Source organism: Pseudomonas cedrina subsp. cedrina (assembly GCF_001983175.1).
In the GTDB taxonomy this organism is placed as follows: domain Bacteria; phylum Pseudomonadota; class Gammaproteobacteria; order Pseudomonadales; family Pseudomonadaceae; genus Aquipseudomonas; species Aquipseudomonas cedrina.
This window is the reverse complement of the sequence record NZ_MNPW01000014.1, coordinates 115,344-173,014: the sequence shown is the minus strand read 5'-3', so window position 1 is coordinate 173,014 and position 57,671 is coordinate 115,344. Positions and strand designations below refer to the sequence as shown.

The 57,671-nt window shown below is 61.5% G+C and carries 46 protein-coding genes and 1 pseudogene (2 of these 47 cut by a window edge); 19 read left to right on the top strand and 28 right to left on the bottom strand.

Annotated elements, in window-relative coordinates; translation table 11 throughout:
• Both BLL36_RS25745 and BLL36_RS25740 read right to left on the bottom strand, forming a co-directional pair.
• Positions 1-919 carry the 5' portion of an alpha-amylase family glycosyl hydrolase gene (locus BLL36_RS25745; protein ID WP_076954417.1) on the bottom strand. 629 nt of this gene lie to the left of the window's left edge, so the window shows 919 of its 1,548 coding nt (coding positions 1-919); the start codon lies at positions 917-919; the stop codon falls past the left edge of the window.
• Positions 920-960: 41 nt separating this feature from the next.
• Positions 961-2,130, bottom strand: coding sequence for a zinc-dependent alcohol dehydrogenase (locus BLL36_RS25740; protein ID WP_076954416.1), 1,170 nt, complete (start codon positions 2,128-2,130; stop codon positions 961-963).
• A gap of 372 nt (positions 2,131-2,502) precedes the next feature.
• Between BLL36_RS25740 and BLL36_RS25735 the strand changes: the two genes are divergently transcribed.
• From BLL36_RS25735 to cydB, 3 genes are read left to right on the top strand one after another with little or no spacing between them, the layout of a single operon-like run.
• Positions 2,503-3,375 carry a 2Fe-2S iron-sulfur cluster-binding protein gene (locus tag BLL36_RS25735; protein ID WP_231998958.1) on the top strand — a complete coding sequence of 291 codons (873 nt, stop codon included), beginning with the start codon at positions 2,503-2,505 and terminating at the stop codon, positions 3,373-3,375.
• 13 nt (positions 3,376-3,388) lie between these two features.
• On the top strand, positions 3,389-4,735 hold the full coding sequence (locus BLL36_RS25730) for a cytochrome ubiquinol oxidase subunit I (protein ID WP_076954415.1): 1,347 nt from the start codon (positions 3,389-3,391) through the stop codon (positions 4,733-4,735).
• Between the two features lie 32 nt (positions 4,736-4,767).
• Entirely contained in the window at positions 4,768-5,760 is a 993-nt protein-coding gene (cydB, locus tag BLL36_RS25725; RefSeq protein ID WP_231998959.1) for a cytochrome d ubiquinol oxidase subunit II, read from the top strand.
• 173 nt (positions 5,761-5,933) lie between these two features.
• Here cydB and dsdA read toward each other — a convergent pair whose 3' ends face one another.
• The 9 genes from dsdA to BLL36_RS25680 form a co-directional block, all read right to left on the bottom strand.
• Entirely contained in the window at positions 5,934-7,271 is a 1,338-nt protein-coding gene (dsdA, locus tag BLL36_RS25720) for a D-serine ammonia-lyase (protein WP_231998996.1), read from the bottom strand.
• Positions 7,272-7,323: 52 nt separating this feature from the next.
• Complete coding sequence (locus tag BLL36_RS25715) at positions 7,324-8,850, bottom strand: amidase (RefSeq protein ID WP_076954412.1); 1,527 nt, start codon at positions 8,848-8,850, stop codon at positions 7,324-7,326.
• A gap of 97 nt (positions 8,851-8,947) precedes the next feature.
• Positions 8,948-9,859 carry a LysR family transcriptional regulator gene (locus BLL36_RS25710; protein ID WP_076954411.1) on the bottom strand — a complete coding sequence of 304 codons (912 nt, stop codon included), beginning with the start codon at positions 9,857-9,859 and terminating at the stop codon, positions 8,948-8,950.
• Between the two features lie 84 nt (positions 9,860-9,943).
• Positions 9,944-11,176: an MFS transporter gene (locus BLL36_RS25705; RefSeq protein ID WP_076954410.1), complete on the bottom strand. Its 1,233-nt coding sequence runs from the start codon at positions 11,174-11,176 to the stop codon at positions 9,944-9,946.
• A 468-nt stretch (positions 11,177-11,644) separates the two neighbouring features.
• Positions 11,645-12,757 carry a class II histone deacetylase gene (locus tag BLL36_RS25700; protein WP_076954409.1) on the bottom strand — a complete coding sequence of 371 codons (1,113 nt, stop codon included), beginning with the start codon at positions 12,755-12,757 and terminating at the stop codon, positions 11,645-11,647.
• 32 nt (positions 12,758-12,789) lie between these two features.
• Positions 12,790-13,938: an MFS transporter gene (locus BLL36_RS25695; protein ID WP_076954408.1), complete on the bottom strand. Its 1,149-nt coding sequence runs from the start codon at positions 13,936-13,938 to the stop codon at positions 12,790-12,792.
• 23 nt (positions 13,939-13,961) lie between these two features.
• Complete coding sequence (locus BLL36_RS25690; RefSeq protein WP_076954407.1) at positions 13,962-14,837, bottom strand: transporter; 876 nt, start codon at positions 14,835-14,837, stop codon at positions 13,962-13,964.
• A 139-nt stretch (positions 14,838-14,976) separates the two neighbouring features.
• On the bottom strand, positions 14,977-15,948 hold the full coding sequence (locus BLL36_RS25685; RefSeq protein WP_076954406.1) for a helix-turn-helix domain-containing protein: 972 nt from the start codon (positions 15,946-15,948) through the stop codon (positions 14,977-14,979).
• 662 nt (positions 15,949-16,610) lie between these two features.
• Positions 16,611-17,510: a LysR family transcriptional regulator gene (locus BLL36_RS25680; protein WP_076954446.1), complete on the bottom strand. Its 900-nt coding sequence runs from the start codon at positions 17,508-17,510 to the stop codon at positions 16,611-16,613.
• 182 nt (positions 17,511-17,692) lie between these two features.
• Here BLL36_RS25680 and BLL36_RS25675 point away from each other — a divergent pair, with 182 nt between their 5' ends.
• The 6 genes from BLL36_RS25675 (at position 17,693) to gbdR (ending at position 24,490) form a co-directional block, all read left to right on the top strand.
• Positions 17,693-18,703, top strand: coding sequence for a zinc-dependent alcohol dehydrogenase family protein (locus BLL36_RS25675; RefSeq protein ID WP_076954405.1), 1,011 nt, complete (start codon positions 17,693-17,695; stop codon positions 18,701-18,703).
• A gap of 283 nt (positions 18,704-18,986) precedes the next feature.
• Positions 18,987-19,700: an SOS response-associated peptidase family protein gene (locus BLL36_RS25670; RefSeq protein ID WP_076954404.1), complete on the top strand. Its 714-nt coding sequence runs from the start codon at positions 18,987-18,989 to the stop codon at positions 19,698-19,700.
• 70 nt (positions 19,701-19,770) lie between these two features.
• Complete coding sequence (locus BLL36_RS31400; RefSeq protein ID WP_231998960.1) at positions 19,771-20,316, top strand: alpha/beta fold hydrolase; 546 nt, start codon at positions 19,771-19,773, stop codon at positions 20,314-20,316.
• Entirely contained in the window at positions 20,241-20,750 is a 510-nt protein-coding gene (locus BLL36_RS31395) for an alpha/beta hydrolase family protein (protein ID WP_233447650.1), read from the top strand. The genes BLL36_RS31400 and BLL36_RS31395 overlap by 76 nt, the downstream gene beginning before the upstream one ends.
• A gap of 1,257 nt (positions 20,751-22,007) precedes the next feature.
• A complete protein-coding gene (gene gabP / locus BLL36_RS25655; RefSeq protein ID WP_076954402.1) occupies positions 22,008-23,417 on the top strand; it encodes a GABA permease in 1,410 nt (469 codons plus the stop codon).
• Positions 23,414-24,490 (top strand): choline metabolism transcriptional regulator GbdR, encoded by a 1,077-nt coding sequence (gene gbdR / locus BLL36_RS25650; RefSeq protein ID WP_076954401.1) that lies wholly within the window; start codon positions 23,414-23,416, stop codon positions 24,488-24,490. Before gabP ends, gbdR begins: the two co-directional genes overlap by 4 nt.
• A gap of 2 nt (positions 24,491-24,492) precedes the next feature.
• On the opposite strand, the gene BLL36_RS25645 is transcribed toward gbdR, so the two are convergent.
• The 4 genes from BLL36_RS25645 to BLL36_RS25630 all read right to left on the bottom strand — a co-directional run bounded on the left by BLL36_RS25645 (position 24,493) and on the right by BLL36_RS25630 (position 29,791).
• The gene (locus tag BLL36_RS25645) at positions 24,493-25,836 is read right to left on the bottom strand and encodes a c-type cytochrome (protein WP_076954400.1); all 1,344 of its coding nucleotides are present in this window, start codon (positions 25,834-25,836) and stop codon (positions 24,493-24,495) included.
• Positions 25,837-25,852: 16 nt separating this feature from the next.
• Positions 25,853-28,084 (bottom strand): xanthine dehydrogenase family protein molybdopterin-binding subunit, encoded by a 2,232-nt coding sequence (locus BLL36_RS25640; protein WP_076954399.1) that lies wholly within the window; start codon positions 28,082-28,084, stop codon positions 25,853-25,855.
• Positions 28,084-28,539 carry a (2Fe-2S)-binding protein gene (locus BLL36_RS25635; RefSeq protein ID WP_076954398.1) on the bottom strand — a complete coding sequence of 152 codons (456 nt, stop codon included), beginning with the start codon at positions 28,537-28,539 and terminating at the stop codon, positions 28,084-28,086. The genes BLL36_RS25640 and BLL36_RS25635 overlap by 1 nt, the downstream gene beginning before the upstream one ends.
• 352 nt (positions 28,540-28,891) lie before the next feature.
• Positions 28,892-29,791, bottom strand: a complete 900-nt coding sequence (locus BLL36_RS25630; RefSeq protein ID WP_076954397.1) for a LysR family transcriptional regulator — start codon at positions 29,789-29,791, stop codon at positions 28,892-28,894.
• A gap of 107 nt (positions 29,792-29,898) precedes the next feature.
• Here BLL36_RS25630 and BLL36_RS25625 point away from each other — a divergent pair, with 107 nt between their 5' ends.
• Both BLL36_RS25625 and BLL36_RS25620 read left to right on the top strand, forming a co-directional pair.
• Complete coding sequence (locus BLL36_RS25625) at positions 29,899-31,266, top strand: MFS transporter (protein WP_076954396.1); 1,368 nt, start codon at positions 29,899-29,901, stop codon at positions 31,264-31,266.
• The gene (locus BLL36_RS25620; protein WP_076954395.1) at positions 31,263-32,537 is read left to right on the top strand and encodes a glucarate dehydratase family protein; all 1,275 of its coding nucleotides are present in this window, start codon (positions 31,263-31,265) and stop codon (positions 32,535-32,537) included. Before BLL36_RS25625 ends, BLL36_RS25620 begins: the two co-directional genes overlap by 4 nt.
• Before the next feature lie 55 nt (positions 32,538-32,592).
• Here BLL36_RS25620 and BLL36_RS25615 read toward each other — a convergent pair whose 3' ends face one another.
• Together BLL36_RS25615 and BLL36_RS25610 are read right to left on the bottom strand one after the other, a co-directional pair.
• Complete coding sequence (locus BLL36_RS25615) at positions 32,593-34,275, bottom strand: AMP-binding protein (protein ID WP_076954394.1); 1,683 nt, start codon at positions 34,273-34,275, stop codon at positions 32,593-32,595.
• A gap of 166 nt (positions 34,276-34,441) precedes the next feature.
• Positions 34,442-35,380, bottom strand: coding sequence for a LysR family transcriptional regulator (locus BLL36_RS25610; RefSeq protein WP_076954393.1), 939 nt, complete (start codon positions 35,378-35,380; stop codon positions 34,442-34,444).
• A 108-nt stretch (positions 35,381-35,488) separates the two neighbouring features.
• Here BLL36_RS25610 and BLL36_RS25605 point away from each other — a divergent pair, with 108 nt between their 5' ends.
• From BLL36_RS25605 to BLL36_RS25585, 6 genes and pseudogenes are all read left to right on the top strand, one after another.
• On the top strand, positions 35,489-36,988 hold the full coding sequence (locus BLL36_RS25605; RefSeq protein WP_076954392.1) for a CoA-acylating methylmalonate-semialdehyde dehydrogenase: 1,500 nt from the start codon (positions 35,489-35,491) through the stop codon (positions 36,986-36,988).
• Positions 36,989-37,730: 742 nt separating this feature from the next.
• A complete protein-coding gene (locus BLL36_RS25600) occupies positions 37,731-38,288 on the top strand; it encodes a hypothetical protein (RefSeq protein ID WP_076954391.1) in 558 nt (185 codons plus the stop codon).
• A 251-nt stretch (positions 38,289-38,539) separates the two neighbouring features.
• Entirely contained in the window at positions 38,540-39,790 is a 1,251-nt protein-coding gene (locus tag BLL36_RS25595; protein WP_076954390.1) for a glycoside hydrolase family 68 protein, read from the top strand.
• Between the two features lie 261 nt (positions 39,791-40,051).
• Positions 40,052-41,179, top strand: a pseudogene (locus BLL36_RS32000) (HAMP domain-containing protein); the annotation flags it as partial.
• A gap of 144 nt (positions 41,180-41,323) precedes the next feature.
• Positions 41,324-42,037 carry a methyl-accepting chemotaxis protein gene (locus BLL36_RS31995; protein WP_411736487.1) on the top strand — a complete coding sequence of 238 codons (714 nt, stop codon included), beginning with the start codon at positions 41,324-41,326 and terminating at the stop codon, positions 42,035-42,037.
• Between the two features lie 17 nt (positions 42,038-42,054).
• Positions 42,055-42,975 (top strand): substrate-binding domain-containing protein, encoded by a 921-nt coding sequence (locus tag BLL36_RS25585; protein WP_076954388.1) that lies wholly within the window; start codon positions 42,055-42,057, stop codon positions 42,973-42,975.
• A gap of 27 nt (positions 42,976-43,002) precedes the next feature.
• Here BLL36_RS25585 and BLL36_RS25580 read toward each other — a convergent pair whose 3' ends face one another.
• From BLL36_RS25580 to xylA, 6 genes are all read right to left on the bottom strand, one after another.
• The gene (locus tag BLL36_RS25580; RefSeq protein ID WP_076954387.1) at positions 43,003-44,610 is read right to left on the bottom strand and encodes a rhamnogalacturonan lyase B N-terminal domain-containing protein; all 1,608 of its coding nucleotides are present in this window, start codon (positions 44,608-44,610) and stop codon (positions 43,003-43,005) included.
• 11 nt (positions 44,611-44,621) lie between these two features.
• On the bottom strand, positions 44,622-45,842 hold the full coding sequence (locus tag BLL36_RS25575; RefSeq protein WP_076954445.1) for a pectate lyase family protein: 1,221 nt from the start codon (positions 45,840-45,842) through the stop codon (positions 44,622-44,624).
• Between the two features lie 309 nt (positions 45,843-46,151).
• Entirely contained in the window at positions 46,152-47,288 is a 1,137-nt protein-coding gene (locus tag BLL36_RS25570; RefSeq protein ID WP_076954386.1) for a sugar ABC transporter permease, read from the bottom strand.
• A complete protein-coding gene (gene xylG / locus BLL36_RS25565) occupies positions 47,289-48,833 on the bottom strand; it encodes a D-xylose ABC transporter ATP-binding protein (protein WP_076954385.1) in 1,545 nt (514 codons plus the stop codon).
• Positions 48,834-48,963: 130 nt separating this feature from the next.
• A complete protein-coding gene (gene xylF, locus BLL36_RS25560) occupies positions 48,964-49,962 on the bottom strand; it encodes a D-xylose ABC transporter substrate-binding protein (RefSeq protein ID WP_076954384.1) in 999 nt (332 codons plus the stop codon).
• A 101-nt stretch (positions 49,963-50,063) separates the two neighbouring features.
• Complete coding sequence (gene xylA / locus BLL36_RS25555; protein ID WP_076954383.1) at positions 50,064-51,380, bottom strand: xylose isomerase; 1,317 nt, start codon at positions 51,378-51,380, stop codon at positions 50,064-50,066.
• Positions 51,381-51,518: 138 nt separating this feature from the next.
• On the opposite strand from xylA, the gene BLL36_RS25550 reads away from it, so the two are divergent.
• Both BLL36_RS25550 and BLL36_RS25545 read left to right on the top strand, forming a co-directional pair.
• The gene (locus tag BLL36_RS25550; protein ID WP_076954382.1) at positions 51,519-52,742 is read left to right on the top strand and encodes a XylR family transcriptional regulator; all 1,224 of its coding nucleotides are present in this window, start codon (positions 51,519-51,521) and stop codon (positions 52,740-52,742) included.
• Between the two features lie 36 nt (positions 52,743-52,778).
• Positions 52,779-53,762 carry a sugar-binding transcriptional regulator gene (locus tag BLL36_RS25545; RefSeq protein ID WP_076954381.1) on the top strand — a complete coding sequence of 328 codons (984 nt, stop codon included), beginning with the start codon at positions 52,779-52,781 and terminating at the stop codon, positions 53,760-53,762.
• Here the strand turns inward: BLL36_RS25545 and dhaL are convergent.
• The 5 genes in view from dhaL to BLL36_RS25520 are tightly spaced (at most 36 nt apart) and all read right to left on the bottom strand, a layout consistent with a single transcriptional unit that may run on beyond the window.
• Positions 53,753-54,400 (bottom strand): dihydroxyacetone kinase subunit DhaL, encoded by a 648-nt coding sequence (gene dhaL / locus BLL36_RS25540; RefSeq protein ID WP_076954380.1) that lies wholly within the window; start codon positions 54,398-54,400, stop codon positions 53,753-53,755. The two genes, BLL36_RS25545 and dhaL, sit on opposite strands and share 10 nt — an antisense overlap.
• A 3-nt stretch (positions 54,401-54,403) precedes the next feature.
• Positions 54,404-55,405 carry a dihydroxyacetone kinase subunit DhaK gene (locus BLL36_RS25535; protein ID WP_076954379.1) on the bottom strand — a complete coding sequence of 334 codons (1,002 nt, stop codon included), beginning with the start codon at positions 55,403-55,405 and terminating at the stop codon, positions 54,404-54,406.
• A gap of 36 nt (positions 55,406-55,441) precedes the next feature.
• Positions 55,442-56,200 carry an SDR family oxidoreductase gene (locus BLL36_RS25530; protein ID WP_076954378.1) on the bottom strand — a complete coding sequence of 253 codons (759 nt, stop codon included), beginning with the start codon at positions 56,198-56,200 and terminating at the stop codon, positions 55,442-55,444.
• A gap of 14 nt (positions 56,201-56,214) precedes the next feature.
• Positions 56,215-57,192, bottom strand: a complete 978-nt coding sequence (locus tag BLL36_RS25525) for an ABC transporter permease (RefSeq protein WP_076954377.1) — start codon at positions 57,190-57,192, stop codon at positions 56,215-56,217.
• A protein-coding gene (locus tag BLL36_RS25520; RefSeq protein WP_076954376.1) for a sugar ABC transporter ATP-binding protein crosses the window boundary here: on the bottom strand, positions 57,189-57,671 show its end. It continues 1,005 nt past the right edge of the window; 483 of the gene's 1,488 nt are visible here — the last part of the coding sequence; its start codon lies off the right edge, out of view; it ends in the stop codon at positions 57,189-57,191. Before BLL36_RS25520 ends, BLL36_RS25525 begins: the two co-directional genes overlap by 4 nt.

Below are 57,671 nucleotides of genomic sequence, written 5' to 3'. Positions count from 1 at the left end.
CCGACTGTTGACCGAGGCAACTTTCGACTTCACGGATGCACAGGCGGAACACCACCGGGTCCCATGGCGCATCGAGCGGCGGGAAGTTGAACGACATGTGCAGTTCATCACTGGCGCCGTAGTACGCCGCAACCCGTGCGGTCGAGCGGATATTGACCTCGCCGATCAGCACCCGGTCGCCGGGATAATGATCGACCAGTCGACGCAGCCCGCGCAGCACTTCGTGGCTGTATGGCTGATCATTGATCTGCACCATGGTCTCGCCAGCCATGCAGCGCGGGTCATCGGCAAAGGTCGGATCCTTGCCCACACAATGCACCACATCGATCCTGAAACCGTCGACGCCACGGTCCAGCCAGAATCGCAGCACATCGTGCATGGCCTCGACGACCTGCGGGTTATGCCAGTTCAAGTCGGGCTGCTGAGGCAGAAAGAAGTGCAGATAGTATTGCTGGCTGACTTCATCCCAGGTCCAGGCGCTACCGCCATCGATCGATGCGCGCCAGTTGTTCGGCTGGTCGCGCCAGATATACCAGTCGCGTTTGGGGTTGTCGCGACTGGACCGAGACTCGATGAACCAGGGGTGTTGATCCGAGGTGTGGTTGGGCACGAAGTCCATCAACAGCTTCAGGCCCCGTTTGTGGGCTTCGGATATCAGTTGATCGAGGTCGGCCAGGCGGCCGAATAACGGGTCGATATCCGTGTAGTCGCAGATGTCGTAACCGGCATCGCACATGGGCGACGGGTACACCGGCGACAACCACAACGCGCCAACGCCCAGTGCCTTAAGGTAATCCAGCCGTGCAATCAGACCTGGCAGATCGCCGACACCATCGCCGTTGCCATCGGCGAACGAGCGTGGGTACACCTGATAAATCACGACGTTTTTCCACCATGTCGAATGCTGCGTAACGGACATGGTCCCTCCTTGAATAGGCGTCATTCAAGTTGCCGGTTTGCTCAACCAAGGCCGGTTACGCCAGGTTGTGCGGTAGTCTCCAGCTTGACTTTGATCCAGCCAGGGGAATGCTGATCAAACTTCTGGAAGGCGCTGATGGCATCCGCCATGGGCTCATGCTGTGTCAGCACTTTGGACGGGTCAACACGACCCGCCAACGTCATTTCGATGAGCTTGGGGATGTACTTTCGATGATGGCAGTTGCCCATGTTCATGCGCAGGTTTTTATTCATCGCCGCGCCGATGGGGAAACGGTCGAACCCGGCAGGGTAGACACCTATTATTGATAGCGTGCCAGCCTTGGCCAATCCTTGGACGGCCCATTCCAAGGCTTGGGATGGCTCATCGCCCGGTTGCCATTGTGCGCTGCCGGGGGCTTGGGCGTGGTGAGTGTGGTTGGCATCAATGCCTACGGCATCAATCGCTCGGTCCACGCCAATATCATTGGTCAGGCGATGCAGCGTCTCGACAGGGTCTTCCTTTTCGAAATTGATGCATTCAGCGCCAAGGTCTCGCGCGCGATCCAGCCTGTCGTCCAGGCCATCGATGGCAAAGATACGACCGGCGCCCAGCAGCTTGGCGCTTACGATCGCAAACAGACCTACCGGCCCGCAGCCAAAAACCGCAACGGTGTCACCGTCCCTGATTTCCGCCATTTTGGCGCCGAACCAGGCGGTTGGGAAAATATCCGACATTGCAATCGCCTGGTCGTCAGTAATGGCGTCGGGCAGTTTTATCAACCCGATGTTAGCGAAGGGGATTCGGGCTTTTTCCGCTTGCAGCCCATTAAAGGGGCCAGTGGTCTTGGGACCGCCAAAAAAGGACGTGCCGGCAGTTTTGCCGTTGGGGTTGGCTACGTCGCACTGAGCAAAATAACCCGCGCGGCAGTAAGCGCAATTGCCGCATGCGATGGTCGAAGGGACCAGCACACGGTCGCCGATCCTTAAATTGCGTACATCCTCACCCAAGGCCTCCACGATACCGACCGCTTCATGACCTAGAATCGTGCCAGGTTGCATATCCGGTGCACTGCCGCGGATAAAGTGAAGGTCGGTGCCGCAAATGGCCGAGGCGGTTATGCGGATGATCGCGTCGTTGGGCGCTTGCAGCGTGGGCTCGGCAACTTCATCCAGCCGGATATCGCCGACACCGTGGAACACAATAGCCTTCATTTTTCACCTCGCAGGGTCGATGAGGGGTGAGTTAAGCCGCCTGGAAGTGAGCAAGCCCCCTCATGCATTCGCAGCAGGCTGCAACCTCTAACATCCACGCGGTAGATATCTATTGCGATAACGAAGCTTTTGAAAATGCTTTGAGAAATTTTGAAACTTTCGATGAACGGTCTATCGCGGATCGCTGGCGTCTGCCCGACGAATCCAACTCTAGACGGGAATGACCATTCACGACGTCAGCCAGAAAAAGTTCTGAACGTTTTTGGGCTCTTGAATATCGACCCTGTAACTGAATATTTCTGCTTGCGCATCCTCCGGCGTATCCCGGAGCCAATGCAACGGCAAATAAATCGGCGAACGGGGCGAGTCTTCATGAGTGACGATATCCAGTGCAGCGTCGAATACAACGGTCGCATCCTTCACGGAAAAACTGACCAGCCGCTGATCGATTTCCTCGCAGAGCAGGGTATCGATTTGCCCCACGTCTGCTATCACCGAGCCCTTGGGCCGATTCAGACCTGCGATGTCTGCTGGATCGAGCACAACGGCGAAATGGTTCGCGGCTGTACGTTGCGTACGGCCAACGGGATGAAGCTGGTAAGTGAAGCGCCTCACATAAAGGCCGCCCAGGAAGAAGGCCTGGACCGGATCCTTGCCAAGCATGAGTTGTATTGCAGCGTCTGCGAGCACAACACCGGAGACTGCACGCTGCACAATACCGTCGCCGACATCAACCCTGCGATCCAGCGTTACAAGTACCAGCGCAAGCCTTACAGCAAGGATCACTCCAACCCTTTTTACACCTACGATCCCGACCAATGCATCCTCTGTGGACGCTGCATCGAGGCGTGTCAGAACGTCGAGGTCAACGAGACCTTGAGTATCGATTTCACCCTGGATCATCCACGGGTGTTGTGGGATGGCGGTACCACGATTGAGGGATCCAGCTGCGTGAGCTGCGGCCACTGCGTCACCGTTTGCCCGTGCAACGCCTTGCTGGAAAAAACCATGCAGCCGGATGCCGGGCCTTTGACATCGATGCCCGAGCGCATCAAGCGTCCGCTTATCGATGCGGTGAAAACCCTTGAGAACACCCTAGGCGCACCGCCCATCACTGCCGTTTCCGTCATGGACATGCATTGGCGCCAACCCGAAATCAAACGCGCCAAAACCGTATGCACGTACTGCGGGGTGGGTTGCTCGAAACCTGTCAGCCAGTTCACTGGCAAGCCCAGCGACGCCTGATCGGAGCCTGCACATGGAACCGTTGGATCCCGCGTTGATGCTGGCGCGCTATCAGTTTGCGTTCACCATCAGCTTTCATATCGTGCTCGCTGCGTTTTCCATAGGCCTGGCCAATTATCTGATGGTACTGGAAGCCCTGTGGTTGTGGCGCAAACGCCAGGTTTACAGGGACCTTTACACGTTCTGGCTGAAAATCTTTGCCTGGACGGTTGCCGTGGGCACTGCGTCCGGGCTCGTCATGGAGTTTCAGTTCGGGACTAACTGGGGCGCACTGGCCCATCGAGCGGGAGCTATTCTGGGGCCGCTGATGTTCTATGAAGTCATGGTCGCGTTTTTTCTGGAAGCCGGCTTCATCGGGGTCATGCTGTTCGGCATGAATAAAGTCGGCCCGCGCCTGCATTTTCTGTCGACCTGTGCCGTGGCCGTTGGCTCGTTATTCAGTGCATTCTGGATATTGTCGGCCAATTCATGGATGCACACGCCGGCCGGTTTCAGCATGGCCGAAGATGGCCGGTTCGTAGCGCAAGACTGGCTTCAGATCATCTTCAACCCCTCGTTTCCCTATCGCATGGTTCACATGAGCCTTGCAGCCTTCCTCGGCACGGCCATGCTGGTGGGCGGTGCGGCCGCCTGGCATTTAGTGCGCAACAGCCGTCACGCATCCGCGCGGGTGATGTTTTCCATGGCCCTGTGGATGGCGGCGCTGGTCGGCCCCCTTCAGATCGTGGCCGGGGACCTGCACGGTGAAAATACCCGGGATTATCAACCGCAGAAGCTGGCCGCCATCGAGGGTTCATGGCAGCGTCCGGAAGCGGGGAAGGGAGAGCCACTCAGGCTGTTTGCGATACCCGACCAGACGCTGCGCAGAAATGACTTCGAACTGGCAATCCCTCATCTTGGCTCGCTGTACCTGCGCCATGACTGGACCGGCACCATACAAAGTCTTGATGAGTTCGCCGCGCAAGATATCCCGCCGGTGGCCGTGGTCTTCTATGCGTTTCGCATCATGGTCGGTATTGGCTTGCTGATTGTGGCCCTGGGCATTGCCAGTCTTTTGCTGCGTTGGCGCGGTGGACTTTTTGAATGTCGATGGTTGCTGCGCTGTTCAGTCCTTATGGCACCCGCCGGGTTCGTGGCGATGCTGTGCGGATGGATCGTCACCGAAGTCGGCCGCCAGCCCTTCACGGTCTATGGGTTAATGCGCACCGTCCACAGCCATTCGCAGCAACCCCTTTCATTCGTTGCGGGTAGCACGCTCGCCATCATGGTCATGTATGGGCTGGTTTTCGGGTTGGGTCTTTTATACCTGGTGCGAGCGGTCAGGCAACTGCCGGCAGAGACGACGGACGCCAACCAATAAGCGCCAGTGCAGAGTGAGGGATCGTAATGTTCATGTCTGAAGCGCTGTTACCCGATCTGGCGGCTGCCGCAATCGCCTTTACGATCATCCTCTACGTGATTCTGGATGGAACCGATCTTGGGGTCGGGATCCTCCTGGCGACGCGTGACGATCCTGATGAGAAAAAGTTAATGGTCAATTCCATCCTACCCATCTGGGATGGCAACGAAACCTGGCTGGTGCTGGGTGGCGGTGGGTTGCTGGCGCTGTTTCCGGTGGTGTACAGCGTGTTGTTTTCCGCACTCTATATACCCGTCATTACGATGCTGCTGGCACTGATCGCCAGGGCGGTTGCGCTTGAGTTCCGGGCTGACGCTTCGGCGCAGATGAAGCGTTGGCTCGACATCAGCCTCGTGGCCGGCTCGCTGATCGCGACGCTGTGCCAGGGACTCATCATGGGGTGCTTCGTGCAGAGGGTCGAGCACGAGGAGGGCAGGTTCAGTGGCCACGGCTGGGAGTGGCTCGGCGCCTTTCCGCTGACCTGCGGCATGGTGCTGATCATCGGTTATGCGTTGCTGGGTAGCTGCTGGCTGGTATGGCGCACCGAAGGGCGATTGCAAACCGCGGCGAAAGGCCAGGCCCGGACACTCGGCTGGCTGACCCTGCTCGGGATGACAGCGATCCTGCTATGGACCAGCCTGTCCAACCCGACCTATCGAGATCATCTTCTGGGCTCCAGCCTGAGCCTGCCGCTTTTGGTGCTCCACGGTGTATTAGTGGCAGGCTTTTATTGGGCGTTCTCCAGCCGCCTCGAGTTTCTGCCCTTATTTGCGGTGCTGGGATGGTTCGGCGTGGCGTTCGTTGCCGCAATCATTGCCCTGTATCCTTTGATCCTTCCCCCTTCATTGACGATCGGCCAGGCGTCTTCCCCGGCTTCAAGCCAGGCCTTCATGCTCGCAGGCTTTGCGGTACTAGTACCTGTGACGCTTGTTTACAACACATGGGGCTTCTGGGTATTCCGGGGCAAGGTCACGGCGGGTAAATGATATTACCGGTTTGCTATGCATAAGCGCATGGCGCTTTAACACATATAACTAAAACATATTCTCGGAGAGTCCATGTTCAGTCACATTCAGATTGGTGCCCGTGACCTTGCTACCATGATTGACTTTTACGATGCGGTGTTAACCGTTAACAACGGTATGAAGCACTGTTGCGCTTAGCGTCTGTTCAAGTACGCCGCCATCTCGGCCGCAGGGACCATCCCGCCTCCTGTGGCCCAGATCAAATGGGTCGCGCCTGCGGGTATACCGTCCGGCAACCCCAAACGACGCCCATACCCTTGGCGCTCGTGCAGCACCCGCGCGAAACCTGGAGCTCCGGCCAGCGCCGAGGGCTCCAGACGCAGTTGCTCGGTGCGATCGAGCAATTGCAGCAAACTGAACAACTCGGCATCGGTCACCGTATAGAACCCATCCAGCATCCGCTGCATCGACCGCCCCACGAATCCCGAAGGTCGCCCAACCGCCAAGCCATCCGCCGCCGTATGGTTGGAAATCCCGAAGTCCTGCACCGCCAAGCCATCGTGCAGCCCGGTGTACACCCCCATCAGCATGCACGGCGACTCGGTCGGCTCGGCGAAGATGCAGTGCACGTGATCACCAAACGCCAGTTTCAGGCCGAAAGCGATGCCGCCTGGACCACCGCCGACGCCGCAGGGCAGATACACGAACAACGGATGATGGGCGTCGACCAGGATCTGCTGCTCGGCGAACTGCGCCCTCAGCCGCTCGCCGGCGACTGCGTAACCGAGGAACAGGATCTGCGAGTTCTCGTCGTCGATGAAGTGGCAGGTAGGGTCCGCCTGCGCCTGCTCGCGGCCTTGTTCGACGGCCTGGCCGTAGTCGCCGGCGTACTCGACCACGGTCACGCCATGGGCGCGCAGCTTGTCTTTCTTCCATTGCCGGGCATCGGCCGACATGTGCACGGTCGTGGCGAAGCCCAGCCGGGCGCCGGCGATGCCGATCGACAGACCGAGGTTGCCGGTGCTGCCGACCGCGATCTTATGAGCGCGAAACAGCGCCTGGCATGGCGCTTCGGCCAGGCGCCGATAGTCGTCCGCTTCGCTCAGCAGGCCATGGCGAATGGCGAGTTGCTCGGCGTGGAACAGCACTTCGTAGATACCGCCGCGGGCTTTCACCGAGCCGGAGATGGGCAGGTGGCTGTCCTTCTTCAGCAGCAGCCGGATAGGCCCTTCGACGCCGTAACGCTCGCAAAGGGCGCGGGCGAAAGCCGGTACGCCAACCAGTTCCGATTCGATGATGCCCTGGCTTGCAGCAACTTCCGGGAAGGCTTGGGCCAGGAATGGCGCAAAGCGCTGGAGGCGCTCGCTGGCATGCCGCACATCGGTGGCGGTCAGGGCAATATCGTTCAACGCATCGGCCAGGGGCGCGATCTGCGGGTTGAACCAGCTGACTTCTTCGCCGGCCAGTATGGGTTTCAACAGAGGAAATTCGGTGGTCCAGTCGGCGAGGCTTTTGCCATATACGGATGTGATCACAGCAGGGGCTCCAACGGCGGCGCGCTGTGGCGCCACTTGATTAACGGGGTCAAACGGCCGGGCGCCCATCGGTCGCGGTGGCGTACTGGTCCGGGGCCAGCGGCGGGTGGGTGACGGGCGTCCACAGGTCCACTTCGCTGAGGGCCAGGGCGGCCATGTTCGGGCGCGGGCGGCGCAAATCCTGGGTCGTTTCGCAATGGGCTTCGAGGGCGCGGGCGGCCATCAGCAGCTCCAGGTCACCGCGGAATTTACCGATCACCTGCATGCCGAAGGGCATGTCGAGGTGGTCGACGCCCATGGGCATCGACAGCGCCGGGTTGGTGGCCAGGGTGACCACGTAAGTCAGCGCCAGCCAGCGGTAGTAGTTTTCCAGCGCCACGCCGTTCACGCTTTCCAGGTACGGCTGCTCCCAAGGGAAGGCCGATACCGGCGTAGTGGGCGAGAGAATCAGGTCGTACTGGCTGAACAGCTGCTGGAAGCGGCGAAATATGCGCGTTTGCTCGGCGTTGGCCCATACGCAGTCCTTGAGCGACATGCGTGCACCCATCTCGTAGTTGGCGCGCGGGTTAGGGCCGAGGGAGCCCGGGTCTTTCTCATAAGCGGCCTGCAGGCTGCCGACGAAGGCTTCGGCGCGGACCACGTCGAAGCAGCGGTGGGCGTGCTGCATGTCCACTTCGATTTCTTCGCAACTGGCGAACAGGCCCTTGAGGCTGGCGACCTTGGCGCGGAACACGCGGCGGATGTCGTCGTCGACGTCGCACACGCCGAAGTCTTCGGTGTAGCCCACGCGCAGGCGTGAAAGGTCGACCGTGCCCTCCATGGCCGCTGGCATGCTGAAGTCATAGCTGAGCGGGTCGTTCGGGGCGATGCCGGCGGTGGCCGCCAGTTGCAGCCAGGTGTCGGCGACGTCGCGGCCCATGGGGCCGACCACGGAAATCGGCGTCCAGCCCAGCAGCTTGCGTTCGCTCGGCACCAGGCCGGGGGAAGTGCGCAGGCCCACGATGCCGCACTTGGCTGCGGGGATGCGCAGGGAGCCACCCGTGTCGGAGCCGCTGCACAGCGGCACCATATTGGCAGCCAGCGCGGCGGCGGCGCCACCGGACGAGCCTCCGGCGTTCAAGCGCGGGTTGAACGGGTTGCCCGTGGCGCCCCACACCGGGTTGCGGGTGTTGGCGCCAGCGCCCATTTCCGGCACGTTGGTCTTGCCCACCACTATGGCCCCTGCGGCGCGCAGGCGGCGTACCAACTGGTTGTCTTGGGTTGGCAAGTTGGCGCGAAACAGCGGCGAGCCGTAGGTGGTCAACAGACCTTCGGTTTCTTCCAGATCCTTGATGCCGATCGGCAGGCCGCTAAGCAGGCCGCGTGGTTCGCAGCGGTTGATCGCCTGTTCGGTGGCGCGGGCTTCTTTGCGGGCGCGCTCGAAGGAGGTGGCGCAGAAGGCGTTGATCTTCGGATTGTATTCTTCGATACGGGCGATGCAGGCCTCAAGCACTTCGACCGGCGACACCTGACGCGAATCGATCAGGGCCTTGAGTTCCACCGCGCCTTTGTCGGCCAATTCGTTCGGGTTGTGCATGGGATCGATCCTGCGCAAATAAAACAAGAGAATAAAAACACCGCCAGGCAGCCACAACCAACTTAATTCGAAGGCTGCCATGCTGTTTGCAGAAAGCTCAGGCCGCGCACTGGAGCACGTGCTTGATGTGCTCGATAAAGCTTTCCATGGGCGCCGACAGTTGCCGTCGCGCCAGGGTCTGGATTTCGATGAAGCGCGCGCCGTCAGCCATTTCCGGTACGTCCAGGGCCTTGAGCTGCTGGCTCTTGAGGCGGTGGCGCACGAACAGCTCGCCGGTGAAGGTCACCGCGCTGCCGGACATGGCGAACTTCACCAGGGTTTCCAGGCTGTCGGTGTCCATGATGCTTTTATAGATCAGGCCTTCGCGGCTGCAGTAGATGTCCAGCAACTGGCGCAGCGTGGTGTTGGGGCCGGGCAGCGCCAGGGGGTAGCTGACGATGTCTTTGAGCGTCACGCCCGTCTGAGCCGCCAGCGGATGGCTGGGCGCGACCAGCGCCAGTACCGGCGCCGGCTGGCGGTACGCGACGTGAATACCTTTGGCCGCGCCGAGGCTGAAGCACAGGCCGATGTCGACTTGGCCTTCGCGCACCAGGCGCGTCACTTCCTGGGCCGAAGCCACCTTGATCTGGTAGCTGCTCTGCTGCCCGGCCAGGCGAAACTGCGCGATGGCATCGGGCAGGAAGTGCGGCGCGAAGCCTTCGGTACAGGCTATCTTGATCATGGATTCCGCTTGCTGGCGCAGCGCCTTGATCTCATTGCTCACCAATTCGGCGTCCAACAGGGTACGGCGCGCATAGCCGGCCAGCAGCTCGCCGGCGCTGGTCAGGCTCACGCCCCGCGACTGGCGCTCGAATAATGGCGCTTCCAGTTCACTTTCCAGGCGGCTGATCTGCCGGCTGATGGCCGACGGCACCACGTGCAGGCGCAGGGCCGCTTCGCTGATGGAGCCGCTGTTGACCACTTGCAGAAAATAACGCACGGCAGTTTCGCTGAGAATTCGGGCGCTCATGGGGAACTGGTTCTCCGGAGTAGGGAGGCGGAATTTTAGCCCAGGCTCCCCACCCAACGCGGCTTTCAGCGGCAAGGCCATGGTTCAGGCCTCGTGGGCGTTGGCTAGCTGCACTTCGCGGATCTTTTGCGCGCTGATGCTGGTGCTGACCAGCGCCGCTACCACTACAGCACCGAGCAGGAACAGGAAGGCCGAATTGTAGCTGCCGGTGTATTCCACCAGAAAGCCGATGACCATGGGCGAGACGAAGCCCGCTAATTGCCCGCCGAAGTTGACCATGCCGATGCCGGTGCCCACCAACCGTTGCGAGAGGATCTTGGTGGGCAGGGCGAAGGCGGTGGCGAACACGAATGACTTGAAGAAGTAGGCCACGGTCTGGAACACGATTACCTGGGTGGTGGTCTGCGCCTGATACATGCCGTACACGAACACCCCGGTGAGCACGCAGCTGCCCATCATCAGGAATTTTTCCTTGCCGTCGAAGTAGCGTGTCATCAGCCAGCCGCCCATGGCGGTGGCGATACTGGCCGAAATGAACGGCAGTGGCACCAGCATGCCGACGGTCTTGATGTCCAGGCCGCGTACGGTCAGCAGGTACATCGGCATCCAGGCGTCCAGGCCCTTGTTGAGCAGGCTCAGGCAGAACCACACCACCACGATCTTCCAGATCAGCGGCATGCGCAGCAGCACCTTGACGCTGACCTTGGTAGTCGCACGGGGCAGGGCGGCGTCCTCGATCACAGCGACACTGCGGCGCACGGTAAGGGCGTAGAACACGGCGAAGACGATGCCTGCCAGGCCGATGACGAGGAACACATCGCGCCAGCCGAGCCAGAGAATCAGCGGGGCGATGATCAACGGGGCGACGAAGCTGCCGGTGTAGTTGGACGAGATCATCAGCCCGACCATTTTCGGCCGTTGTTCGCGGGGGTAGATCTCAGCCACGCCCTTCATCGCCGACGACGGATAACCGCCTTCGCCCAGGCCGAACAGGAAGCGGATCACCAGCAGCGCGCTCAGCGACCAGGCCAGCCCGGTGAGCACAGTGAACAGCGACCACAGTGCGATGGAAACCACCACCACGCGTTTGCTGCCGAACTTGTCGGCCAGCCAGCCACCGGGAATCTGCATGGCGGCGTAGCCCAGGTAGAAGGCGCTGAGTACCACCCCCAATTGCGCGGGTCCGACGTTGAAGTCTTTGCCGATATGGGCCAGAGCCAAGGAAATGGCCGCTCGGTCGACGTAGGAAATCATGTAACCCAGGTACAAAAGAATGAATACGAATAGGGGGTTATGCAGGAATCTGGTGACCTTCATGAGGGCTGTCCTGGCGAAGAAATGGCTGGAATTCAGGCCATGGTGGGCAGCAGCGCCGAGGGCAACAAGTGATAAAAAGAGAGTGCAGGTGTGCCCAATAATCACAGCACTTACATGGTGCGCGAGCCCTGTTAAGGGGCGGCTGAAGGCAGCGCAATACTGTCGTTATGCGTTGACTTGGTGCGCGCGTTGCGGGTTTTCCTGGATGTACGGCGACGGGGTGTCCGCGCATATTTTTTCCGAGAAGCGCTGATATGCGAATAGTTCATCTTTTCCTTCTGCACCGCAACGCGCATCGGCCCCAGTGACCCTGCGCTCCTCTCCACGCAACGTTGGCTTGCTGGTGACGCTCACGGCAAAACCCGAAACCGCGCACCAACTGGAGAACTGGCTCAAGGATATGCGGCGTTTTGCGAAATGGGTCAAGCCTTGGCGAAACGCAAAGAAGGGCTGAGAAACCCCGATGGTTCAAGCCTCAACGCCCTCCGCCAGCCAGTCGATCCATGCCCGCTGAAAATTCAGGAGCGCCTCGCTGGGCTGCTGCAGTTGAATAAGCTCCAGCATGGGATCGTTTACTGCCGTTCTCACACCCGACAATTCCTCCAATGCCGCCAACCCGCAAAACGGCACATAGGCTTCGCTGTATCCGCCCTCATGCACCAACACCAAACGGCCCTGGCACACACGCTCCGCCGTTTGACGCACCATCCGCGTCATCATGCGGAACGAGTCACTGTGCAACAGCATGCGCGCCAGCGGGTCGACGGCGTTGGCGTCATAGCCGCAGGCGACAATGATCAACTCGGGCTCGAAACGCTCCAATGCGGGAATTACGATCTGCTGCATGGCATGCAGATACGCCTCGTGACCGCTGCCGGGCGGCAAGGGAATGTTAATGTTGGCGCCCAGCCCGTCGCCTTGGCCACGATCATGCGCGCCGCTGTAACCCGGTGGAAAACACCCTTCCTGATGCAGGGAGAGGGTCAACACATCGCCCCGAGCCTCGAATATGGACTGGGTGCCATTGCCGTGGTGAACGTCCCAATCGACCACCGCGACTTTGCCCAGCCCATGCCGCGCCTTGGCCGCCTCGATGGCGATGGCGATATTTGACAACAGGCAAAATCCCATGGCGTTGTCGGCCAGGCAGTGATGCCCAGGTGGGCGCGACAGGGAATAAGCGTTGCTGACCTGACCGCTCAGCACGGCGTCCACGGCGCCGATGGCCAGCCCGGCGGAGAGCTTGGCGATTTCGTAGCTGCCGGGACCGATAGGCGCGGATGGGGCCAACTCACCACCTCCGGCATCACTCAGGCGTTTGAAACGCTGCAGATAGTCGGCAGTGTGAACCCGCAGCAACGCCTCTTCACTGGCCGGGATCGCGCTGTGCTGCTGCAAATGACTGCTCAGCCCGGACACATCCATCAGGTTTTTAAGACGGCGCTTGGTTTCAGGCGATTCGGCATGGCCGGCCCCCGCAGGCGGTTGTACCCAGCCGCCGACCGGCAACACCAGGACATGGGAACTGGCGCTATGCCACAGGCACAGTTCATCGAAGAAAAATGCGGTGGTTCGGTTCATCTGACTCTCCAGTATCACGGATAAAAGTGCTTTTACGCCGGTGCGCGGCTGCTGTGCATCAGCACCAGGGATAACAAGGTGATGGCGGCTCCGCCCAACAGCAGCGCCGTGAACCCGCTGGTGGTCTCGATCAGGCGGCCGGCAATAGCGGGCCCGATGGCCAGGCCGGTGCCAATCATCAGGTTCGAGGCATTCATCAATTTGCCGCTGTGGTCGAGTTTGGCCAGGCAGGCAAGGATGAGGGGCAGCACAAAGGTCCAGGTGAACTTGAACACAAACGCCGCCACGGCAAAGCGCCACAGACCGGGCTCATCGAGCAGCAACAGCACGGCAACCGCCATGACGCCATAGCCCACGGGCAGCAGCACAAGGCGCGTGCCAACCAATGAGGCGCAACCGGCGCCGGCAATCCCGATCACGGTGGCGAAGGCCAGAATTTCGCCGCTGTTTTGCGCTGAAATTCCCGCATGCGCGGCGATTGCACCGATAAAGGTCCAGACACCGCCGAGGCTGATATAGAAGGTCAGGAGCCCGAGAATGCCGAGCGTGGTCTTCAACCGTGAACCGGGCAGGGCGGCGGCGCTGGTTTGCCGCGCTGCCGGTTTGCCGGCAGTGAAACAACGCGTCAAGGGCAGCAACAGGGCCATCAACCCCGCGAGGATCAGGTAGCAGGCGCCCAGCCCGTAGCGCTCGAACAACGCGGGCAAAAACGCCAGGCCCAAGGCCCCGACCACCAATTGTCCCATGACCCACAACCCGTAAATCCGGCCGGGGTTGGCTGTCGCGGCGGCGCTGGCCAGGCAGATAATCATCAGTGAACCGCCCGCAATCGCACTGATGAAACGCAAGGCCAGGAGCAGGTTGTACGTATCGGCCAGCATCGACAGCAGGTTGGCTGCAATGAACACCACGGCGGCGGTGAACGCTGCAAGGCGCCAACTGATGCGTTTCAACCACCAGAAGGCTGGCAGGGACGCCAAGCTCATTGCGCCCAGCTCCACAGAAAACAGGTCACCAATCTGTGACGGGCTCAGGTGCCATTGGCTGGCCAATTGCGCCGCCACTGCCGGCGCAGTCATCAAAATGGTCGGCGCGATGGCGGCGAACAGAATGATTGCGGCCAGCAAGCTCCAGGTGGATGAAGGTAACGGCAGGCCATCGATTGCAACGCGAGTGTTCATGAGCAAACTCCGGGAAGACACATTCAAAACACATGAACCAGGCGCAACAGCGCGTCAGCGCCGGCATAGCCATTGGAGGCCGCGACATTCTGCGAAAGGCTGAACATCACTTGGTTTTGTCGATCCAGCCAATGCCCGACTTCAAAGCCAACCTGGGTGTAGCGCTTGTGGGTGTTGTCGATCCGCCGGTCGTTGATGCGCAGAGCACCGCCATCAGCCTGAACCAGGCGCAGCCCGCCATAGGTCGAGGGCGTGAAGTCATAGGAGGCAAAGGCTTGCAGTCGATACAACGGGTCTTGCTTGAGTTCGCTGCCGTAGTAGTTGTCGTTCTTGCCGTACAGTTGAGCTTCCAGGTTGGCTTCCAGCACCCACTTTTCGCCTATGCCCTGGGTATAGTTGTAAACGAAGTTCGTGCCCCATCGATTGGCGCCGGGTGACACGTCCGGGTTTTGGCTGTGGTATTCACCTATGGGCAAGGTGATCATAGTCAGCAAACCGCTGTAGGTACGGGAGGCCGGGTCGTTGATAAAAAACAGCGTGCCACCGATCAGTGGGTCGCCGAATCCGCTCTCGCCGGTGTGGTGGTTCGCGCCTGGCAGACGAGCGTTGAGGTCGACAAAGGGCACGAGGAATTGCGGCGTACACAAGGTGCCGCAGACGTCGGTGAAGAACACCTGGCGGTACAGGACCACATTGGCCTTCAGGTCGGCTTTACCGTCACGATCAGCCGGGCCATGAAAGTCATCAGCGCGAGTGCCAGCAAGGTACAGCGCCCCGAGCGTAGTGCCGGAGGGCGCGCCGAAAAAATCTCGCGCACTGAGGTCGGCCGCCTGGCTTTGCCAGCTCAGCAGCATGCCGCCCAGGCATATAACAGAGTTACGCAATAAGGTTTGATTCATGGCAAGACGTCTCTTTTATGATTGTTATTGCGGCGAGTGCATCGCCGTACTGGTCAGCATTGGCAGGAAAACGGGCAAAAAGGTGCCCGTGGCCGTCAAAACGACGGCGTAAGGAAACACTGGGTCAGGGGGGAGGGGGTCAGTCGGGAGGTGCGTGGAGCAAGTGCGCAATACGCGCCTTGTCCTTGACCCCGAGCTTGCTATAGATGGCGCGGATGTGATGACGCACGGTATTGGGCGATAAGCCGAGATCGCGGGCCACTTCCTTGTAGGTCTTGCCTTCGCCAAAGCCCTGCGCGACGTCGTTTTCCCGAGGGCTGAGCTGGGGCAGGGCGCGGTTGATACGTGCCGCCAATAGAATCTGATCGCCCACCGCGGAAGCTTCGATATGCACCAGCCGGCCCTCGTACCCGTGCTCATCGAGTTTCACGGGCAGCCAGGGGCCGGTCCATTGCGGCCACTCACTGAGCAACAAGTCGACAAAACCGCGTTCGGAGCACTGCAATACTCCGCGCCGATCACAGACCGCAAGGGCCAGTTTGCGCGGGCTGGTCAGCGTCTCGCGCATGGCGACCAGCGCGCGGATCTGATTGGCCGAAACGGAGGCCACCAGGTGCAGCATCAGGTTGTTCAGCAGATGGCAGTCCTGTTCGTCGAACCCGAGGGCGCCGGGTTTGCGGTACAGGCTCAAATGGTCGCTGAGGCAGGTTTGTGGATCGACATGCGCAATGCACAACAACTCGCCGATATCATGCCGTTCACCCAGCCAGTTCAGGGCGGCGCCATTGGCTGGATCGCGCATGTCGACGATAAAGGCCTGGCCGGGCATTTTTTGAGTGAGCGCGACCGCAACGTCCGCATGGCGCATCGACTGCCAATCCGCCAGATAGGGGGACGGCAGGTTATAGAGATAAGTGCTGTGCTCTTCCGGCAACCCATCGATCACGGCAGCGCGCCCCCACCAGGCGCTGTCGAAAGGCAGCAACCGGCTGATGCGCTCGAGTGCATGATCATGAAAATTTGCAATATCCTGATCTTGTGCAAGGCGATGCAAGTCCAAGGTCAGCGTACTGAACGCATGCAACAGGGCGTTGGGATCGAAACGGCTCATAAGCAATCCTCTGTGCGACTTTTTATTGTTCTAGTCACAGGGTTTAAAGGCCGGTACGTGTAATCGCCGTGGCAGGGCCTGGGCCAAGTATCGGCATTGCGGTGTCCGATTGCTATCCTACAGATGCATGAGGAGGAAGTTGGACCGCGCCGGATAGTTCAATGCGTATAGGCGACGCGGAGCGTCGCGCCGAGCATTGATGCATGCGCATCCCTGTTGCGAGCCCGGTCGACACGACAGCTACCGGGGCGCCATCTACGGTGGCGCATCCCTGCAACCACCTATGGGGTTATCCATTCACAACAGGCGGCGCAATACATTGTTGCGAGGGTCGCGGTCGAACAACCGGTGCTGGAGCGCACCCGCGATCCAAAAACAAGTCCAGAATTAAGTCTTTTCCTGCTTCGGCAAGAAAACAAAACCTTAGATTGCCGCCAATCCGTCTGCTATTACTACGCTCTGGTTTCTCGGTCTTTCACTCTTGGCCGGTTTTCTCAGCGGCCGTGAAGTAACGGGCGTAATGACCGAGTAGCTCATTCAAATGATAGTCACGCTCAAACAGCTGGGCGCGGAAGACGCTTGCGATGTGCCTGATTTCCACCGTTCCAAATGTAATCCTCGGTTGTTTCCAGACCGAGGTCTTGTTCGAACGAAAGCCGAGATCACTCAGCCTTGAACCACGTTGGATGAAGCGCTGGAAAGTGCTCGCGCAGCCAATCCGCAAATGCCTGCACCTGTGGGGCGAGGTGGGTCCTGCTGGGATACAGCACCGAAACCTTGCGCCGTGCGGGGCGGTAAGGCTGCAGCACCTCCACCAGCTCGCCACTGGACAGCGCCGCGTCAACGATGATGCCCGGTGCTTGAATGATGCCGAAGCCAGCCACGGCGCAGTGGACGTAAGCATTCGATTCGTTGACGGTGATGGCGCCGCGACAGGTGAAAGGCTGATCTGCTCCTTTAGTTCGAAAATACCAGGGAAGCGGCCTGTTGCTTTGCCCTGAGAGGAAGTTGACGCCTCTGTGGTCGACCAACTCGTCCAGTGTCTTGGGTTCCCCCCGCTCCTTAAGATAGCCCGGCGCTGCGCAGGTGACCATTTCGACCGCTCCAATGTGACGGGCCACCATGCTTGAGTCAGGCAGCTCGCCAATGCGCAATACGCAGTCGACACCTTCTGCAACCAGGTCGACTGTCCTGTCAGTAACACCCACGATGAGTTCGATGTCAGGGAACGTTGCGGTAAATGTTTTCAGGCTCTCGATAAAGCTTCGCTGGGAAAACGCGCTGGGAATATCAACACGCAGCCGGCCTTGCAACATGGCTCCGCTGGCATCGAACATTGACGTGGTGTTCGAGATGTCCGCCAGGATGCATTTGACCCGCTCGTAGAATCGCTCCCCTTCTGCCGTCAGATTGACCTTGCGGGTGGTGCGGTGGAACAAGCGTACACCCAGGGAAGCTTCCAACTCCTGGATCGATCGAGTGATATACGGGCGCCCCGTCTGTGTCGCCTCCGCCACCTTGGTAAAGCTGCCCGATTCCGCGAGCCGAACGAACACGCGCATTGATTGCAAGAGTTCCATCCATGCCTCCAATTCTGACAGTGGGCGGGGTTTTGTTACCTGGCAGGGTAACAATCTTGTGTGTCGTTGAACATTTATTCCAAGCGCCTGAAGCGAAACAATGCGCGGCATCAACAGGCTGCCGAACCGACCGCCTGGCATGCACTTGGAATGGAGAAGAAAAAATGAAAGCTTGGCTTCTGAAAGATTTTGGCCTGGACAACCTGCAGCTGGGCGAGGCCCAAACCCCAACACCCAAGGCCGGTGAACTGTTGGTCAAGGTCGGCGCCGTGTCTCTCAACTTTCGGGATAAAGCGATTGTTGACGGTATCTACGAGCCGCATAAGGTCCCCAAGCCGCTGATTCCGGTCAGCGACGCAGCCGGTACCGTGGTGGCGGTGGGCGAGGGCGTGAGCCGTTTTGTGGTGGGTGACCGCGTCAACTCCCACCTGTACTCGCGCTGGCTCGATGGCATGCCGTCGCACGACGAACCCGATTACTGCGTCGGCTCCCCCCTGCCTGGTGGCTTGGCCGAGTTCATGATCATTCATGAAGACAGCGCCGTTCGCGCGCCCGACGATATGAGTGACGAAGAAGCGTCGACCCTGCCCATCGCAGCATTGACTGCCTGGTATTCGCTGGTGGACTTCGGCCAGGTCGAAGCAGGCCAGACTGTACTGGTGCAGGGCACGGGCGGTGTATCGATCTTTGCCGCCCAGATCGCCATGGCGCTGGGCGCGAAGGTCATCGTTACGTCAAGTCGCGACGAGAACCTTGAAGCGGTCATCAAACTGGGCGCGGTCGCTGGGGTGAACTACCGCAAGACGCCGGACTGGGCGGCAGAAGTCCTGAAACTTACCGACGGCAAGGGGGTTGACCTGTTGCTGGAAGTGGCGGGAGGCGACGGTGTCAACGCTTCTGTTCAAGCAACCAAAGTGGGCGGTCGTATTGCTCAAATCGGTTTCCTGACTGGCCAGACCACCGCGTTGAACTTGATGCCGATGATCTTCCGCCAGACCACGATTCGCGGTATCGCCGTTGCGCCACGTTCGTCCTTTGACCGGATGAACGCGTTCCTCAACATTCACCATATCCGTCCGGTAATCGACCACGTATACCCGTTCGAACAAGCGCGTGAGGCATACGAGCACCTGGCTCGCGGTCCATTCGGCAAGGTGGTGATCAAGGTCAGTTAAGTGCGAAGAAAACCCGGCCATGGTCGGGTTTTATTCTTCATCAACCTTGCTTCGAGTTGATGGTCGATCCCTGAAAACAGGTTCTCTTCCAAGCGATGAAAGGTCACATAAATTTTTGAATTTTCTCCAGTTTTCCGCTTATCCGCCAATGTCCGGGATTTTCGAACCAAGCTCCGAGGCATCCGCTCGTACTTATAACGTCTTCGCACCTCAACCTGATCATCGCAGATGACGGGGCGACGACCTGTATCAGTACCTTTGAGTGACTGCTGGAGTTCAGGCAATGTGTGAATTTATCGTTCAACCCGCTTCTTCCCCAGAACTTCTGGAACTGCTGACCGGCAGCGAAAGCGAGCGTGTCAATGGCGCCGGGAGTGTTTTTTGCTCAAGCTCGCGTCCGGACACCGTCCCGGGTGTGGCTGAGGCCAAAAACATCATCAAACCGAGCATGACCGTCAGCGCAATCCGCCTGCGTGACGGCCAGCTCGAATGCGTGAAGGCGCGCTGGGGGTGGTCACCCGTCTGGACGATGGGAACGATGCCGCCGCGCACTCACTTGCCCTTGCACCTGGTGATGCGTTCGCGGGTTTTCGACCGCATCCGCCGTGAAGGGCGGGTGCTGGTTGCGGTGGACGGCTGGTACGATATTCCGGCAGCCACGCCCTCGAACCAGAACCCATCCTTGAGCTACACGACCTCCCGGCAATCGTCGCCGATGTTCCTTGCCGCTCTCGCTCAGATCAGTGAAAAGCCGTGCGGCTGCGATGGGCTGGTCTTGATGACCTGCGGCGACCCCGCCAGCGCCGAACAGCGTCTTCTGGCGTTCAATGCAGAGAATGCGCTTGGATGGTTGGAGCCGGACTTGCAGTGGGAGCAAGCGATGCAGATGACTGCGCACATGGCCGTGGATGAACCGCAACTTGAACATGTACTGACCTCCCCACGCGTGCTTCAAGGCGCAACGTGGCGCCGGGTTGACGCAGCGCGTCGCAGATGAGCGCCGACTAACCCCATCCAAAACGCTATGTTTTTGTCGTGCTCTCAGTACCTCCATAAGGAGCAGTTCAATGGATGCCCCCCGCCAAATCACCTATGAACAATTCCCGCCCATCGAGCGTCCTCGGCGCAGCGGCATGCTGGCAGTCGACGATCTGCACACGCTGTACTGGGAAGAAAGCGGCAACCCCGACGGTGTGCCGGTTGTTTACGTCCACGGCGGTCCCGGCGAAGGGGCCCCGCCGACCAAGCGACAATTCTGGGACCCGGACCACTACCGTATCGTGCTATTCGACCAGCGCGGCGCACTGCGCTCGACGCCCTTGGCGGAGTTGCGCAACAACACCACCCAGGCGCTTGTCAGTGACCTCGAAGCGCTGAGGGAGCATCTGGGGATTGATCGTTGGCTGATCACCGCTGGCTCATGGGGGACCACCTTGGCGCTGGCCTATGGCGAGGCGCATCCGCAGCGTTGCCTGGGCTTCATCCTGCGCGGGTGTTCCTGGGCACGGCCGACGAGATCGACTGGTTTATCTACGGCATGCGCCGCTTCTTTCCCCGCGCCCATGAAGATTTCATCAACTTCATCCCCGAAGCCGAACGCCACGATTTGTTGAAGGCCTACCTCGATCGCATGAAGGACGATGACGAGCAACTGCGCATGGACGCTATCCGTTGCTGGGTGCGTTATTCGGCAAGTTGTTCCTTATTGCGACACGACCCTGACGGCGTGGAAGAACAAGCTTCGGATGACCAGACCAGCATCGGCATGGCGTGCCTGGATGCGTGGTACTTCAAGAACAAGCTGTTCCTGGAAGAGGATCAACTGATTCGTGACATAGCGGCAATCGCCCATCTGCCGTGCAGGATAATCCAAGGTGGACATGACATGATCGCGACGCCAAATTCAGCCTTTCGCTTGCACAAAGCCTGGCCTGGCTCGGTGCTGACGATCGTCAATGATGCCGGGCATTCGCCGTCGGAAACCGGGATTATCAGCGCTTTGATTGAAGCAACCGAGCAGTTCAAGACCCGTGGAGCATTCAGCTGACGTTTGTATTTTGCACGCAAAGGCCATTCGTCGATTACACAGATCAAATGTGGGAGCTGTCGAGCCCCGGCGAGGCTGCGAAGGCGGCGGCATGGCTGGCATTTATTTTGCCTGACACACCGCTATCGCAGCCTCGCTGGAGCTCGGGAGCTCCCACAGGGGAATGGCTGTGTCAGGTGGAATGGGGTTTGCCTGCGAGCACAATCTGGGCAACGACACAGATCAACTGTGGGAGCTGTCGAGCCCCGGCGAGGCTGCGAAGGCGGCGGCATGGCTGGCATTTATTTTGCCTGACACACCGCTATCGCAGCCTCGCTAAAGCTCGGGAGCTCCCACAGGGGAATGGCTGTGTCAGGTGGAACGGGTTTTTACCCGCGAGCACTCTCGGCAACGACACAGAGCAACTGTGGGAGCTGTCGAGCCCCGGCGAGGCTGCGAAGGCGGCGGCATTGCTGGCATTTACTTCGCCTGATACACCGCTATCGCAGCCTCGCTAAAGCTCGGGAGCTCCCACAGGGGTATGGCTGTGTCAGGTGGAATGGGTTTTTACCCGCGAGCACTCTCGGCAACGACACAGAGCAACTGTGGGAGCTGTCGAGCCCCGGCGAGGCTGCGAAGGCGGCGGCATGGCTGGCATTAATTTCGCCTGACACACCGCTATCGCAGCCTCGCTAAAGCTCGACAGCTCCCACAGGGGTACGGCTGTGTCAGGTGGAATGGGTTTTACCCGCGAGCACACTCTCGGCAACGACACAGATCAACTGTGGGAGCTGTCGAGCCCCGGCGAGGCTGCGAAGGCGGCGGCATGGCTGGCATTTACTTCGCCTGGCACGCCGCTATCGCAGCCTCGCTAAAGCTCGGGAGCTCCCACAGGGGTATGGCTGTGTCAGGTGGAATGGGTTTTACCCGCGAGCACACTCTGGGCAACGACACAGATCAACTGTGGGAGCTGTCGAGCCCCGGCGAGGCTGCGAAGGCGGCGGCATTGCTGGCATTTACTTCGCCTGACACACCGCTATCGCAGCCTCGCTGGAGCTCGAGAGCTCCCTCAGGGGCTGTGTCAGGTGGAGTTGGGTTGCACCTGCGAGTTCTTCCGATGTCAGCCAGGCCGAATGTCGATATCAGGCCAACCTGTGACGCTTTCAGGCTGTTTTTGCTGAAGTCAGGCCGCGTAAGGTGACCCATCATTAAGAAATGATGATCGCCTGACGCTTCAGTCAGTACGCCTTGACGTCGATCACCGAGAACAAAAAAACAATGAATAGCCTCCCTTCCAACGATTCAAACGGCCAGTTGGCGCAAGGTTTCAAGCCGCGTCATGTCACCATGCTTTCGATTGCGGGCATCATCGGCGCGGGGCTGTTTGTCGGTTCCGGGCATGCGATTGCGGCGGCAGGTCCTGCTGTGCTGCTGGCCTATCTGTTTTCCGGCCTGCTGGTGGTGCTGGTTATGCGCATGCTCGGCGAGATGGCGGTGGCCAATCCGGATACCGGCTCATTCTCGACCTATGCCGACCAGGCCATCGGCCGGTGGGCCGGCTTTACCATCGGCTGGCTGTACTGGTGGTTCTGGGTGCTGGTGATCCCCATCGAAGCCCTGGCCGCCGGGCATATCCTCAACCAGTGGTTCCCGCAGATCGACGCTTGGCTGTTTGCCTTGCTGTCGATCTTTTTGTTGGTGGTCACCAACCTGTTCAGCGTGTCCAAGTACGGCGAGTTCGAGTTCTGGTTCGCCATGGCCAAGGTCATCGCGATCATCGCCTTCATCGGCCTGGGCTTCGCGGTGCTGATGGGCTGGGTTCCCGAGCGGGAGGCCAGCGGGCTCGGCCAGTTGATGCGCGACCATGGCGGTTTCGCGCCCAACGGGCTGTCGGCGGTGGTCGGCGCCTTCATCACCATCATGTTCAGTTTTATCGGCACCGAGGCGGTCACCATCGCGGCGGCCGAATCCAGCAACCCGGCGCAGAACATTGCCCGCGCCACGCGCTCAGTGATGTGGCGCATCGGTGTTTTCTACGTGTTGTCGATTTTCGTGGTGATCTCCGTAGTGCCTTGGAATGACCCGCTGCTGGCGTCGGTCGGGTCATATCAGCGGGCGCTGGAGCTGATGAATATTCCCCACGCCAAGCTGCTGGTGGACGTGGTGGTGCTGATCGCCGTGGCCAGTTGCATGAACTCTTCCATCTACATTGCCTCGCGCATGCTGTTTTCCCTGGGCAAGCGCGGCGATGCGCCCAGGCTGATGAAGAAGACCTCGGCCGCGAGCGTGCCGCGGGCGGCAGTGATTGCCAGCACGATCCTCGGCGCCGGGGTGACGCTGTTCAGCTACTTCATGCCGGCCGGGCTGTTTCAGTTCCTGCTGGCCAGTTCAGGCGCCATCGCCTTGCTGGTGTACCTGGTGATCGCGGTGTCCCAGTTGCGCATGCGCAAGATCCTGCGGCAGCGCAACGTGACGCTGACCTTCAAGATGTGGCTGTTTCCCTGGCTGACCTGGCTGGTCATCGTGTTTATCTGCACCGCTTTGACGGTGATGCTGGTAACGCCCGAGCACCGCTTTGAAGTGTCTTCGACCATCGCTCTGGCCTTGGTCATTTCGCTGATCGGATTGCTCACCGCGCGGCAGCCCGAACGCACGGCAAAAACCGCGGCCGCAGCCTCATCGCCATGACCGGTCGCCCTGTGAGCAGCATTGTTTTCCTGCTGCTGGACCAGTTCACCCTGATGTCACTGGCCTCGGCGGTCGAACCCTTGCGCATGGCCAACCAGTTATCGGGCCAGGAGCTGTACCGATGGCACACGGCGAGTGCCGACGGTAACCCGGTGTGGGCCAGTGACGGCGTGCCCATCACCCCTGACGGTTCGATACTCAGCGCGCCGTCGGCCGATATCGTGATCGTCTGCGGCGGCGTTGGTATCCAGGCCACCGTGACGGGCGAACTGGTCAAATGGCTACGCGGCCAGGCCCGTTACTCCAAGCGCCTGGGGGGCATTTGTACCGGCAGTTGGGTGCTGGCGCGGGCCGGCTTGCTCGATGGCTACGAATGCAGCGTGCATTGGGAATGGCTGGCGGCGATGCAGGAGGCGTTTCCTCGGGTGACGCTCAGTACCAGCCTGTTCACCCTTGACCGGGACCGCCTCACCAGCTCGGGCGGCACGGCCCCGTTGGACATGATGTTGCACCTGATCGGACGTGATCACGGGCACGAATTGGCGGCGGCTATTTCCGACATGTTTGTGTACGAGCGAATCCGCAACGAGCAGGACCATCAACGTGTGCCCTTGAAGCACATGTTGGGCACCCAGCAACCCAAGCTGCAGGACATCGTGGCATTGATGGAGGCCAACCTGGAAGAGCCGATCGACCTGGATGAACTGGCCGCCTACGTGGCGTTGTCGCGTCGACAGCTTGAGCGCATGTTCCAGAAATACCTGCACTGCTCACCCTCGCGCTACTACCTGCGGCTACGGTTGATTCGCGCACGGCAGTTGCTCAAGCAGACGCCGATCTCAATCGTGGAGTTGGCGGTGCTCTGCGGCTTTGTGTCCACCCCGCATTTCTCCAAATGCTATCGGGAGTACTTCGGCGTGCCGCCCAGCGACGAACGCTCGGTGATGGACAGCGAACGTTCCATCGTGCTCAAGCCGGTTATCCGTGCGTCGCCTGCGCCCATGCCGATGAACGTCATGGAGCAGGCACGGGGCGAGGCGACATTTGCCAGTGTAAAAAACCTCAAGCCCTGAACTCAGCGCATCTGCAGGATGATCGGGCTGCTGCTGGCCGGGTCGGTCTGCCCACGCAGCTTGCCCACTGCCTTCGCGTCCACCGCGCCACCGTGGTTGCCCCAGGTCCCGCGCACGTAACTGAGCACTTCGGCGATCTGCTGGTCGGACAATTGCTCACGGAACGCCGGCATGCGGTAGGCATCCGGTACGCCGGCGGTCACGACGCGTTGCGAGCCGTTGAGGGTGATGTTGATCGCGGAGGCGCTTTCCTTGGCCAATGCCGACGTGGCGCCGGCCAGGGGTGGCATCCATTCGGGCTGGCCCTTGCCGTCCAGGCCATGGCAGGAGGCGCAGCGGGTCGCGTAGGTGTGGGCGCCGGGGACGTCCTGGCGCGCGGTCACCGCCTGATATTGCCAGGGCGTGCCGTCGCGTTGCGGGTCGCCGGGCAGTGCCTTGAGGTAACGGGCGATGGCCGCCAGGTCGTCGTCCCGCATGAACTGCGTCGAGTTGTTGAAGGCTTCGGTCATCGAGCCGTAGACCACGGCATGGGCGTTGCGCCCGGTCTTGAGGAACTGCACGATCTGCGCTTCGCTCCAGCGTCCCAGCCCGGTGTTGGGGTCTTGGCGCAGGCTCGGTGCGTACCAGCCGTCGAGCAGGGCGCCGGCGAGGTAGGGCGCACCGGACTCGTCCAGGGCTTTTTCGTTGAAGGCCAGGCCGCGCGGCGTGTGGCAACTGCCACAGTGGCCGGGGCCCTGGACGATGTAGGCGCCACGGTTCCACAGCGCGTCCTGCTCAGCCTTGGCGGCATAGGTCGCGGTGGGCGCGAATAGGCCGTTCCACAGTGCGATGGGCCAGCGCATGTTCAGGGGCCAGGGGATATCGCTGGGGATATTCGGCTGGTTGGCCGGTTGCACGCCCTGCATGAAAAACGCATACAACGCGCGCACGTCATCGTCGCTGAGCTTGACGTAGGAAGGGTAGGGCATGGCCGGGTACAACCGGCGGCCACCCGGCGCCACGCCCTGGCGCACCGCCCGGTCGAAGTCGGCCAGGCTGTAGGCGCCGATCCCGGTGGTCTTGTCCGGCGTGATGTTGGTGGCGTGAATCGCACCCAGCGGCGTGGCCATTTCCAGGCCACCGGCGAACGGCGCCTTGCCCGGCAGGCTGTGGCAGGCCACGCAGTCGCTCAGGCGGGCGACGTACTCACCGCGGCTGAGCAGTGCGGGCTCGAAGGTGGCGGCGGCCGGTTCCTGTGCGAACGGTGTTGCGGGCTCACGGGTGACGTACCAGGCCAGCAGGCCTGCCGCGACCAGGCAGGGCAGCGCCAGCCAGCCTGCGGTTCTTGCGAATCGACGGTTGTTCATGGGCGTTTCCTGAAGGTCAGCTGAAGGTGTGTCGGCTCAAGGGCAGGCTGCGAATACGCTGGCCGGTCAGTTGCGCCACGGCGTTGGCCACGGCCGGCGCGACGGCGGGCAGCGGCGGTTCACCGATACCGCCCATCTTCTCGCCACTTTCGACAATCCGCACATGCACCCGCGCCATCTGCGCGGCCGCCAGGATTGGATACAGGTCGTAGTTGCGCGCCCGTGGCATGCCGTCCACGTACACGGCTTCTTCCAGCAACGTCTGGGATAAGCCCAACGCTACGGCACCATTGACCTGAGCTTCGACAATCGCCGGGTTGACGATGCTGCCCGGGTCGATGGCTTGCCAGATATCGTGGACCTTGACCTGGCCGTTCTCGATGGACACTTCCGCAATCACCGCGGCGTGGGAGCCGAACGGCGAAGCCATGGCCACGCCGCGCGCGCGTCGGCTGCCGTCCTCGGCCGTGAACGGGCCACGCTTCCAGCCGCCGGACAACTCGCCCACCGCGTGCAGCAGGGTGGTCAGCCGTGAATTGTCGCGCAACAGATGCAGGCGCAATTCATAGGGATCCTGGCCGCCTTTGTCGGCCAGCTCATCCAGGAACGCTTCGTAGAAAAAGTCGTTGAGCGAATTGCCCACCGAACGCCAATAGCCGAGCATCGCCGGGCCTTTGACGTAGATCTGCGCGATGCGTTTGTTGGGGATGGCGTAGGCTTTGCCCGACAACCCTTCAAGGGCCGTGGGGTCGATTTTCTCGCCCTGTTTACCGGCGATGGCCTCGCTCGGGCCTTCGGTGGCGCTGACGGCTTCGATCGCCAGCGGCAGGCCTTTGTCGTCCAGCGCGGCGCGGAACTTGACCACGGCCACCGGGCGCAATACGTCGCGCAGGAACTCTTCCTCGCGGGTCCAGATCACCTTGACCGGCCGACCCACCGCCTTGGCCAGCGCGATGGCCTGCGGGTAGGGGTTGGCCGAGTCATACAGGAAATGCCGGCCGAAAAAACCGCCCAGCAAAGGCGAGTGCAGGTTGATCTTCGCCACCTCCAGGCCGGTGCGTTTGGCGATATCGGCGCGGAACATATCCGGCGCCTGGTTGGGCAGCCAGATATCCAGCGTACCGTCGGCGTTGTAGCGGGCCAGGGCCGACGGCGGTTCCAGCTGGGCATGGTTGACGTACTGGTTGTGGTAGGTGGCTTCGATGCGCGTCTTGGCACCTGCCAGCGCGCCGGCCACGTCACCTTCATTCTCCTCGTCGCGGGCCGGGCCTTGCTGGGCGCCGAGGAAGTCGCGGTACTTGTCGCTGGAAAAGTCCGCCGGCATCACGCGTACGCTCGAGTCGGCCGCCGCTTCCTGCCAGTCGACCTGAACCGCTTCCACCGCACGCTTGGCGTGCCACCAGCGTTCAGCCACCACCGCCACCGCACCGGGCAGTAGGTGCACCGAATGCACGCCCTTCATGCCCTCGACCTGTGACTGGTTGCGCAGGCCGCCCACGGTCATGCCCAGGCGTGGCGCATGCTGTACCGCGGCGTGGAGCATGCCGTCGACTTTCAGGTCGATGCTGTATTGCGCCTTGCCGGTGGATTTGTCGTAGGCGTCGAGACGCTTGACCGGTTTGCCGATCCAGCGGAACTGGCTCGGATCGCGCAGCGTGATGCTGGCCGGGTCGGGCACCGGCATGTCCAGGGCGCGACCGGCCAATTCGCCGTAGCCCAGCGAGCGGCCGGACGCTGCGTGCACCACCCGGCCAGGCTGGGTGGTCAATTCGGCGACTGGCACACCCAACTGCTCGGCGCCGGCCTGCAGCAACATGGCGCGGGCGAGGGCGCCGAGACGACGCATGGTCGGGTAGCTCATGCGCACCGACATGCTGCCGCCGGTGATGCGCATGCCGTTTTCCATCACCACATAGGCTTCGCCGGGCGGGGCGGCTTCGACGATGAACGTGGCGGGGTCAGCATCCAGTTCTTCGCCGACGATCTGCGCCATGGCGGTGTGGGTACCTTGGCCACCTTCCATGAAGGGGCTAAGCAGGCGCACGCTACCGTCCGGACGAATCTCCAGGAACGCCGGCACCTGGGTGCCGCGTTCCGAGGTGGCGGCGGCCTGCACCCTGGCGGAGCCGAGCGGCAGGCCGAAGCCGATCACCAGCGCACCCACGGCGGTGCTCGCCAGGAAGCGGCGGCGCGACAGGTTTATGGGTTCACCGGATAACAGGTCGGGCAGTTCGGGGCGCATGGTCATCAGACGCCCTCCTGCTTGGCCAGGTCATGGACGGCCGTGCGAATGGCGTTATAAGTGCCGCAACGGCACAGGTTGATCATCGCCGCTTCGATCTGCGCATCGGTCGGCGCGGGGGTGTGCTTGAGCAGGGCAGTGGCCGCCATCACCTGCCCGGACTGGCAGTACCCGCATTGCGCCACCTGGCGCTCGACCCAGGCCGCGACCACGCGCTTGCCCACGGCATCGCCTTCAATGGCCTCGATGGTGGTGACCTCGCGCCCGATTACGCCTGCGACCGGCGTGACACACGAGCGCACCACATGACCGTCCACCAGCACCGAACAGGCACCGCACTGGGCCAGGCCGCAGCCGAACTTGGTGCCGGTCAGCCCAAGGTCGTCGCGGATCACCCACAGCAGCGGCGTGTCGGCGTCGGCGTCGACCTCATAGGTTTTCTGATTGATGCGTAATTCCATGGCTCACCTGCTCGTCATCGGTCGAGGCGGCCATTTTTAGTATTGAGGTTGCGGCGGCCGCGCATTGTCGAACTCTAGACCAGCGCGCAAGGGCTATCTATCTGAAATCCGATAAGTCGCAGGATCAGGCAAGTATTCAAGAGGATTGAGCGATAGCCCGTCGGCTGAGATGTAGTGAGCGGGCTTGTCGAATCGTCGCACCGCCCGCGCTGGGCTGCGAAGCGGCCCCAAATCAGGCGATTCGGTTCTACCTGGAGGCCGGCGTTGTCTTTATTAGGGCCGCTTCGCAGCCCAGCGCGGGCGGTGCGACGATTCGACAAGCCCGCTCACTACACGTTGTGGGGCAGTAGACTCAGGCCCAACCATCGCGCACCGCACTGCGAATCCCCTCCAGCAACATCGCAAATGCAGGGTTGTCGTTGTTCTCGCGCCAGATCAAATGCAGCTCGCTCTGCGCCCCCTCGCCCAGGTCGATATCGCGGAACACCACGTTCTTGAACACCACGCTGCTGGCGCAACGCGGTACCAGCGCCAGGCCCATGCCGGCGTTGACCAGTGCCAGGATGGTCAGCGACGAACCCAGCCACTGCACATACTCCGGCGCGACGCGGGCCGAGCGCAGCAGGCCGGTGAGCAGTTCGTTGAACGGCGGGTAGGCCGAGTGCGCGTACATCAGGAATGGCTGGGCATCCAGGTCCTGCACGCTGACTGTCTCGGCCCGGGCCAGTCGATGACTGCTCGGTACGGCCAGCACAAAGGGCTCGCGCACCAGGCATTCGGTGGCATAACCCGGCTCCAGCAGCGGTGCGCGGACGATGCCCAGGTCGATGCGACGGGCGCGCAGGGCTTCGTATTGCTGGTAGGTGTTCATCTCCGACAGGTCGATCTTGACGTGGGGCTGGTTGAGCCGCGCCTCGGCGATCACCCTGGGCAAAAACTCATACACCGCGCTGCCGACGAAGCTGATATTCACCGTGCCGATGTCGCCCTCGGCGAAGCGTCGCGCGGTCACCGCCGCTTGCTGGGCGCGCTCCAGCAGGTTCTGTGCCTCGATAAAAAACGCACGGCCGGCGGCGGTGAGCGCGACGCTGCGGGTGGTGCGGGTAAACAGCTCGACACCCAGGTGATGTTCAAGCAGTTGGATCTGCCGGCTGAGGGGCGGTTGGGTCATGTTCAGCCGTTCGGCCGCGCGCCGAAAATTCAGCTCGGTGGCTACGGTGGTGAAGCAGCGCAGTTGAGTCAGTTCGAACATTGATCTAATCCGGGTATCAATCGAATGCCAAGTTAGATTAGACGGGAACAATCCTCCGCGTCCATCATCGACTCGCCCCTAAAAAAACAATGAATGGGAGTCACCCCTTGGATACCCTCCAGAACCCGCCCGACCCGAACGTGCTGGCCCGCGCCGCCGCCAAGGTCAAGCGTCATGTACTGCCGCTGTTTGTGGTGATGTTCATCGTCAACTACATCGACCGGGTCAACATCGGCTTTGTGCGCAGCCATTTGGAAATCGACCTGGGCATTGGCGCGGCGGCCTATGGCTTGGGCGCCGGGTTGTTTTTCATTGGCTATGCGATCTTCGAAGTGCCGTCCAACCTGCTGCTGCAACGCTACGGCGCACGGGCCTGGCTGACGCGCATCATGTTCACCTGGGGCGCGGCCGCGATGGCCATGGCCTTCGTCAAGGGTGAAACCAGCTTTTATATCCTGCGTTTTGTCCTCGGCGCCGCCGAAGCCGGGTTTTTCCCAGGTGTCATCTATTACTTCACCCAGTGGCTGCCGGCCTCCGAGCGCGGCAAGGCGATGGCGATTTTCCTCAGCGGTTCGGCGATTGCCTCGGTCATCTCCGGGCCGGTGTCGGGGGCGTTGCTGCACATCAACGGCTTGAGCCTGCATGGCTGGCAGTGGATGTTCCTGATCGAGGGCTTTGCTTCGATCGTGCTCTGCGGCTTTGTGTGGTTCTGGCTGCAATCCCATCCGCATCAGGCGAAGTGGCTCAGCGTGGAGGAAAAACACGCGCTGGTCAGTGCTATCGAGGCGGAGCAACAAGCGCGTGAAGCGGCCCAGACCGTGCGGCCGTCGATGTTCAAGTTGCTCGCCGACAGGCAGATTGCGCTGTTCTGCTTTATCTACTTTTCCATCGCCCTGACCATCTACGGCGCCACCTTCTGGCTGCCGAGCATGATCAAGAAAATGGGCAACCTGGGCGACTTCCAGGTGGGGCTGTTCAACTCTATTCCGTGGTTGATCTCAATCGTCGCCATGTACGTTTTCGCCGCCCTGGCCAGCAAATGGAAACACCAGCAGGCGTGGGTGGCGCTGATGCTGGTGATTGCCGCCTTCGGCATGTTCATGTCCACCACCGGCGGGCCGGTGTTTGCCTTCGTCGCTATCTGTTTCGCGGCGATTGGCTTCAAGGCCGCTTCCGCACTGTTCTGGCCGATCCCCCAGGGTTACCTGGATGCGCGCATTGCTGCGGCGGTGATTGCCTTGATCAATTCGGTCGGCAACCTGGGAGGCTTCGTCGCGCCCACCACCTTCGGCTTGCTGGAGCAGACCACTGGCTCCATCGAAGGCGGGTTGTATGGCCTGGCCGCCACATCGCTGCTGGCGGCGGTGGTGGTGTTTTTTGCGCGCACCTCGCCACGGGGCAGCGTGCCGCCCACGTCCACACCGACTGCTCACCCACACGCCCTGCGTCCAGGCCCACAAGGAGCCGCCTCTTGAAAATCGTCCGCGTTACCGTCACGCCCATTGCCTTTCGCGACCCGCCGCTGCTCAACGCCAGCGGGATCCATGAAGCTTTTGCATTGCGCTCGATCATCGAGGTCGAGAGCGACACCGGCTACATCGGCCTTGGCGAAAGCTACGGCGATGCCCCGGCGCTGGCGATCCAGCAACAGGTGCAGCCGCAACTGATCGGCCTCGACCCCTTCAACCTGAACGGGCTGCGCGCGATCGTGCAAGCCACGGTGGCCGCGCACAAACCCGCGAGCCTCAGTGGCGCGGAACTGGCGCCGGGCTCCCATGCCAGCAAGGCCGTGAGCAACGCCTACTCGGCGTTCGAAGTGGCGCTGCTCGACCTGCAGGCGCACTCCCTGAATGTGCCGCTGGTGGACCTGCTCGGCGGCGCGATCCGCGACCGGATCCCGTTCAGCGCCTACCTGTTCTTCAAGTACGCCGAACACATCGATTCGCCCTACAAGCCCGACAGTTGGGGCGAAGCGCTCAACGAACAGCAGATCGTCGCCCAGGCCCGGCGCATGATCGACACCTACGGCTTCAAAAGCATCAAGCTCAAGGCCGGCGCCTTGGAACCGGAACATGAAGTGCGCTGCATCAAGGCGCTGAAAAAAGCCTTCCCCGGCGTGCCGCTGCGCATTGACCCAAATGGCAACTGGTCCTTGGAAACCTCGATTCGCATGGCCGAACTGCTCGGCGATGACCTGCAATATTACGAAGACCCGACGCCAGGCCTGGACGGCATGGCCGAGTTGCACAAACGCACCGGCTTGCCGCTGGCGACCAACATGGTGGTGACTGATTTCGACGAGTTCCGCCGCAGCGTAGCGCTGAACAGCGTGCAGATCGTGCTCGCCGACCACCACTACTGGGGCGGCCTGCGCGACACCCAGGTCTTGGCGAAGATGTGCCATACCTTCGGCCTGGGCGTGTCGATGCACTCCAACTCACATCTGGGCATCAGCCTGATGGCGATGGCCCACGTGGCCGCGTCGGTGCCCAACCTCGATTACGCCTGCGACACCCATTACCCCTGGCAGGAGCCGGACGAGGAAGTGATCAAGGGCGGCAAGTTGCCCATCGTCGACGGCTGCGTGACCATCACCCGCGCGCCGGGCCTGGGCCTGGAGCTTGACCCTGATCAACTGGGCAAGCTGCATGACCAGTACCTCAGTTGCGGCATCCGCCAGCGCGACGACGTGAAACAGATGCAGCGCTACCAGCCGAGCTGGAAGACCGTCAAACCGCGTTTCTGAAGCTTGGTCGCTTCGCTTTGCCCGGTGACGCATCCGCGTGTATCACCGGGCTTTTTTAGGCGAAATCTTCCTCGAAGTGTTCCTGCTCGCCGCGTGTATCGCTCTGACGGCGCAGCCTCTCCAAATGGCGCAGCTCCACGCGGCGGATCTTGCCGGAAATGGTCTTGGGCAATTCGCTGACGAACTCGATACGTCGCACCCGCTGGTAGGGCGCCAGGTGTTCGCGGGCAAAGGCCAGGATATGCCGGGCCAGCTCGGCGCTGCCCGCTGCGTCATGGGCCAGGATCAGAAACGCCTTGGGCACGGCCAGCCGCACAGGATCGGGGCTGGGCACCACGGCCACCTCCATCACCGCCGGGTGTTCGATCAAGGCACTTTCCAGCTCGAACGGGCTGATGCGGTAATCGGACGCCTTGAACACATCGTCGGCGCGGCCCACGAACGTGATATAGCCGTCGGCGTCGATCTGCGCGGTGTCGCCGGTACGGTAGTAGCCGTCACGCATGACTTCGGCGGTTTTTTCCGGGCTGTCTTCGTAGCCCAGCATCAGGCCCAGCGGGCGTATGTCCAGGGGCAGGGCGACTTCGCCTTCGGTGCCGGGAATGCCATCGGCATCGAGCAGCGCGACCTGGTAACCCGGCAGTGGGCGGCCCATGGAACCTGGCTTGAGCACCTGGCCCGGGGTGTTGCCCACCAGGGCGGTGGTTTCCGATTGGCCGAAGCCATCGCGCAGCGGCAAGCCCCAGGCGAGTTGGATCTGCTCAATGATTTCCGGGTTCAGCGGCTCGCCGGCACCGACCAGTTCGCGCAGGCTCAGGCGCGGTTTGTAGCTGGCCAGGTCCTCCTGGATCAGCATCCGCCACACCGTGGGCGGCGCGCACAGGCTGGTCACGCGGTAACGTTCCAACGCCGCGAGAAGGGCCGGTGCGCTGAACCGCGCGACGTTATGAATAAAGATGCACGCGCCGGCATTCCAGGGCGCGAACAGGCAACTCCATGCATGCTTGGCCCAGCCCGGTGACGAGATATTGAGGTGCAGGTCCCCCGGTTGCAGGCCGATCCAGTACATCGTCGACAGGTGGCCCACTGGGTAGCTCTGGTGGCTGTGCAGCACCATTTTTGGCTTGGACGTGGTACCGGAGGTGAAATACAGCAGCATCGGGTCGGTGGCCAGGGTGCGGCCTTCGGCCTCGAACTGTTCGGCGTGTTCAAAGGCGGCACTGTGCGCGACCCAGCCGGCAGGCGCCGAGCCCACGCAGATACGGCTGCAACCGTGGGCCAGCCCGGCGAATTTATGTACATGCGCCTCGCCCACCACCAGGTGGCGAACCTGCCCGCGTTCGATGCGGTCGCCCAGGTCATCGGCATTCAGCAGGGCCGTGGCGGGGATCACCACGGCGCCGAGCTTGAACGCCGCGAGCATGGTTTCCCACAGCGCGACATCGTTGCCGAGCATCAACAGTACACGGTCACCGCGACGCACCCCGAGGGCGCGCAGATGGTTGGCCACCTGGTTGGAGCGCGCGGCCAATTGCTGGAAGCTGTAGCGCTGCTCGCTGCCGTCTTCCTCGACGATCCACAGCGCATTGGCCACATTGCCCTCGGCCATGGCATCGAAATAGTCCAGGGCCCAGTTGAATTCGTCCAATTGCGGCCAGCGAAAATCCCGTACGGCGGTGGCGTAGTCGGTGCGGTGAGCGAGCAGAAAATCCCGAGCGGCCAGGAAGGGCTGGGTCATGGTGGCTGTCCTTGATTATTGTTGTGGGGACTGGCCCTCGGCTGCAACCGAGAGGCTGGACCGAGTATAGGCACGCATAAATCAGAGCAGAACGCTCAAAAACACCGGAGCGTTATGCAAAAAACTCGTGGGTGTTGATCGAGCGGTAGGCCGATTGAGCATGGGTTCAAGGTACGAACCGAAACCCACCCGACAATTTGCCCTTCAAATAGCTGACCAACGCACTGACCGACTTCGGCACATGGGGCGAATACGGCCTTATCAAGTAGATCTCATCGGCAAACGCGCCCTTGAGCGTCCAGCCCTTGAGCGCCTGCACCAGCGTGCCGCTGGCCAGGGCGGCGTGCGCGCTGAAGTCCGGGAGCAGGGCGATGCCCAGGTGACTGAGCGCCGCGTCGCGCAAGGCTTCGCTGTTATTGGTGGCAAAGCTGCCGGCGATGGGCACGGTGAGGCGTTCGACGTGTTTGCTGCCGCGCTCGAAGGTCCAGGCGGGCTGGTCGGTGCCGCGTGGATAGAACAGGCAATTGTGCGAGGACAGGTCGCCGGGTTCACGCGGTTCGCCGTGACGTTGCAGGTAATCCCGGGTGGCGACCAGCACCGAGCCGGTATCGCACAGTTTCCACGCCACGTGGGTTTCGGGCACCTGGAAGCCATGCCGCACCGCCAGGTCGTAGCCCTCGGCGGCCAGTGAACTCAGGGCGTCCGACACATCCAGCTGGATACGCACTTGCGGGTACTGCTGCAAGAATGCCGACAGGTGCGGCACCAGTTGCTGGCGCGCAAATGCCACCGGTGCGGTGAGGCGCACCAGCCCGCGGATCTCGCCGACCGAGTCGCGCACCGACGAGAAGCTGCGCGCGATCTGTTCGTAGGCGCTGCGCACTTCACGGGTCAAGGACAGCCCCGCCTCGGTCAGCCGCACGCTGCGCGTGGTGCGCGTGACCAGGCGTGTGCCGGTGGCCTTTTCCAGGTCGCAAATACGCTGGCTGACGGCGGACTTGCTCACGCCCAGGCGCGCGGCAGCGGCGGTGTAGGTGCCGTGTTCCTCCAGCACCGACAGCCAATGGATGTGGGTCCACAGCCCCTCGATCTCAGTCTTTTCCATGGGATGATTGTTCGCCACTGTGGACAATAAGTTCTGGATTCTGCTCTGGTTTGGAACAAAGCGAAAGCCTAAGGTGTGTTCCAACGCTACTCACCTGGATCGACTGCCATGACCACTACCATCGAGCACTACATCAACGACCAGCGCGTGTCCCGCGATGATCGCTATCAGGACGTCTACAACCCGGCCACCGGCGAAAAGACCGGCCGCGTCGCCCTGGCCAGCCGCCAGACCGTGGCCGAAGCCGTCGCCGCTGCCCAGGCCGCGTTCGCCGGTTGGGCCGACACGCCGCCAATCCGCCGCGCCCGCGTGCTGTTCGAATACCTGCACCTGCTGCGCGCGCGCAAGGACGACCTGGCGCGCATCATCGTCGCCGAGCACGGCAAGGTATTCACCGACGCTCAGGGCGAAGTCGACCGCGGCATCGACATCCTCGAATTCGCCTGCGGCATTCCCAACCTGCTCAAGGGTGAATATTCCGACCAGGTTTCCCGTGGCATGGACAACTGGACCCTGCGCCAGCCGCTGGGGGTTGTGGCCGGCGTCACGCCGTTCAACTTCCCGGTGATGGTGCCGATGTGGATGTACCCGATCGCCATCGCGGCGGGCAACACCTTCATCCTCAAGCCAAGCCCGACCGACCCGAGCGCCTCGCTCTTCATGGCCGAGCTGCTGCGTGAAGCCGGCCTGCCCAAAGGTGTGTTCAACGTGGTGCAGGGCGACAAGGAATCGGTAGACGCACTCATCGAACACCCGGACGTCAAGGCGGTGAGCTTCGTCGGCTCCACGCCGATTGCCCAGTACATCTACGAAACCGGCGCGCGCAACGGCAAGCGTGTGCAAGGCCTGGGCGGTGCGAAAAACCACATGGTGGTGATGCCCGACGCCGATATCGAAAAAACCGTCGACGCGCTGATGGGCGCGGCCTACGGCAGTGCCGGCGAACGCTGCATGGCTATCTCGGTGGCCGTGCTGGTGGGCGATGTGGGTGACAAAGTCATCGCCGCCTTGACCGAACGAGCCAAGCAACTGCGCATCACCGACGGCCGCGACTTGAGGGCCGAGATGGGCCCGATCGTGTCCCGCGCCGCGCTGGAACGCATCAGTGGCTACATCGAGCAAGGCGTACAAGCCGGCGCGCAACTGCTGCTCGACGGGCGCGACTACGTGCCCACCGAAGCGGGCCTGGAAAACGGCTTCTGGCTCGGCGCTACCTTGTTCGATCACGTCACGCGAGAAATGAGCATCTACCGCGAAGAAATCTTTGGCCCGGTGCTGGCGTGTGTCCGCGTGAACGACTTCGCCGAAGCGGTGAAACTGGTCAACGACCACGAATTCGGCAACGGCGTCAGCTGCTTTACCCGCGACGGCAACATCGCCCGCGAATTTGCACGCCGCATCGAAGTGGGCATGGTCGGCATCAACGTGCCCATCCCGGTGCCGATGGCGTGGCATGGTTTTGGTGGCTGGAAGAAGAGCCTGTTTGGCGACATGCACGCGTATGGCACCGAGGGTGTGCGCTTCTACACCAAGCAGAAATCGATCATGCAGCGCTGGTCGGAGAGCATCGAGCAGGGCGCGGAGTTTGCGATGCCTGTCTCCAGGTAGGGTTTGGCGGGACTTAAAGCCGACCAGGTTGTGGACCGGAATGCCGGCCCAGCAAAAAGTAACCAAAAAGTCCTCGCCCCACCACTCGGTGCCTCGCCTAGGCTCGGCATGCCCGTAATTCGACACTGATTTGGGGGGCCGCCGCCCACGCGCCATCCATGGCGCGGGGGCGGCTAAACCGGCATCCCTGCCGGTTTACCCCCCCAATCACTGTCGAATTCCGGCCGGCGTGGTTGACGGGGCGATTGCAGATCAAAAGCAAGAGCGCGGCGGCCTTAGAGCCGACCGGTAATGGGGCCGGTGTACTCGGTTGAAAATGTGGGAGGGGGCTTGCCCCCGATGAGTGTGGGTCAGTTGATGAATGTTTCGCTGACCCACCGCCATCGGGGGCAAGCGCCCTCCCACAGTTTGATCTCTGTACATCAGGTAGACCTTAGGCTGCTCTGGCTCTGGCTCTGCTTTTGCTGTGGCTTTCGATTTGATCTCAGGCGCCCCGTCAACCTTCAGCCTGGTCGGTCCGAAGGCCGCTATGGCAGCAACCTCACCGGCCACATGAGTTGTTTGTGACGTTAAGGGTTGACGACCAGGCAAATGCCGAATACTGTATATAAACACAGTGTTTAAGCGCTGACCAACCGACCCACGGCAATTTCAGCCTCGCCAAACACTGTGTGCAAGTTAACGGATTAACTTGATGCACAGGCTCGTCACACCGAGCCATTTCATTTGAGAGAGGGAACTCATGTCCTGTCCAGAAAGCAAACTCACCGGTTTGACCGGTTTCGCCAAAGCGGCAAAAGTGACCGGCGGCTTGTCCGCCCCGGTGGTCACTATCAATACACTGGATCAACTCAAGAGCAATATGGCCGACATCACCCCGCGGGTGCTGTTGATCAACAGTCATCTTTCGGCGTCGAGTCTGACCACAGTGAATAAGGGCGCCAACAACACACTGCTTTTTCGGCAGCCACAAGTACGGCCTGAACTTTGGTCCAACTCTATAAGCAACTGCATCAACAACTTCCATCTCGGTTTTACCTTCGCGCAGAATGCCAATAGCCTGACTGAAAATAATTATTTCGGTGAAGGCGGCCAACACAACGGCAGGCTGGATGATAAAGGCACCGGGGCCTTCAGTGATTCAAGCAGTGTATCGTCGATCACCCACCCGAAGTCGCCAAAGGCGCGGTGGACCGCAGCGTCCAACTATGGCGATAGCTTGAAAACCGCGGCGCAAGCCAAGGACTTTACGCAGAAGAATACCGAAGTCCAGTCCTTAGGCCTGATGTTTGGTAGTTGATTAGCTAGCTTTCTAGTTGATCGTGTTTGATTGCAAGTGCCACTGTATTTATATCAAGGATATAAATACAGTGATGGCCTTTGCAATCTAAATAATTCTTCACGTTGCGATAAGCAGGCTTCCATGTTAAACATTGTTCCGCACTTAAGAGCCAACTACGGCTCGTTCTTTTCAGTCACCACCCAGTTGCTGGCTGTCATGTGTTATTCAATCTTCGCTTGTCACTTAAGCGTCAGTAAAAGGACATCATCATGAAACACGCGAATCACACACCCACTCGCTGGACTCGGGCCGATGCGCTGAAAGTTAATGAGAATGACCCGACGACCACGCAGCCGTTAGTGCGTCCTGACTTTCCTGTCATGAGTGACACGGTATTTATCTGGGACACCATGCCATTGCGTGAACTTGATGGCACCGTGGTATCCGTCAATGGCTGGTCGGTAATCTTCACGCTCACCGCCGACCGTCGTCCGCACGATCCGCAATTCATCAATGCCGATGGCCGCTACGACATCAAGCGTGACTGGGAAGATCGCCATGGCCATGCGCGTATCTGCTACTGGTACTCGCGCACCGGCAAGGATTGGATCTTCGGCGGCCGTGTCATGGCCGAAGGGGTTTCGCCAACCACCCGTGAATGGGCCGGTACACCGATCCTGCTCAATAACGCCGGTGATATCGACCTGTATTACACCTGTGTCACGCCGGGGGCAACAATTGCCAAAGTGCGCGGCCGGGTTGTCACCTCCGACAGCGGTGTGGAGCTGCAAGGCTTTAGTCAGGTCAAGTCGCTGTTCGACGCCGACGGCACCTATTACCAAACCGAAGCGCAGAACGCGACCTGGAACTTCCGCGATCCCAGCCCGTTTATCGACCCTGTGGATGGCAAGCTGTACATGGTGTTTGAAGGCAACGTCGCCGGCGAGCGTGGCACTCATGAAGTGGGCCCGAACGAGCTGGGGCTGGTGCCGCCAGGGCATGAGGAGGTGGGCGGTGCCCGCTATCAGGTCGGCTGCATCGGCATTGCCGTCGCCAAGGACCTCAACGGTGACGAATGGGAAATCCTGCCGCCGCTGGTGACCGCCGTCGGCGTGAACGATCAAACCGAACGGCCGCACTATGTGTTCCAAGACGGCAAGTACTACCTGTTCACCATCAGTCATAAATTCACCTACGCCGATGGCGTGACGGGTCCGGATGGCGTCTATGGGTTCGTTGGCGAACATCTGTTCGGCCCTTACACACCGATGAATGCTTCCGGGCTAGTGCTCGGCAACCCGCCTTCGCAGCCGTTCCAGACGTATTCGCACTGCGTGATGCCCAACGGCCTGGTGACGTCGTTTATCGACAGCGTGCCCACCAACGGCGATGACTACCGCATCGGCGGCACCGAAGCGCCCACCGTCAGGATTGTATTGAAGGGTGACCGCTCGTTTGTGCAGGAGGCTTATGACTACGGGTACATCCCCGCAATGCGTGATGTCGTGTTGAACCAGTAACCGTCTGGCGGCAATTTATCAGCAGATAAAATGCTGCAAATGTGGGAGGGGGCTTGCCCCCGACAGCGGTGGATCAGTCGACATTTACATTGACTGACCTACCGCCATCGGGAGCAAGCGCTCTCCCACTTTTTTTGACCGCGTTGATCAAGTCCCCGCCCACCGGGCCGATACAGCCACTAGCACCCCGAGCGTTCCCGAACTCGGAGGTGTACGCCTGGTCGTCCCAGGTCAACGAATAAAAATCATAAAGGGGTAGCCATGACCATATTGCAGCGCGTGATCGGCGGATTTGCGGTGTTGGTGCTGTTGCTGCTGATCATGGCCGGGATCAGCTATCAGAACACGCAGTCCATCGGCAGTCGCTTGTCCATCATCACCGGCCAGTCGGCGCCGTTGAGCCGGGCCGCCAGTGAGCTCTACGTGCACATCCTGCGCGCCAACCAGGCGTTGCTGGCCATTCAGATCAGCACCGACCCCAAGCAGATCGAGGACGGCAAGCGGCCGTTCACCGAGAGCATCGCCCAGTTCACGCAGTTGCTCGACAGCACCGCGGCCTACACCGGCGAGCATGAGGCGCTGCGGGCGAACCTGGCGCAGCAACGCCAACACGTCACGGCCTACGCGGAACAGGCGCAGGCCTTGATGACCTCCCACTTGCAGCATGTGCAGCAGTTGGCGCTGACACGCAAATTGCAAGGCTACAGCAGTGCGCAGGCGATGCAGCTGACCAGCTACTTGCGTGACTACATCGCGCATGCACGCAGCGTCAGCGAACCGCAGCAGGTGGCCGCAGCAGAGAAACTGCTGCTGGAAGTCAACAAATCCTACGATGGTTTCGCGGCCCATACCGTCACGCCCGCCATCGATAAACTGCAGCGTGTGCTGAACCTGCAGGACGAAGTGATCAGCACTAGGGCCCAGGCTCTGACGGCGATTGACCCACGAGTCGGGCGGATCGCCGGCGTCATGGTCAATCGCCTGCTGACGGACCTGACCGCCCCTGACGGCCTGTTCCAGGCCTATCAAGCCGAGGCGAAGCTCGCCGCGCAGGTGCAGCAGCAACGCAATGCGGTTGAGGCGGCACTCAAAACCACCCTCGACCGCATCGGCGAGTTCGGCAGCCAGTCCCTAGAAGTCGCCAACCAGGCCAGCCACTCGGCCAATGCCACCATCGGCACCAGCCGCAGCTTGTTGTTGATCGCCTGTGTGCTGGCGGTGCTGGCGGCCGTGGCGATTGGTACCTGGGTGGCCTTCAGCCTGCGACGCCCGCTGGCGGCGTTTCGCGAAGTGCTCAAGACGCTCACGGCCGGCGACATGCGGGTCAGTTTCGATGTCAGCCGCAAAGATGAATTCGGTGAGTTGGGCGGTTACCTGAACGAGCTGACCAAGGCGCTGCAAAAAACCTTTCGTGAATTGATCAGCTCGGCCGATGCCCTGGCCGTGACTGCTGGCAACAACGCCTTGAACAGCGAACAGACCACCCGTGTGGTGGACGAGCAGAAGGACCGCCTGCAATCGGCCGCCTCGGCCATGACGCAGATGGAAAGCACGGTCGAAGAAGTCGCCCGGCGTGCGCAGGACACCCGCCAGGCCGTGGACGACACCAGCGAGCTTACGCACAAGGTGCAGGAGCGCGTGGCCGAGACCATTGTCAATATCCGCCAGCAGGCCGACCAGGTGAACAAAGCCACGCAGGTGACCGATGAGCTGCAGAAGTACGGGCAGAACATCGAGGGCATTGTGGTTGCGATTCGCACCATTGCCGAACAGACCAACCTGCTTGCCCTCAACGCAGCAATCGAAGCGGCGCGTGCCGGCGAGCAGGGGCGCGGTTTTGCGGTCGTGGCCGATGAAGTGCGTTCCCTGGCCAGCCGTACCCAGACCTCGACCAGCGAGATTCAGGACATGATCGGGCTCATGCAGCAAAAAATTCACTCGGTGGTGCACGTGATGAACGAAAGCCAGGCGCAGTCCAGCCAATGCGTGTCCCTGGCCTCGGGCGCCGGTGACTTGTTGCTGTCGATGAGCGACGCGGTCGACAGTATCCGCGACATGAACATCCAGATTGCCGCCGCGACCGAGCAGCAGAGTGCCACGGTGCAGGAAACCAGTCGGATGGTCATCCAGATCAACGATTCGGCCCAGCAGACGGCAAGCGGTGCCGAGCAGTCCGCCATCAGCAGCCAAGAGCTGTCGAACATGGCCAAAGTGCAGCGCGAGCTGCTCCATCATTTCAGCGTTTGAGCCGCAGGAGTCAGAACATGAAAGCATGGTTAATGCTCGCCCTGGGTGCGACGCTGTTCATTCCGGGCCCGGCCCAGGCCGCCACGCCCTTGCTGGGTGTAGGCATGGCGAAATACGACGATAACTTCCAGACCCTGCTGCGCAACGGCGTGCAGCAACAGGCTGGCGTCATGAACGTCGACATCTTTATGGAGAATGGCAAGGACAGCGTCGATTTGCAGATGCGTCAATTGCGCAACCTGATCAATTCCAAGGTGGATGCGATCATCATCGCAATGGTGGACGGCAAAAGCGCGGCGCAGATGATGCAGCTGGCCTCGGACGCGAAGATTCCGCTGGTGTTCGTCAACCGTAATCCGAACCCGGAAAAATGGCCGGCACAGACCGCGTTTGTCGGCTCCAACGAGCTGGAGTCGGGCACCTTGCAGATGGAAGAACTGGCGCGTCGCGCCGGTTACAAAGGCAACGTGGTGGTTCTGGTCGGTGACCCGACCAACGCTTCGTCCGCGATGCGAACCGAGGATGTCGAAAAAGTCGTCGCCAAGTACCCGGACATGAAGATCGTGCAGAAAAAAGTCGCCAACTGGGAGCGCAGCCAGGCGGCCACGATTGTCATTGATTGGGTCAAGCAGGGAGTCGACTTTTCGATCATCGCCGCCAACAACGATGAAATGGCGATCGGCGCGATCATGGGCCTGGAAAAAGCCGGCAAGCAGGCGAAGGACTACTGGGTCGGCGGCATCGACGGCACACCGGACGGCCTGAAATTGATGGCCGATGGCAAAATGGCCGTCAGCGTATTCCAGGATGCCGTCGGCCAGGCCAACGGCGCCGTTGATATCGCGCTGCGCCTGGCGCGGGGAGAAGTGTTGGAATCGCCGGTGCTGTGGGTGCCGTTCAGGCTGATCACGCCTGAGAATCGTCAGGAGTTTGAATAGTCACGGGCAGGGTACCGATCCCCGGCCTCATGGCGACACCCATTGCACGCTGTCATACACGAAACCCGGGCTCAGGAAGCCGCTGCCGGTTTTACCGGAAGCCACGTCGATCTCCAGGGAGTTCTGGCCGGCATGCAGCGCCGTACGCGGGACGTTGATTTCAAACAGTGTGTTGTTGCCTCGATAAGTGCCGCGCGTAATTCCCCGGCTTTCGGGCTGGTTGGACGCTGCCGCGACCGGCGCTTCCCAGGTGTGATTGGCCGTCACGCGCGGACGCCCGCCCGCCTGCGCCAGTGAAACGTAGAGCCGCAATCGATAGTCGTGGACCTCGTTGGCGCCAAGCATGAAGTCGATGCGCGTAGGGGAATTGACGTCGCGCCACTGGGCTGCGGGAAACTCGCTGATGGCACTGCTTCCAACTGTGTAAGTCAGCGGTTTCCACGCGGCCATTCGAGCGTCTGAAGGATGGGCCGAGGTGAGTTGATTGGCATTCAGGAACCCTGTGGGTGTGCCATCAGGCACGCCGATCTGCCAGTTCATGCGGCCAGCGGTCGGCTGCGCGTTCAGTTCCGTATGAGCGAGACTGCCGGTCTTGACGTCCACCGAGCCTCGCGCCACTTCCAGCTCGTTCTGGTAGAGCGTTGTGCGGTACTGTCCGGCGCGTACCCCCGTTAATTGCGCGTCACCCCTGGCGTCTGCACGTGCCCAGTATTGCGCGCTTGCGTTGCTCAAGCCGATCAGGGCAGGCAACCCGGGAGCGACGCCGGACAGGTGAGCCGAAACCGAACCTCGAGCGGCACTGTCGACGTAACCTCTGAGCCCCAATGAGTTGTTCACGAACCTCAGGTCGGTCAGCGCGCTGCTCGGTGGGCCCGCGTCGGTAAACAGCAGGCCATACACACCGTGCAAGCCGCCGCGATAGGCTTCGGTCTGGGTGTGGTTGGAGAACATGTAGTTATACATTTCGTGGGTGGTGGCTGTTTTCTGGGTGGCGATATCCTTGAAAAACGGCCCGCCGGCGCTGAGTTCGCGATTGCCCATCAGCATGTACACCGCTACGCCCGGGCCACTCACTCCGTGCAGGGCATCGTCGATCATGGGGCGGGCCGAATAGAACTTGGAACTGGTGCGCCCGTCCGCCAGCAAGAACACGTCCTTGCCTTCGATGGCCTGGCCCACATTCGAGTCGGTGCCTTGGGCAGCCTTGGGCAGTTTGCTGACGTTGAATCGTGCAACGAAACGCAACTCGCCGACCGGTAGCAGGGTCGGCGCATAGGTGGCCATATAGATCGCGTTTCGGTCCCGGTGCGCCAGATAGTAATGCGTCAAGTCGCCCGCCTGGGCGGTGATGACGATCACATCGCCCACGGTCTTGGTCTCCACGTGTGCGGCACCGAGGCCGGAGGCGATTTGCGTGCCTTTCGCCTCAAGGGTTTGCAGCTCGTTGCCACGGTAGCGCATCGACACTAGATCGCCGTTGCGTGTGTCGACACTGAAGACCAGCTCGGCGCCGGTGTCGACCACCACGCGCCCGTCCGTTTGGGTAAAGCCAAAACCGCCAGGTTGCGCGCAGGCGGGCAGGGCAGCGCTGGCAAGGCAGACGCCGCACAGCATCAGAAGAAAAAAACGCTGCATCAGGTTCTTCTTCAATTGGACGTGCCGGCCTTGCCTGCACCGGCTTCACGGGGCACCTTCGCCAGCGCGACATCCGCTGGCAACGGCGTGATCAGGTCATCACGGTAAGGCCTGAAGGCTTCAAGTGCAGCGTTATCCCGTGGTTGATAATCATCGCCGCTCTGGTGTTGCCGGTTCGCCACGCAGGGCCTGCCGATCAGGTTTTGGCAGGCCGCGTTGGCCGACGCCGACACGGGTTCGAACAGCGCAAAGGCGGTGCCGGGTTGGCGGGTGTCGTTGAACAGCGGATGCGTCACGTGTTCGAAGGCGTTGCCTTCCACCAGCAGGTGCGAGGTGGCGGTTCGCGACATGATCGCGCCCTGGTAACTGAGGTTGCTGAATACGTTGTTGACCACTTGCGCGTCGACTTGCGCATCGCCCATGCCGCCGGCATGCGGCGCGCGCCCCGAAGTGTCGTGCACGTAGTTTCTGACCAGCGTGAGGGTGTCGTGATGGCCCAGAAACAGCCACACCCAGTAGTGATGCGCATCGCAGGTGGCCGAGTAGGGCGTGCGTCCATCGAACTCGTTGTCGGAGAGGGTCACATGGGAGGCGGTGCCCCATCCGGTCACGACCATTTGCCGGCCTATCCGGGCGAACGTGTTGTGGTCAATCCACACACCGTCGGCACCGTCGAGGGTCAGCGCGTCGCCACCCCAGACCACGCGTGGATTGATGTCCGACAGGGTCAGGTTGCGAATGATGACGTTATGGGCGCCGCCGCCGATAAACAAGCCCATGCCCTGGATGCCGGCGTTTTTGCCCACCCCCACCAGGGTTTTGTTCGACCCTACTTTCAAGCGTTGCAGGCCGGCATTGTCATACGTCACCTGGACGGACGGCTTCGACTGACAAAAGTTGTTGGCACCGTTGAGTGCCCATTGCCCGCCACCTGCCGGGCAGGCATTGGCCATGCAGCCGGTTTCGCGGGTTTCGGCACTGCCGTTGAGTACGACGCTGCCGCGAAAATCGTAGACGTGGTCGAGGGCGATCACGCGCGGCGTGCCATCCGTGCAGTTGCCATGTTTGTCATAGGTGGCGCACAGCGAACGTTTCAGAGCATCCAACGTGGCAGGGCGCACGGCGGCAAGCGTGCCGCCGCCCGTCACATCCCTGGCGAAACCATCCGCGTGTTCGGCGGCATTGGACAACACGGGCAGCACCAGCAATGCGCAAAGCGCGACGGTGCGCACCGAGGCAAGTTTGAGCAATAAGCAGGGGAGTAACACTGGCTTCTCCAGGACTGTCAACGGCCCAATGGGCCGGCGCGTTCAGACGAGGGATGATCCTGATATTTTCCGGCGCTTATCAACTGTTTAATCGAATACTGCGTTTCTCTTCAGTCATTGTTCAGGTGGGTGTGGCTGAGTTGAATGCGGTCAATGTGGGAGCGGGCTTGCTCGCGAAAGCGGTGTGTCAGTTGATGTATTAGGTGACTGATCCACCGCTTTCGCGAGCAAGCCCGCTCCCACATTTTGATCTTCTGCGTTCTTGTGTACGCTCTACCGCCGGCCGGCCCGCGTACTCACATCCACCCAAACCGCCAGCACCAGAATGCTGCCCTTCACAATCATCTGCCAGTAACTGTCCACATCCAGCATCGACATGCCGTTATCCAGGCTGGTAATCACCAGCGCCCCGAGCAACGCGCCATACACCGTGCCCGAACCGCCGCGCATCGACGTCCCGCCGATAAAGCACGCGGCGATGGCGTCCAGCTCGCCCATGTTGCCCGCCGATGGCGAGCCGGCTGCGAGGCGGGCGGTGTTGACCAGGCCGGCGAGGGCGCACATCACGCCCATGATGCCGAAGATCCACAGTTTCACCGCTTGTACGTTGATGCCTGACAGGCGCGTGGCTTCCATGTTGCTGCCCACCGCATACACGCGGCGGCCGAACACGGTCTGGCTGGTGACGTAGCTGAACACGCCGAGCAGCACCAGCAACAGCAGCACCGGCACGGGGATGCCGTCGTAGCTGTTGAGGGTGGTGACGAACCCGGCCAGCACGGCGCCGATCACCACTACGCGCACCGCGTCGCGTACCCGCGAATGCGCCGCCAGGCCATGCAACGCGCGGTTGCGTCGTTGCTTCCAGGTGAGGAACAAGGTCAACGCAAACAGCAACACACCCAGGCCGATACCCACCGTGTGCGGCAAATACCCCTGGCCCACGTACACCAGCGACGGCGACACCGGCGCAATAGTCGTACCGCCAGTGATCCCCAGCAGAATCCCGCGAAACGCCAGCATCCCGCCCAGCCCGACGATAAACGACGGGATGCGCAGATAGGCCGTCATGTACCCGTTGGCCAGCCCGATTATCAATCCGCACAAGGCCACCAGGCTCAGATTGGCCAATAACGGCACGTGATAAACCACATCCAGGATCGCCGCCAGCCCGCCCAGCAATCCGAGCAGCGAACCCACCGACAAATCGATCTCGCCACTGATGATCACCAGCACCATGCCGCACGCCAGGATCCCGGTGATCGACATCTGCCGCAGCAGGTTCGACAGGTTACGCGGCGTGAGAAAGCCACCCTCCGTCTGCCAACTGAAAAACAGCCAGATCACCGCCACGGCGATCACCAGGGCGAGCATTTTGTAGCGGGTAAAAAGGTGTTTGACGTGATTCATCTACGCGGTCTTCCGATTGTTATTGTGTTGGCTGAGCGCGGCGGCGAGTACCTGTTCCTGGGTGAGGCCCTCGTTGATGAAGTCGCCCCGCAGCTGGCCGTCGCCGATCACCAGCACGCGGTTGGACACGCCGAGCACTTCGGCCAGTTCCGAGGAGACCATGATGATCGCCACGCCTTCGGCCGCCAGCGCGCCCATCAGCTTGTAGATCTCATACTTGGCGCCCACGTCCACCCCGCGCGTGGGTTCGTCGAGGATCAGCACCTTGGGCCTGGCCATCAGCATTTTCGCCAGCACCGCCTTTTGCTGATTGCCGCCGGACAGGCTGGTAATCGGCAGGAACGGGCTGGAGGTCTTGAGGTGCATGCGTACGATCTGCTGGTCGATGCTGCCCAGTTCGGCCTCGGCGTCGATGCGGGTCAGGTGCGCGTAGGTGTCGAGCACCGCCAGGGTGATGTTCTGGCCCACGCCCAGGTCCGGGATGATGCCTTGGCGCTTGCGGTCTTCGGGCACCATGCACAGCCCGGCGCGGATCGACTTGAGCGGTGTGCGCGTGTCGATCACCTGACCGTCCAGCCACACCTCGGCGCTGTAGCGGCCGGGGTAGGCGCCGAACAGCGCCGACACCAGTTCCGTGCGCCCGGCACCCACAAGACCTGCGATGCCGAGGATTTCGCCGCGCCTGAGCACGAACGAAATATCGTCGACGCGTTTGCGCTTGGGGTTGTCGACGTCATAGCAGGTGACGTTGCGCGCTTCGAAAATCACCTCGCCCACCTCATGGGGCTCGGTGGGGTAGAGGTTGCTCATCTCGCGGCCGACCATCTGCGTGATGATCTGCGCGATGTCCATGTCGGCCATGGCGGTGGTCGCGATGTGCTTGCCATCGCGGATCACCGCAATGGTGTCGCACACCGCCGCCACTTCATCGAGCTTGTGGGAGATGTACACGCAGGCCACGCCTTTGGCCTTGAGGCCGCGGATGATGTCCAGCAGCACTTCGATTTCCGAGCGGGTCAGGGCCGAGGAGGGCTCGTCCAGGATCAGCAGGCGCGCCTGCTTGTTGAGGGCCTTGGCGATTTCCACCAACTGCTGGTAGCCGCCGCCGTACTGCGACACCGGCAGCGCCACGTTCATGTCCGGCACCTTGAGCTCGCGCATCAAGGCTTCGGCACGGTGGATCATCGCCGGGTAGTTCATGCGCCCACCCGGCAAGGTCAGCTCGTGGCCCATGAAGATGTTTTCGGCCACCGACAGGTCCGGCACCAGGGTCAGTTCCTGATGGATGATCACGATGCCGGCGGCTTCGGTTTCGCTGATCGACTGGGCCCTGAGCGGCTGCCCGTCCCAGAGGATTTCGCCGTCCCAGGTGCCGTACGGATAGACCGCCGACAGCACCTTCATCAGGGTGGATTTACCGGCACCATTCTCGCCGCACAGGCCGACGCATTCACCCGGCCGCACCTTGATATCGATGCCGTTCAACGCGTTGACACCGCCAAAGGATTTGACGATGCCGTTCATTTGCAGCAGGTAGTCAGGCATTACTATTGCTCACACAAAGGGCTGACGACATTACTGTAGGAGCGAGCTTGCTCGCGAAAAACCCATAGGCGACGAGGGCTGTCTGACAGCGCTGCGTTATCGTTAACGTTTTTCGCGGGCAAGCCCGCTCCTACAGACCGATCTGCTCTTTGGTATAGAAGCCGTCCTTCACCAACAGGTCGACATTGGCCTTGGTCAGCGGCGTCGGGGTCAGCAGGATGGTGTCGACCTTTTTGCTGCCGTTGTCGTACTGCGAGCTGTACGTCGGTTTCTCATTGCGCGCCAGTTGCACCGAAAGCTTGGCGGCTTCGGTGGCGATCAGCTTGAGCGGCTTGTATACGGTCATGGTCTGGGTGCCGTCGATCACGCGCTTGATCGCGGCGAGGTCGGCGTCCTGGCCGGAAATCGGTACCTTGCCCGCCAGTTTCTGCGCGGCCAGGGCCTGGATCGCACCACCGGCGGTGGCGTCGTTGGAGGCGACGATGGCGTCGATCTTGTTGTTGTTCCGGGTCAGGGCGTTTTCGACGATGCTCAGGGCGTCGGTGGGGTTCCACTCTTTCACCCATTGCTGGCCGACAATCTTGATGTCGCCCTTGTCGATGGCCGGTTGCAGCACCTTCATCTGGCCTTCGCGCAGCACCTTGGCGTTGTTGTCGGTGGGCGCGCCGCCGAGCAGGAAGTAGTTGCCCTTGGGCGCGGCTTGCAGCACGCCGCTGGCCTGCATCTCGCCGACTTTTTCGTTATCGAAGGAGATGTAGGCGTCGATGTCGGCATTGAGGATCAGGCGATCGTAGGACACCACCTTGATCCCGGCCTTCTTGGCTTCGGCGACGGCGTTGGTGAGCACGGTGGCGTTGAACGGCACGATCACGATCACATCGACGCCACGGGAGATCAGGTTCTCGATCTGGGAAATCTGCTTCTGCTCATTGGCATCGGCCGATTGCACGAAGACCTTGGCATCGAGTTTTTCCGCCGCCGCCACGAAATAATCCCGATCGCGGGACCAGCGCTCCAGGCGCAGGTCGTCGATGGAAAAGCCGATCTTCGGATGGGCAGGGTCGGCCATGACCGGCAGTGCGAGCAGGGCCAGGGCGGTGGCGAGCAGGGTACGTTTGAATGACTTCATGGTGGTGCGTCCTTTTATTGTTGTTGGAAAGACACAGCGTGGTGCGGATAGAACTGTAGAGCGTCCCTCGACGCTCCGGGCATAGTTTTGTCGTGCAAATGTCACCGATAGATAAACCGATTGACCACCCCCTCAAGCATCTCCTGGCGCCCGCTTACGGCCTGCGGGTTCAGTTCGTTGGCAAACGCATGCTCGGCCAGGGACTCAAGGCTGAACTCGCCCGCCAGCACGGCTTTGCCCAGCGGCTGTTGCCAGCCGGCATAACGCTGGTCCTTGAACTTTTGCAGCTGGTCGTTCTGCACCATGGCGGCCGCGCGTTCCAGGGCCAGGGCCAGTACATCCATGGCCGCGACATGGCCATGGAACAGGTCCACGTCATCCAGGCTCTGGCGGCGCACCTTGGAGTCGAAATTGTAGCCGCCATTCTTGAAGCCGCCGGCCTTGAGGATTTCATAGGTGGCCAGGGTCATTTCCTCGACGCTGTTGGGGAACTGGTCGGTGTCCCAGCCGTTCTGCGGGTCGCCGCGGTTGGCGTCGATGCTGCCGAAAATCCCCAGCGACACCGCCGTGGCAATCTCATGATGGAAACTGTGCCCTGCCAGCGTCGCGTGGTTGGCCTCGATATTCACCTTGATCTCGTTTTCCAGGCCGTATTCATGCAGGAAGCCGAACACCGTGGCGCTGTCGTAATCGTATTGGTGTTTGGTCGGCTCCTGAGGCTTGGGCTCGATCAGCAAATCGCCCTTGAAGCCGATCTTGTGTTTGTGCTCCACCACCATGCGCATAAAGCGCCCGAGCTGTTCTCGCTCGCGTTTCAGGTCGGTGTTGAGCAGGGTTTCGTAGCCTTCGCGACCGCCCCACAGCACGTAGTTGGAACCCTTGAGCCGCAGCGTCGCATTCATCGCGCTGAACACCTGGGCGGCGGCGTAGGCGAACACCTCCGGGTCCGGGTTGCTCGCGGCGCCGGCGGCAAAGCGCGGGTTGCTGAAGCAATTGGCGGTGCCCCACAACAGCTTGATCCCGGTCTGTTCCTGATGGCGCTCCAAGTGGTCGACCATCTGCGCGAAGTGCTCGCGATACTCCTTGAGTGAACTGCCTTCGGGAGCGACGTCGGTGTCGTGAAAGCTGTAGTAGTCGATGCCCAGCTTGGAAAAAAACTCGAAGGCGGCGTCTGCCTTGCCGATGGCCAACTCCATCGGGTCGCCGCTGCGCTGCCACGGCCGCTTGAACGTGCCGACGCCAAACATATCCGCCCCCGGCCATACAAAGGTGTGCCAGTAACAGGCTGCCATGCGCAGGTGCTCGCGCATGGGCTTGCCGAGGATGATCTTGTTGGCGTCGTAATGGCGAAAGGCGAGGGGGGCGTCGCTGCTGGGGCCTTCGAAGCGAACCTTCTCGACACCGGGGAAGTACGGCATGGCGTTTTCCTTATTGTTCTTGGCGGTGGTTCGATACTAGCAACGGCATGAGGGCTGCCGATTATGAAAATCACCAAGCCATGGTGCGATTTTGAGTGGCAGGGTCTAATCTGCACCGACCGGCCCCAGGACAAAACAATGAAAACCCTACCGCCCGTGCACCGCATCGCCTTGCTCTTCAACGGCAGCAAAATCTACGACCGTGGCATCATCGCTGGCATCGGCAATTACCTGAGCAGCACCCGCGCTTCCTGGGACCTGTTCCTGGAAGAAGATTTTCTGTGCCGTCTCAACGGCATCGAGCGCTGGCAGGGCGATGGGATCATTGCCGACTTCGACGACCCGCTGATCGGCGAGGCGCTGGCCGGAAGCAAGGTGCCGGTGGTGGCGGTGGGCGGTTCCTATGAGGATGCGAGCGCCTACCCCAAGGGCATTCCTTATGTGGCGACGGACAACGATGCGTTGATGAAGATGGCCTACGAGCACTTAATCGAGGCCGGCCTGACGCGGTTTGCCTGCTTCAGCCTGCCTGAAGCCCAGGCCAATCGCTGGGCCCAGGAACGAGAGAAAGCCTTTAAACGCCTGGTGCAGCGGGACGGGTTGCCGGTGCAGATCTATCGCGGCCTGGGCACCAGTGCGCCGCTGTGGGACAGCGCGGTGGAGCAGCAGATTGCCTGGCTGCAAAGCCTGCCCAAGCCCATCGGCATCATCGCGGTCACCGACGCCCGCGCCCGGCAATTGCTGCAGGCCTGCCTCACTGCGGGCATCGCGGTGCCGGAGGAAGTGGCGCTGATCGGCATCGACAACGACCCGCTGACCCGCACCCTCACGCGCGTGCCGTTGAGTTCGGTGATCCAGGGCACCGAAACCATGGGCCGCACCGCCGCCGCGCTGTTGCACCAGATGCTGCATGGCAAGCCGTGCACGGGCACGCAGGTGCTGGTGCCGCCGGATGCAATCAACGTGCAGGCTTCCAGCCTGCACCAACCCTTGGGCAATCCGTACGTGATGCAGGCGCTGCTGTTCATTCGCCAATACGCCTGCCAGGGCATCAAGACTGCGCAGGTGGCGGCCTATGTCGGCGTATCGCGTTCATCGCTGGAAGCGCATTTTCGCAAGGTGCGCGGGTGCAGCGTGCATGACGAGATCCTGCGCTTCAAACTCGCCAGCGCCGCCAAAGGCTTGCGCAGCAGCACCCTGGCGATTGCCGACATCGCACAGCAGTGCGGCTTCACCTCGGCGCAGTACCTGCACACCGTGTTTCGCCGGGAGTTTGGCTGCACGCCACGGGAGTATCAGCACGTCCCGGCAAACTTTGCGGCCCGAGGCCATTCGCCGCTGGACTTGCACCGCACAGACTAGGGAGAATGGTTTTTTGTGGCGTAAATGGAAGCTCCCATGACCGACAGTGCCCAGCGTGCCGCCAGCGACATCGACCTGATGACCGAAGTGGCGATGCTTTATTACCTCGACAACATCACCCAGGAAGCCATTGCCAAGCGCTTCGACCTGTCTCGGGTCAAGGTCAGCCGCTTGCTCAAGCGCGCCCGTGATGAAGGGGTGGTGGAAGTGCGGGTATTGCAGCACCCGGCCCTGAACACTGAGCTGGAACAGGCCTTGGTCGAGCGTTTCCAGCTGGACCGCGCCTTGATCGCGGTCGACCATGGCGACCCCGACACCCAGCGCTCGGCGGTCGCCAGCCTGGTCGCCAATTACCTGAACAAGACCCTCAGCGACGGCATGATCATCGCCGTCGGCATGGGCCGCAACGTGGGCGCGGTGGCCGATAATGTGTTCCTGCCGGTGACGCGCAATTGCACCTTCGTGTGCGCGATCGGTGGTTCGCTCAAGGCCGGCGAATACATGAACCCCGACCATATCTGCCGGCGCCTGGCCCTGCGTTTCGGCGCCGAGAGCGAGACCCTCTACGCCCCGGCCCTGGTGGCCAACCCGGAACTGCGCAGCGTGCTGATCAACAACGATACCGTGCGCTCCACCCTCGACCGCGCGCGCCGCGCCGATATTGCCTTGATCGGCATTGGCGACATGAGCGAGAACAGCAACATGGTGCGCATGGGCTGGTTCTCGCCCCAGGAAATCGCCCAGGCACGCGTGTCCGGTACGGTGGGCGACATGATGGGCTATGACTTTATCGACATCCATGGCCAGCCGGCCGTCAACGCCATGCAGGGCAGGGTGATCGGCCTTTCGGTGCAGGAGCTGGCGCGCATTCCCGACGTGGTGGCGATCGCCAGCGAGAACACCAAGGCCGCCGCCACCCTCGGCGCGTTGCGCTCCGGGGTGATCAACACCCTGGCGACGACCGTGTCGAATGCCTACACGATCCTCGCCCTGGATGACGCCACGCGCCGTCAGGCGTGAAGTCGGGCTTCCACTGATTCGGCGAGGTTGGTGAGGATCAGGCAGCAGGACACCGCGCCCGCATCCAGCACGCCCAGGGAGCGTTCGCCCAGGCGGCTGGCGCGGCCGATTTTCGCCACCAGGTCGCGGGTGGAGTCGCGGCCCTGGGACGCCGCGCTTTTCATCCGCCGCAACGCTTCGCTGAACGAGGCGCCGCTGGCCTGGGCCTGCTCAAACGCTTCGACCGCCGGGATCAAGGTGTCCATCAGGCACTTGTCGCCCACGCCTGCGTCGCTGATGTCTTGCAGTGACGTCAGGCCGCCGCGCAGCAGCCTGGCGAAGCTCGCTGCATCGATGCTGTCGCGGCCGCGCACTTCGTCGGCCATGCCGATGAACAGGCTGCCATAGAGCGGGCCCATGGAGCCGCCGATGCCTTCCATCAAGGCCAGGGTCAGCTCGTCCAAGGCTTCGGCCAAGGACACTTCGCGTCCCTCCAGGGTCTTGCCGCAGCGCGAGAAACCCTTGGCCATGTTGATGCCGTGGTCGCCGTCGCCAATGGCGCCGTCCACTTCGCTGAGGTACTCGCGGTTGGCCACGATGATCGACACCAGGTTGGTGACGATGGCGCTACCGCTGTTGCTGGGGAAATGCTCGTTCATGTTTCACTCCGCTTGGGTCATGCCGATGGAGCGGCACGGTCTGTCGATCAGGCTGCTCAGTTCGGCGTCCAGCCCGAGCAGGGTCAGGGTCACGCCCATCATTTCCAGGGACGTGAAATAGTTGCCCACATAGCAGCGGTGAATGCGCAGGCCCTTGGCGCGCAGCAGGCGCTCGACCTCGGCATAGAAAATGTACAGCTCCATGACCGGCGTGGCGCCGAGCCCGGAGACCAGCACCACTACACTCTGGTCCTGGGTAAAGTCGCGGTCGGCCAGGATCGGCGCGAGCATGCGCTCGGCCATGGCGGCGGCGGATTCCACCGGCACCACTTCGATGCCGGGTTCGCCGTGGTGGCCGATGCCCAGTTCCATCAGGCCATCGGCGATCTGGAAGTTGGCTTTGCCCACGGCCGGGATGGTGCAGGGCGTGAGGCCCACGCCGATGGAGCGGCAATGGTCCACGGCCTTCTGTGCCACGCGGATCACGCCGTCGAGGTTGTAGCCTTGGGCGGCGGCGGCACCGCCGATCTTCCACATGAAAATCTCACCGGCCACGCCGCGCCGCTTGGCGATCTCCGCCACAGGGGCCGAGGCCACGTCGTCGTTGGCGACCACGGTGCGGATGTTCATGTCTTTGCTGGCGGCCATTTTCATCGCCAGCTTCACGTTCATGTTGTCGCCGGCATAGTTGCCGTACAGGCAGGCCACGCCCGCGCCCTGGTCGGCGGCGCGGAACGCATCGAAGAAGCTCTTGGCGGTGGGTGATGAGAAGATTTCGCCGACCGCCACCGCATCCACCAGGCCTGGGCCGACATAGCCGAGAAACGCCGGCTCATGGCCCGAACCGCCGCCCGTGACGATGCCCACCTGGCCGGCCGGTGAAGCGATACGCTTGCGGATCACCCGTGGATTGCTCTCGTACTGCGCCAGTTCCGGGTGCGCCACAAGGATGCCCGCAAGCATGTCCTCGACCACCAGGTCTGGGTCGTTAATGACTCGATTCATGCCGTGTTCCTTTTGTTCTTATAGAGAGAAGCCTGGTTACTGGATGCTGTAGCCGCCGTCGATCATCACGTTTTCGCCGGTGATCATCTTGGCCGCGTCGCTGACCAGGTAGAGCACCAGGCCGGCGATTTCCTCAGGCTGGGCGAAGCGCCCCACCGGGATCTGCAGCTTGGCCCGTTCGCCCAGCTCGCCGGCCCAGGCCTGCTTGCCCAGGGCGGTTTCGACAATGGTCGGCGACACGGCGTTGACGTTGATGCCATGGGACGCCCATTCCATGGCCAGGACCTTGGTCATGCCGACCACGGCGGCCTTGCTGGCGCAGTAGGCGACGTGGCGGTCCAGGCCGATGACGGCGGCCTGGGACGCGAGGTTGACGATACGCCCGCCGCCACGTTCGAGCATGTGCCGGGCACAGGCCTGGGCCACGAAGAAGCTGGCCTTGAGGTTGATATCCAGGGTGGTGTCCCAGGCGTTTTCGCTGACCTCCAGCGCCTTGTCCAACAGGGCCACGCCGGCGCTGTTGACCAGGTAATCGATACGCCCCAGATGGATGGCCGCCTGGTCGACCGCCGCCTGTATCGCGTCGGTCTGGCGCAGGTCGACCCTCAGGCCCAGGTGGCCGGTACCTAGCCCTGTGGCGACGTCAACCACGGCCGGGTCGCGATCCAGCAACACCACAGTCGCGCCACGCTCCACCAACAGTTCGGCACAGGCCCGGCCGATACCGGCGGCGCCCCCGGTGATCACGGCGCAACGGCCGGTGAGGTCGAACGCCTGGTTCCAGAAATTGGACATTGCACACACTCCGCTTAACGTTTTTTCTTGCGCCAGACATCGATCAGCACCGCGAGCACGATGATCAATCCCTTGGCCACTTGTTGGTAATAGGAGGACACCCCGAGCAGGTTCAAGCCGTTGTTGATCACGCCGATCAGCAGTGCGCCGAACAGCGTGCCGACGATGCTGCCGGTGCCGCCCGACAAGCTGGTACCGCCGATCACCACGGCGGCAATCGCATCCAGTTCATAGGAAACGCCCGCCTGGGGCAGGGCCGAGGTGGTGCGCGCGGCGAGTACCACGCCGGCCAATCCCGCGAGCAGCCCGGAAATCACATACACCGAGAACGTCACCTTGCGCACGCCGATGCCGGAGGTGCGCGCGCTTTTCTCGTTGCCGCCCACTGCGTACACGTAGCGCCCGTAGGTGGTGTAGCGCAGCACCATCCAGAAGATCAGCGCGACCACCGCAAAGATAATGATCGGCACGCCGATGGGGCCCAGCTTGCCGATGCCCATGGCCAGGAAGCTGTCCGGCAGGTCAGTGACCGGGCTGCCGTCGTTGAGGATAAAGGTCATGCCCCGCGCCACGCTGAGCATGCCGAGGGTAGCGACAAAGGGCGGGATCGACAGGTTGGCGACCATGAAGCCGTTGACCACGCCGAGCATGGCGCCGGCGAACATCCCCGCGCTCACCGCCGCGAGCAGGCCATAACCCTGGGTGGCGACCAGCGCGCTGCACAAACCTGCGAACGCCAGGATCGAGCCCACCGACAGGTCGATGCCCTTGGTCAGGATCACGTAGGTCATGCCCACGGCGAGGATGCCGTTGATCGAGGTCTGGCGCAGGATGTCCATCCAGTTGCGCCAGGTCATGAAGTATTCGCTGGAAAACGCCATGACCAGGCACAGCAGGATAAATACCAGCGGCAAGCCGAAGCGGTCGAGGGACAGGCGCAGGCGATTGCGCGGCGCGGCGGTAACGGGGGCGGCGAGGACTTTGCTATTCATGAGGCAAGACTCAACAAGGCTTCCTGGGAAAGGGCGGTGTCGGTGCTGACGGTCACCAGGCGACCGCCCTTGAACACGGCGATGCGATCACTCAGGTGCAGCAGCTCCGGCGCTTCGGACGAAACCACGATGGCCGCGCCACCGGCACGCACGAACGCGTCCAGCAAGTGATAGATCTCTTGCTTGGCGCCCTCGTCGATGCCGCGCGTGGGTTCGTCGCACAGCAGGCAGATCGGCTGGGTCGACAGGCATTTGGCGAGCACGACCTTTTGTTGATTGCCGCCGCTCATGGACTCCACCGGCAGGTCGAGCGACGAAACCTTGATCTGCAGGCGCTTGACCAGGCTCTGTGCCAGGGCCTGTTCCTTGCTTGGGTTGATCACCGACCAGCGCGACAGCTGCTTGTAGGCCGACAGCGCAATGTTCGAAAGGATGCTGGCGCTGAGTACCAGGCCGCTGTCTTTGCGGTCTTCGGTCAC

Coding starts and splice junctions, on each gene's coding strand:
- BLL36_RS25740 (WP_076954416.1), bottom strand. CDS start 2,130: ATGAAGGCTATTGTGTTCCACGGTGTCGGCGATATCCGGCTGGATGAA.
- BLL36_RS25735 (WP_231998958.1), top strand. CDS start 2,503: ATGAGTGACGATATCCAGTGCAGCGTCGAATACAACGGTCGCATCCTT.
- BLL36_RS25730 (WP_076954415.1), top strand. CDS start 3,389: ATGGAACCGTTGGATCCCGCGTTGATGCTGGCGCGCTATCAGTTTGCG.
- cydB (WP_231998959.1), top strand. CDS start 4,768: ATGTCTGAAGCGCTGTTACCCGATCTGGCGGCTGCCGCAATCGCCTTT.
- BLL36_RS25715 (WP_076954412.1), bottom strand. CDS start 8,850: ATGCACAACCCGAACGAATTGGCCGACAAAGGCGCGGTGGAACTCAAG.
- BLL36_RS25710 (WP_076954411.1), bottom strand. CDS start 9,859: ATGAGCGCCCGAATTCTCAGCGAAACTGCCGTGCGTTATTTTCTGCAA.
- BLL36_RS25705 (WP_076954410.1), bottom strand. CDS start 11,176: ATGAAGGTCACCAGATTCCTGCATAACCCCCTATTCGTATTCATTCTT.
- BLL36_RS25700 (WP_076954409.1), bottom strand. CDS start 12,757: ATGAACCGAACCACCGCATTTTTCTTCGATGAACTGTGCCTGTGGCAT.
- BLL36_RS25695 (WP_076954408.1), bottom strand. CDS start 13,938: ATGAACACTCGCGTTGCAATCGATGGCCTGCCGTTACCTTCATCCACC.
- BLL36_RS25690 (WP_076954407.1), bottom strand. CDS start 14,837: ATGAATCAAACCTTATTGCGTAACTCTGTTATATGCCTGGGCGGCATG.
- BLL36_RS25685 (WP_076954406.1), bottom strand. CDS start 15,948: ATGAGCCGTTTCGATCCCAACGCCCTGTTGCATGCGTTCAGTACGCTG.
- BLL36_RS25680 (WP_076954446.1), bottom strand. CDS start 17,510: ATGCGCGTGTTCGTTCGGCTCGCGGAATCGGGCAGCTTTACCAAGGTG.
- BLL36_RS25675 (WP_076954405.1), top strand. CDS start 17,693: ATGAAAGCTTGGCTTCTGAAAGATTTTGGCCTGGACAACCTGCAGCTG.
- BLL36_RS25670 (WP_076954404.1), top strand. CDS start 18,987: ATGTGTGAATTTATCGTTCAACCCGCTTCTTCCCCAGAACTTCTGGAA.
- BLL36_RS31400 (WP_231998960.1), top strand. CDS start 19,771: ATGGATGCCCCCCGCCAAATCACCTATGAACAATTCCCGCCCATCGAG.
- BLL36_RS31395 (WP_233447650.1), top strand. CDS start 20,241: ATGCGCCGCTTCTTTCCCCGCGCCCATGAAGATTTCATCAACTTCATC.
- gabP (WP_076954402.1), top strand. CDS start 22,008: ATGAATAGCCTCCCTTCCAACGATTCAAACGGCCAGTTGGCGCAAGGT.
- gbdR (WP_076954401.1), top strand. CDS start 23,414: ATGACCGGTCGCCCTGTGAGCAGCATTGTTTTCCTGCTGCTGGACCAG.
- BLL36_RS25645 (WP_076954400.1), bottom strand. CDS start 25,836: ATGAACAACCGTCGATTCGCAAGAACCGCAGGCTGGCTGGCGCTGCCC.
- BLL36_RS25640 (WP_076954399.1), bottom strand. CDS start 28,084: ATGACCATGCGCCCCGAACTGCCCGACCTGTTATCCGGTGAACCCATA.
- BLL36_RS25635 (WP_076954398.1), bottom strand. CDS start 28,539: ATGGAATTACGCATCAATCAGAAAACCTATGAGGTCGACGCCGACGCC.
- BLL36_RS25630 (WP_076954397.1), bottom strand. CDS start 29,791: ATGTTCGAACTGACTCAACTGCGCTGCTTCACCACCGTAGCCACCGAG.
- BLL36_RS25615 (WP_076954394.1), bottom strand. CDS start 34,275: ATGACCCAGCCCTTCCTGGCCGCTCGGGATTTTCTGCTCGCTCACCGC.
- BLL36_RS25610 (WP_076954393.1), bottom strand. CDS start 35,380: ATGGAAAAGACTGAGATCGAGGGGCTGTGGACCCACATCCATTGGCTG.
- BLL36_RS25605 (WP_076954392.1), top strand. CDS start 35,489: ATGACCACTACCATCGAGCACTACATCAACGACCAGCGCGTGTCCCGC.
- BLL36_RS25600 (WP_076954391.1), top strand. CDS start 37,731: ATGTCCTGTCCAGAAAGCAAACTCACCGGTTTGACCGGTTTCGCCAAA.
- BLL36_RS25595 (WP_076954390.1), top strand. CDS start 38,540: ATGAAACACGCGAATCACACACCCACTCGCTGGACTCGGGCCGATGCG.
- BLL36_RS31995 (WP_411736487.1), top strand. CDS start 41,324: ATGACGCAGATGGAAAGCACGGTCGAAGAAGTCGCCCGGCGTGCGCAG.
- BLL36_RS25585 (WP_076954388.1), top strand. CDS start 42,055: ATGAAAGCATGGTTAATGCTCGCCCTGGGTGCGACGCTGTTCATTCCG.
- BLL36_RS25580 (WP_076954387.1), bottom strand. CDS start 44,610: ATGCAGCGTTTTTTTCTTCTGATGCTGTGCGGCGTCTGCCTTGCCAGC.
- BLL36_RS25570 (WP_076954386.1), bottom strand. CDS start 47,288: ATGAATCACGTCAAACACCTTTTTACCCGCTACAAAATGCTCGCCCTG.
- xylG (WP_076954385.1), bottom strand. CDS start 48,833: ATGCCTGACTACCTGCTGCAAATGAACGGCATCGTCAAATCCTTTGGC.
- xylF (WP_076954384.1), bottom strand. CDS start 49,962: ATGAAGTCATTCAAACGTACCCTGCTCGCCACCGCCCTGGCCCTGCTC.
- xylA (WP_076954383.1), bottom strand. CDS start 51,380: ATGCCGTACTTCCCCGGTGTCGAGAAGGTTCGCTTCGAAGGCCCCAGC.
- BLL36_RS25550 (WP_076954382.1), top strand. CDS start 51,519: ATGAAAACCCTACCGCCCGTGCACCGCATCGCCTTGCTCTTCAACGGC.
- BLL36_RS25545 (WP_076954381.1), top strand. CDS start 52,779: ATGACCGACAGTGCCCAGCGTGCCGCCAGCGACATCGACCTGATGACC.
- dhaL (WP_076954380.1), bottom strand. CDS start 54,400: ATGAACGAGCATTTCCCCAGCAACAGCGGTAGCGCCATCGTCACCAAC.
- BLL36_RS25535 (WP_076954379.1), bottom strand. CDS start 55,405: ATGAATCGAGTCATTAACGACCCAGACCTGGTGGTCGAGGACATGCTT.
- BLL36_RS25530 (WP_076954378.1), bottom strand. CDS start 56,200: ATGTCCAATTTCTGGAACCAGGCGTTCGACCTCACCGGCCGTTGCGCC.
- BLL36_RS25525 (WP_076954377.1), bottom strand. CDS start 57,192: ATGAATAGCAAAGTCCTCGCCGCCCCCGTTACCGCCGCGCCGCGCAAT.